General features: G+C 43.4%; 44 protein-coding genes (2 of these 44 cut by a window edge). 22 read left to right on the top strand and 22 right to left on the bottom strand.

Annotated elements, in window-relative coordinates:
- The 8 genes from BN3769_RS08180 to BN3769_RS08145 all read right to left on the bottom strand — a co-directional run.
- Positions 1-359: the 5' portion of a hypothetical protein gene (locus tag BN3769_RS08180; RefSeq protein WP_068469420.1), read on the bottom strand. 373 nt of this gene lie to the left of the window's left edge; 359 of the gene's 732 nt are visible here — the first part of the coding sequence; the start codon lies at positions 357-359; the stop codon falls past the left edge of the window.
- 52 nt (positions 360-411) lie between these two features.
- Entirely contained in the window at positions 412-1167 is a 756-nt protein-coding gene (locus BN3769_RS08175; protein WP_068469418.1) for a caspase family protein, read from the bottom strand.
- Between the two features lie 442 nt (positions 1168-1609).
- A complete protein-coding gene (locus BN3769_RS08170) occupies positions 1610-3031 on the bottom strand; it encodes an F-box-like domain-containing protein (RefSeq protein ID WP_068469415.1) in 1422 nt (473 codons plus the stop codon).
- 203 nt (positions 3032-3234) lie between these two features.
- Positions 3235-3768, bottom strand: a complete 534-nt coding sequence (locus BN3769_RS08165) for a shikimate kinase (RefSeq protein WP_068469413.1) — start codon at positions 3766-3768, stop codon at positions 3235-3237.
- 5 nt (positions 3769-3773) lie between these two features.
- Positions 3774-4394, bottom strand: coding sequence for a hypothetical protein (locus tag BN3769_RS08160; protein WP_068469411.1), 621 nt, complete (start codon positions 4392-4394; stop codon positions 3774-3776).
- Between the two features lie 281 nt (positions 4395-4675).
- Entirely contained in the window at positions 4676-6352 is a 1677-nt protein-coding gene (locus BN3769_RS08155) for a diphosphate--fructose-6-phosphate 1-phosphotransferase (RefSeq protein WP_068469409.1), read from the bottom strand.
- Between the two features lie 8 nt (positions 6353-6360).
- On the bottom strand, positions 6361-7161 hold the full coding sequence (locus tag BN3769_RS08150) for an alpha/beta hydrolase (RefSeq protein WP_068469407.1): 801 nt from the start codon (positions 7159-7161) through the stop codon (positions 6361-6363).
- Between the two features lie 43 nt (positions 7162-7204).
- Positions 7205-8596, bottom strand: a complete 1392-nt coding sequence (locus BN3769_RS08145) for an L-serine ammonia-lyase (protein WP_068469405.1) — start codon at positions 8594-8596, stop codon at positions 7205-7207.
- An 888-nt stretch (positions 8597-9484) separates the two neighbouring features.
- Between BN3769_RS08145 and BN3769_RS08140 the strand changes: the two genes are divergently transcribed.
- Positions 9485-10627, top strand: coding sequence for a pyridoxal phosphate-dependent aminotransferase (locus BN3769_RS08140; protein WP_068469403.1), 1143 nt, complete (start codon positions 9485-9487; stop codon positions 10625-10627).
- A gap of 228 nt (positions 10628-10855) precedes the next feature.
- A complete protein-coding gene (locus tag BN3769_RS08135; protein ID WP_068469400.1) occupies positions 10856-12058 on the top strand; it encodes a glutathione-independent formaldehyde dehydrogenase in 1203 nt (400 codons plus the stop codon).
- A gap of 117 nt (positions 12059-12175) precedes the next feature.
- On the opposite strand, the gene BN3769_RS08130 is transcribed toward BN3769_RS08135, so the two are convergent.
- The 3 genes from BN3769_RS08130 to BN3769_RS08120 are packed head-to-tail and all read right to left on the bottom strand — an operon-like array spanning position 12176 to position 15214.
- Positions 12176-13285 carry a glucose 1-dehydrogenase gene (locus BN3769_RS08130; protein WP_068469398.1) on the bottom strand — a complete coding sequence of 370 codons (1110 nt, stop codon included), beginning with the start codon at positions 13283-13285 and terminating at the stop codon, positions 12176-12178.
- Entirely contained in the window at positions 13282-14292 is a 1011-nt protein-coding gene (gnd, locus tag BN3769_RS08125) for a phosphogluconate dehydrogenase (NAD(+)-dependent, decarboxylating) (RefSeq protein ID WP_068469396.1), read from the bottom strand. The genes BN3769_RS08130 and gnd overlap by 4 nt, the downstream gene beginning before the upstream one ends.
- Before the next feature lie 31 nt (positions 14293-14323).
- On the bottom strand, positions 14324-15214 hold the full coding sequence (locus BN3769_RS08120; protein WP_068469394.1) for an SMP-30/gluconolactonase/LRE family protein: 891 nt from the start codon (positions 15212-15214) through the stop codon (positions 14324-14326).
- Positions 15215-15443: 229 nt separating this feature from the next.
- On the opposite strand from BN3769_RS08120, the gene BN3769_RS08115 reads away from it, so the two are divergent.
- The 3 genes from BN3769_RS08115 to BN3769_RS08105 all read left to right on the top strand — a co-directional run bounded on the left by BN3769_RS08115 (position 15444) and on the right by BN3769_RS08105 (position 21406).
- On the top strand, positions 15444-18122 hold the full coding sequence (locus BN3769_RS08115) for an MGH1-like glycoside hydrolase domain-containing protein (RefSeq protein WP_068469392.1): 2679 nt from the start codon (positions 15444-15446) through the stop codon (positions 18120-18122).
- Between the two features lie 189 nt (positions 18123-18311).
- Positions 18312-19895 (top strand): coiled-coil domain-containing protein, encoded by a 1584-nt coding sequence (locus BN3769_RS08110; protein WP_068469391.1) that lies wholly within the window; start codon positions 18312-18314, stop codon positions 19893-19895.
- A gap of 77 nt (positions 19896-19972) precedes the next feature.
- Positions 19973-21406, top strand: a complete 1434-nt coding sequence (locus BN3769_RS08105; protein ID WP_068469389.1) for a coiled-coil domain-containing protein — start codon at positions 19973-19975, stop codon at positions 21404-21406.
- On the opposite strand, the gene treZ is transcribed toward BN3769_RS08105, so the two are convergent.
- Together treZ and tkt are read right to left on the bottom strand one after the other, a co-directional pair.
- On the bottom strand, positions 21362-23374 hold the full coding sequence (gene treZ, locus BN3769_RS08100) for a malto-oligosyltrehalose trehalohydrolase (protein WP_228840655.1): 2013 nt from the start codon (positions 23372-23374) through the stop codon (positions 21362-21364). The genes BN3769_RS08105 and treZ overlap by 45 nt on opposite strands.
- Positions 23371-25452 (bottom strand): transketolase, encoded by a 2082-nt coding sequence (gene tkt / locus BN3769_RS08095; RefSeq protein WP_079989482.1) that lies wholly within the window; start codon positions 25450-25452, stop codon positions 23371-23373. The genes treZ and tkt overlap by 4 nt, the downstream gene beginning before the upstream one ends.
- 578 nt (positions 25453-26030) lie before the next feature.
- Between tkt and BN3769_RS08090 the strand changes: the two genes are divergently transcribed.
- Positions 26031-27035: an aldo/keto reductase gene (locus BN3769_RS08090; protein ID WP_068469387.1), complete on the top strand. Its 1005-nt coding sequence runs from the start codon at positions 26031-26033 to the stop codon at positions 27033-27035.
- 80 nt (positions 27036-27115) lie between these two features.
- Here BN3769_RS08090 and BN3769_RS08085 read toward each other — a convergent pair whose 3' ends face one another.
- Positions 27116-28105, bottom strand: a complete 990-nt coding sequence (locus tag BN3769_RS08085; protein ID WP_068469385.1) for a zinc-dependent alcohol dehydrogenase family protein — start codon at positions 28103-28105, stop codon at positions 27116-27118.
- Between the two features lie 172 nt (positions 28106-28277).
- On the opposite strand from BN3769_RS08085, the gene BN3769_RS08080 reads away from it, so the two are divergent.
- From BN3769_RS08080 to BN3769_RS08065, 4 genes are all read left to right on the top strand, one after another.
- Positions 28278-29045, top strand: coding sequence for a hypothetical protein (locus BN3769_RS08080; RefSeq protein ID WP_154017862.1), 768 nt, complete (start codon positions 28278-28280; stop codon positions 29043-29045).
- Positions 29046-29577: 532 nt separating this feature from the next.
- Entirely contained in the window at positions 29578-30966 is a 1389-nt protein-coding gene (locus BN3769_RS08075) for an O-fucosyltransferase family protein (RefSeq protein WP_068469379.1), read from the top strand.
- A 575-nt stretch (positions 30967-31541) separates the two neighbouring features.
- Positions 31542-32348, top strand: coding sequence for an F-box protein (locus BN3769_RS08070; RefSeq protein WP_068469377.1), 807 nt, complete (start codon positions 31542-31544; stop codon positions 32346-32348).
- A gap of 309 nt (positions 32349-32657) precedes the next feature.
- Positions 32658-33365, top strand: coding sequence for an SEL1-like repeat protein (locus BN3769_RS08065; protein WP_068469375.1), 708 nt, complete (start codon positions 32658-32660; stop codon positions 33363-33365).
- A 137-nt stretch (positions 33366-33502) separates the two neighbouring features.
- Here the strand turns inward: BN3769_RS08065 and BN3769_RS08060 are convergent, their stop codons facing one another.
- Entirely contained in the window at positions 33503-37993 is a 4491-nt protein-coding gene (locus tag BN3769_RS08060) for an AAA domain-containing protein (RefSeq protein WP_068469373.1), read from the bottom strand.
- A 403-nt stretch (positions 37994-38396) separates the two neighbouring features.
- Between BN3769_RS08060 and BN3769_RS08055 the strand changes: the two genes are divergently transcribed.
- From BN3769_RS08055 to BN3769_RS08000, 12 genes are all read left to right on the top strand, one after another.
- The gene (locus BN3769_RS08055) at positions 38397-41240 is read left to right on the top strand and encodes a DEAD/DEAH box helicase (protein ID WP_068469371.1); all 2844 of its coding nucleotides are present in this window, start codon (positions 38397-38399) and stop codon (positions 41238-41240) included.
- Between the two features lie 503 nt (positions 41241-41743).
- Positions 41744-42253, top strand: coding sequence for a hypothetical protein (locus BN3769_RS08050; protein ID WP_154017861.1), 510 nt, complete (start codon positions 41744-41746; stop codon positions 42251-42253).
- A gap of 480 nt (positions 42254-42733) precedes the next feature.
- The gene (locus BN3769_RS08045; protein WP_079989481.1) at positions 42734-43534 is read left to right on the top strand and encodes a transporter substrate-binding domain-containing protein; all 801 of its coding nucleotides are present in this window, start codon (positions 42734-42736) and stop codon (positions 43532-43534) included.
- Positions 43534-44193, top strand: coding sequence for an amino acid ABC transporter permease (locus BN3769_RS08040; protein ID WP_068469368.1), 660 nt, complete (start codon positions 43534-43536; stop codon positions 44191-44193). The genes BN3769_RS08045 and BN3769_RS08040 overlap by 1 nt, the downstream gene beginning before the upstream one ends.
- Positions 44190-44906: an amino acid ABC transporter ATP-binding protein gene (locus BN3769_RS08035; RefSeq protein ID WP_068469366.1), complete on the top strand. Its 717-nt coding sequence runs from the start codon at positions 44190-44192 to the stop codon at positions 44904-44906. The genes BN3769_RS08040 and BN3769_RS08035 overlap by 4 nt, the downstream gene beginning before the upstream one ends.
- A 7-nt stretch (positions 44907-44913) precedes the next feature.
- Positions 44914-46137 carry an argininosuccinate synthase gene (locus tag BN3769_RS08030; protein WP_068469364.1) on the top strand — a complete coding sequence of 408 codons (1224 nt, stop codon included), beginning with the start codon at positions 44914-44916 and terminating at the stop codon, positions 46135-46137.
- Between the two features lie 3 nt (positions 46138-46140).
- Positions 46141-47403 carry an argininosuccinate synthase gene (locus tag BN3769_RS08025; protein WP_068469362.1) on the top strand — a complete coding sequence of 421 codons (1263 nt, stop codon included), beginning with the start codon at positions 46141-46143 and terminating at the stop codon, positions 47401-47403.
- The gene (gene argH, locus BN3769_RS08020; RefSeq protein WP_068469360.1) at positions 47387-48733 is read left to right on the top strand and encodes an argininosuccinate lyase; all 1347 of its coding nucleotides are present in this window, start codon (positions 47387-47389) and stop codon (positions 48731-48733) included. Before BN3769_RS08025 ends, argH begins: the two co-directional genes overlap by 17 nt.
- 162 nt (positions 48734-48895) lie before the next feature.
- The gene (locus tag BN3769_RS08015; RefSeq protein ID WP_068469358.1) at positions 48896-49144 is read left to right on the top strand and encodes a bacteriophage holin; all 249 of its coding nucleotides are present in this window, start codon (positions 48896-48898) and stop codon (positions 49142-49144) included.
- A gap of 275 nt (positions 49145-49419) precedes the next feature.
- Positions 49420-50403, top strand: coding sequence for an ABC transporter ATP-binding protein (locus tag BN3769_RS08010; protein ID WP_068469356.1), 984 nt, complete (start codon positions 49420-49422; stop codon positions 50401-50403).
- Positions 50400-51191, top strand: coding sequence for an ABC transporter permease (locus tag BN3769_RS08005; RefSeq protein WP_068469355.1), 792 nt, complete (start codon positions 50400-50402; stop codon positions 51189-51191). The genes BN3769_RS08010 and BN3769_RS08005 overlap by 4 nt, the downstream gene beginning before the upstream one ends.
- Positions 51192-51986, top strand: a complete 795-nt coding sequence (locus BN3769_RS08000; protein WP_068469353.1) for an ABC transporter permease — start codon at positions 51192-51194, stop codon at positions 51984-51986. It begins immediately after the preceding gene.
- 54 nt (positions 51987-52040) lie between these two features.
- On the opposite strand, the gene BN3769_RS07995 is transcribed toward BN3769_RS08000, so the two are convergent.
- From BN3769_RS07995 to BN3769_RS07970, 7 genes are all read right to left on the bottom strand, one after another.
- Positions 52041-52901 carry a prohibitin family protein gene (locus BN3769_RS07995; protein ID WP_068469351.1) on the bottom strand — a complete coding sequence of 287 codons (861 nt, stop codon included), beginning with the start codon at positions 52899-52901 and terminating at the stop codon, positions 52041-52043.
- A gap of 86 nt (positions 52902-52987) precedes the next feature.
- Positions 52988-53191 carry a hypothetical protein gene (locus BN3769_RS14735; RefSeq protein WP_154017860.1) on the bottom strand — a complete coding sequence of 68 codons (204 nt, stop codon included), beginning with the start codon at positions 53189-53191 and terminating at the stop codon, positions 52988-52990.
- Positions 53166-53765, bottom strand: coding sequence for a hypothetical protein (locus BN3769_RS07990; RefSeq protein ID WP_154017859.1), 600 nt, complete (start codon positions 53763-53765; stop codon positions 53166-53168). The genes BN3769_RS14735 and BN3769_RS07990 overlap by 26 nt, the downstream gene beginning before the upstream one ends.
- 133 nt (positions 53766-53898) lie before the next feature.
- Complete coding sequence (locus BN3769_RS07985) at positions 53899-54810, bottom strand: LURP-one-related family protein (RefSeq protein ID WP_068469347.1); 912 nt, start codon at positions 54808-54810, stop codon at positions 53899-53901.
- 142 nt (positions 54811-54952) lie between these two features.
- Positions 54953-55972, bottom strand: a complete 1020-nt coding sequence (locus BN3769_RS07980; RefSeq protein ID WP_068469345.1) for an alcohol dehydrogenase — start codon at positions 55970-55972, stop codon at positions 54953-54955.
- 87 nt (positions 55973-56059) lie between these two features.
- The gene (gmd, locus tag BN3769_RS07975; RefSeq protein ID WP_068469647.1) at positions 56060-57160 is read right to left on the bottom strand and encodes a GDP-mannose 4,6-dehydratase; all 1101 of its coding nucleotides are present in this window, start codon (positions 57158-57160) and stop codon (positions 56060-56062) included.
- A gap of 70 nt (positions 57161-57230) precedes the next feature.
- Positions 57231-57671 carry the 3' portion of a DUF6790 family protein gene (locus tag BN3769_RS07970; protein ID WP_068469343.1) on the bottom strand. It continues 72 nt past the right edge of the window, so only the last 441 of its 513 coding nucleotides appear in the window; the start codon falls outside the window, past its right edge; it ends in the stop codon at positions 57231-57233.

Raw genomic sequence — 57671 nt, 5'->3', positions numbered from 1 at the left:
AGCTTATCCCCTTCCGGCTTTATGATGGTAACATACACACCAATATTGTTGGTAATATTCAACAGGTGATCCCCCCCTTGCCATGCCCCTCCGCGGTAAACTAAAATACCTGGATGAAAATACGTTGCCTGTTGAGGAACAGGCGCCGGAGGAGCAACACGAGAGGGCGTATAGGAACTTGAAGGTGGCCTTGCTCCACTTCCTTTATCTAAGGGAGGAAGCTGGCCCATGCGAGAAGGCGTAATCGTTCCTCCAGAAGAGGTACCGCTCATTGCTCCCGATTGCGCTTGCAAACTGCTTAAGCAAAAAAATGAAGAAAATAATAAAGCAGATAAAAAATGTCCTTTTCGCGTCATCATCCATACCTCCAAATACAGTAAATGCTTTTTTAACTGATTTAAAGATTTGTAATCAACGATAGACTTCGCAAATTGGTTTTTGTATGTGCCCAATATACCCATTTGTACGCTGCAGCAAATTTTTCCAGCTTGGCGAAGCTTCTAACAATTCTTTGTGCAAGCTGGAAAAAAAACATTGCGTATAGAGCCCTCCAAAGCGCGATCCATAAGATAATTGCCCTGCACTGCAACTTCCGACCACGATACACCCTTTGGCATGGGAAAATAGCTGAAGATAACCTGGATAATGAGGAGCCACGGACTTTAAATTGAATTGAATGGTTTTACTGGGCCCTCCAAAGCCGTGTTCTATATAGTTATTGCAGCAATCCGCCATGATCAAAGCAAACTGCGGCTTCTTAGCCCGAACCGTATCGGCAATCCAATTTAAATCCAAACCAGGCTTATAAAATTCAAAAGTAATAAATGGCCAAGGAGTGATTTTCTCCCTTGTCCGATAGCCATGGCCGGAAAAGAAAAAAACAACGGCATCTTCGGGTTGAACGGCAAGACTTTTTAAATAAGCGGAGACCAGCGTCTTTTGAAAATCGGATCCAGAAAAGATTTTCTCCTTTAAAACCAGCTGGGCATGCTTGGCAATCACGCGCAACTCTTTTTGCCAGCGATTAATATCAGGTTGAGTGACAGAGCTGATATCGGCATGAATCGTATCCGCTACAAGAATGGCATGCAAGGTCTTAGCCTTAAGCGGCTGGCTTGCCCCTACACAGGCGAAAAAAAGAAAAAAACAAAAAAGAATCCTATTCATAAGCAGCTCTCAAAATACTAGAAGGGGCATTTTAATCTTCGCTCCAATTATCCGCAATCTTTTGCTCGCTCCCCACTCAACCCTACACTCCCCTAATGAAATTAACAAAAGCCATGCGCCCAACCACGTCTGATAACATTATCTCTCTCCCACTTCCTTCTTTTTGTTAAAAAACCTGTCACATCCCATTACGTCTGATAATACTAAACACTTGTTAGATGTCTTCCCTGTATTGGCTAAAGGCTCGAGCCTTTTACAAGAAAGAGAAAAGAAGAATGAATTTGGAATGAGCCATTCTTTTCGATAGAGGGATGGCGCCAGGTGTTCGGCGCCCAAACGAGGCTCATCCGAAAAATCGCGGAAAAAAGAAGCCAGCAGCAACACGAGCGGCTGGCTTGCTTAGAAGCGAATGATTTGAATAAATTCAATTCTTGCTTGTTTGTTAGCCTTGCCAGGATCTAAACTTTCGAGAGAACAGATCCGGATTGCGTTTATTTTGTTGATCAGTTCCTTGATCAGGAACTTTTCTAGAGCTATTTTGCTTAAGAGCCTTATACTTTTTTAGAAGCCCGCTTGCTGTTTTCTTATTAGACGGTGTAATTGTTGCTGGCTGATTTTGGGCCTCTCCTTTTTCAACAGAGGAAGCCGCCCGTTTTTTTGGAAATCTGCGAGAAGCGTTTGTTTGTACAGCCTTTTTCTGGGGCTCTGCCGATTCCAATTCAAGGACTTTTCGTCTCAGGCTGTCATTTTCTGCATGCAGTTCTTGAGTATAGCTTTCGACCATCTCTGCGTATAAATACGCCAGCTCTCCTTTGTCATGCTCTTTGTAGATTTTTTTGGTTAACTTCTCTATTTCCTTTGTCGTCACCGGCAAATAGTTAATGAAGTAATTCGACGCAATCGTATTATCATATTCGGTCGCTAGATCGAGCGGGGTTTTTTGATCATTTGTTTTTTCATACGGATTCGCCCCATATGCCATTAATATTTGGACAGCGTATTTGTTTGTGGACAAGATCGCTGCAATATGTAGAGGAGAAAAACCGTCTGGGCCCAATTGATGAATAGGAAAGCCCAGTAAAATCATTCCCTCTAACAGATCTTGATAATTTTCTTTTCCAAAAAGCTTGCTGAGACCGCTGATAAGATGTAACGGAGTAAAGCCTTTCCCTTCCTTCTCCGGATCCGCATCTCCATATTTTTTTTGATAAGCGCAAGCGAGCAAGATTAAATACGCTTGCTCTAGAGTCTCTTTTCTGTCCAACTGGAATTCTTTCCGCATCGCTTCCATAAAGGGATGCGCGGGATTAATCGTTAAAGGATGCGTGACATCCGGCCTTTTCGTAGCTAGAATGAATTGTCGCAGGCTATCAATAAAAGTTGCTGAATTTGGAGCTTGCAAAAGTTGATGCAATTCCTCTACTTTATCGTCTAAAAAAGGAAAAAGCTCTTCCATTCTTTGCTGAACAGCTTCCCATGTCTCCTGATAACTGGCTTTGCACGAGATGGCATATCTCCCCAATAAATCTGCCGTCAGATCGCCATCGAATATCGCCCAAAGAATTTTTCTAAAATAGCCTTGCGGCTTAAAGGCTGAAGCAGGAATCGCTTGCGCTAATTGTTCTATCTTCGGGAAAACATTCTCTCGAGCTAAAAAAGTATCCTTTACTATTTCATACCAATTTTTACAAACTAGATTATACGGTTCCAAGCCGGATGTATAACTATGAGATTTTCCTAAAATGCTTAAAATATAAGCAATCATTTCCGGTGGTAAAGAATTAATCGGCCCCTCTTCCGGCTGACTCAACAAATAAGGATAGACTAAAAATCTACGGCATATTTCATGGTTATAGGGATGCATTAATAAATTCCTTTTTACAATTAATTTAAGCTAACAAATACAATTGACTTAATAAGCCTTAAAAATTTAAACCTTGTTTTCTATTTCATCAACAAAAAAATAAAAACTTATTCTTAAAAATTTATAAATTATAAAAATAAAACATTAAATTAATTAAATAGAAGAAATTTGCTCATTTTAAGCAATATTTACCGCAGAACACTTTAGACTTCTAACAATAAGCGATTTAGCTCTTGCAAACATTGCTCAACAGAAAAAGAATGGAGATCGATTATATGATCTGCCCATTTTTCATAAAGGACGGATCTTTCCCCATAAAGGCGATTAAAGGCATGCTCAGGATCTTCTGTTTGTAAAAAGGCAGGAAGAGCGGATTGGCACAAAAGACGTTCTTTTAAAACAACGGAAGGGACTTTTAGATAAATAAACCGGCTATGCTTTTTAAGCGAGAGGCAGTTTTTTTCTTGGATTAAGCTTCCTCCTCCTGTGGCAATGATCACAGGCTCAGGATGGGCTTCCAAGCTTTGGATGGCCTTGCTCTCTAAATAGCGGAAATACGCTTCTCCAAAGACCTGGAAGATTTCTCTACAAGACAAGGAAGCATGGTAGCTTTGAATGAGGGCATCTACATCGATAAACCGTTTATTTAAATGCTGTGCCAAACGGCCACCCAATATGGTCTTCCCGCTAGTCGGAAAACCAATTAAAGAAATATTAGGAGAGGATTTGTTTAGCATAGCTCTTAAGGCGTTTTCTCCTCTTCCTTCATCGCTTTGGGAAGCAAATCAAATGACTGAATAAAATGTTTATAGTCCATTTCGTCGACATCATCTTTTTTAGCCACATAGCCAAGCTGATAAACGGTCTTATTCAGTAGAAAGGCAATTCCTTGAATTTCATAATCTTGGTTGAGAAGCTTGAAATTGATAGCCGGCAAGGTTTGAAAAGTGGTGTCCGTGATATCAACTAAACGACTGTTTGGATTGCTGGTTACAAGCTCTTCAATCACACTATGCAACAACTCGTTTGCACTCACAATGGCAAAATCCGGAGGGTAAGTGATCAAGTTGATCATAAAAATGCTGCCATTCAACTTTTCGGAAACAAACATCTCATAGCGGCGTTTCTTATCTGTATTGGGGATATTGACAAATTCTTTTGCATACTGAGGGACAGCCGGTAAATCTACTTTAAATTTACCCGATTGAGGCGTAAATTGGCGCCAATCAGCAAAGGGAGGAACCGCCATTTTAGTAGAAGAAGAGCCGGGAAGGACTTTATAGGCATCTTTCATATGCGTCGCAAGATAAAGCACAGCTAACATCATTGCTAAAAATACAGTCACAATAACCGTTTTGTACATGATCGCCTCTCTTAAAGCGTGCCTTTGAATTCACTCCCTTGCTTCAGCATGAAAGCGTCGACTCCCTTAGCTCATGCTTAGCCGGACAGGCACCCTCTCTTAAAATGGATGGATTCTCTTTTATTTTTCTTTAGATTATAGCAAACCAGATGAGAAGTTTTAATACGCCTCTCAGACCGCCGCTATCTCGCGCATTGAATGAGTGTATACCTAAAAAAATAAATTGCAACAATTGAAAAGAAAGAGCGCTTCTTTTTCCCTTTTTCAGCTTACCGAGGAGGCTATTTATACGCTATCGCGCTCTTTTCATAGCTCAGGGTCAAAGGCGGTTTATCCGTTAACTCGGATGGCCCATCGAACTGGATTGGCCCAGGGCAGCAATAATCATCATTTAACAACCAATGCGCTCTTTGCTGGCAAAATTGAGCAAAAGGCGCTCCTTCAAGATCTACCAAGGCTTTTTGAATGACCGCTTTCTTTTTCCCTTCTCTTGTCTCTTGATGCAGCAAGCTGTAAATAGGAATCCCGGCCACTTCCCAATCCGAAACAGGCTGGGTCAAATTGCCGATACCGCTCATGTAGCCTGTCGCCCCATTCAAAATGAGCAAAGCGGCGGTATGGCCCAGCGCATAGCAATATTGGCAATCAAAGTTAGAAGGCAAGCCAGAGCGCCCTTCATAGCCGAAAAAAAGAGGCTGGCTGCTGAACTTCCCTTTATATTTTCCTTCTTGTTTAAGACGGTTCAATTCCTTTTCGACAAGATCGATCAACAGACGCTCGGTCTCGATTTTGGAAACTTGGACATTGCCATGCGGATCGCGGTCAAGCAAGAGCTGTTTTTGAATGGACTCCGGTAACCCCAGCAAGCAATGAGAAGAGGCTTCACTTAAATGGGATGCAATTGAATGCACGCGTTCTTTATGGTGCCGCTCCTGTTCACGTAGATGTGCAAGAGTGGGATCAGCGGCCAGCAAATGATTAAGTTCGCGAAGCATTTGCTTGAATTCGGGAATAAACTCGATCAATCCTTCAGGAATTAAAACCGCCCCATAATTCTTTCCTTGATCAGCCCTCGCAACGATCATCCGGACAATTTGCTGCACAATATCCGCCAGCGTTTGCTTCTCGCCTTCGACTTCCTCGCTAATAATAGCCAAATTGGGATGCGTCTGCAGCGCGCATTCAAGGACAATATGGGAAGCGGAGCGTCCCATTAGCTTAATAAAAAAGTAATATTTTTTCGCTGATAAGGCATCTTTCAATAAGTTGCCAATGGCTTCTGAGTAAACTTTACAAGCTGTGTCAAATCCAAAAGAGATGTCGATAAATTCATTTTTCAAATCCCCATCAATCGTTTTAGGTACCCCTACAACGCGTGTGTTCATTCCCTTTCGTTTAAAATACTCAGCCAAAAAAGCGGCATTCGTATTGGAATCGTCTCCCCCTACAATGACAAGGCCATCTAAATTCAAGGCTTTAATCGTCTTCTCGGCCGCGTCAAACTGTTCAGGCGATTCGATTTTCGTCCGGCTTGATCCCAGAAGGTCAAATCCCCCTTGATTGCGGTAAACAGCTAAAATCTCATCCGTAATGGCCAGTGTCTTATTTTTAATAATGCCATTCGGCCCATCGTAAAAGCCGATCAGTTCGCTTTGGGGATGAATTTTTTTTAAGGCATCATATAGACCGGAGATCACGTTATGCCCCCCTGGAGCTTGCCCTCCCGACAGCACAACCCCCACTCGCAAGGGATTTGAAGGCTTCTCTTGCCCTTGTTGAAATGCCAAAAAAGGCTGCGCTGCAGTCTGCGGGAATAGGTCTTTCAATGCGGATTCCCTAGGCAGGGAGGAAGAAGGGGTTTGCGGAACAGGATGCAAGGAAGTTAAATGCTTTAGAATAGATGGCAAACTCGGTTGATAGCTTAATCGATAGCGCTGCAAAGGGCTTAAAGGAGCCATAGCTAACCTCAATTAAAAAGCGTTTTCTGATACCACTCACTTGTTTCTGCGAGCAAGATTTCTTGTTCAGCAGGATCCGAAAAATCATGATCGCTTTTTGATAATAGAATAAAACGAGTATTTTCTGTTGCTTCGCGCGCTTTTTTGTAGGCATCTGTATGCTCGCTTTGCACGACGACATCCTGCGTGCCATGAACATGCAGCATGGGGATATCCTTAAGCTTTTCTAATTCGCGCTTAATGTCAATTTCGAAAAACTGATGGATAAATTCCATATTCGGCGCTTTGCTGCTGGGCAGCATTTGCATGATGTCTTTTTTGGGGATCTCTTGCTTATTGGTTTTATAGGCTTCCCATAGTTTTTTCCAAGGATCGCTTGTAAAAACAGGGGCCCATAAGGCTAGGCTTTTAATGCTTTGAAAGCGTGTGGCTGCCATGACAGCTAAGGCGCCCCCTAACGAGCGGCCTAACAAGCCGATGCGCGTCGCATCGATCTGAGGATCATTGGCCAAGTAATTTAAGCAAAGCAGCGTATCGCTTAGCTGGCTTTCAATCGTGATATCGTTGAACTCTCCTTCGCTATCCCCGGCGCCCCGATAATCGAAACGAAGCACGGCAATGCCGCGTTTGGCTAGTTCCTTGCCTAATCGGACAAATAAACGGGACTTTCCGCATTTTGTTCCTGCAAAACCCGAACAAATTAAGACAGCGGGAACTTTAGACGCATGAAGGGGCCGGTGCAGCATGGCAAAAATTTTCTCATCGCCATTCACCAAGGTAATTGATTCGCGTTCTTCAACTTTTTGCATAGAGGCCTGTTAAATTAGTCTATTGCTATTTCATGGGCTAACATTAACATTCCGGCACATTAACAGCCAGCCCGCCTTGCGAAGTTTCCTTATAAATCGCCATCATATCATGACCTGTCTGCCTCATTGTCGCAATGACTTGATCCAACGTCACTCGATGCGTGCCATCTCCATGCAGTCTAGCTAAACGCTCGGCATTAATCGCCTTTGCAGCCCCCATGGTATTGCGTTCAATGCAAGGGATCTGGACAAGCCCTTTAATGGGATCGCAAGTGAGGCCAAGATTATGCTCCATGCCAATTTCTGCGGCATTTTCCACTTGCTCATTGCTTCCACCCAATGCGGCCGCTAAGCCCGAAGCAGCCATGGAACAAGCCACTCCCACTTCTCCCATACATCCCATCTCGGCTGCAGAAATAGAAGCGCCTTCTTTATATAGAATTCCAATTGCGCCAGCAACTAATAAAAAGGTGACAATGCCGTCTTCATTCGCTCCTTTGACAAACTTCTGATAATAATGCAGCACAGCTGGAATAACGCCTGAAGCTCCATTCGTCGGCGCTGTGACGACTCTTCCGCCAGCTGCGTTTTCCTCATTAACAGCCAATGCCCACAGGCTCACCCAGTCCATGACTTCTGCCGGATCTCGCTGCTCTAAAGGCTTTTTCTCTTGCTCTTGTAAATAACGGTAGATTCCCGCCGCACGCCGCTTAACATTTAACCCGCCAGGCAGAATGCCTTCTTGCTGGCAGCCGCGCTTGACGCATTCTTGCATGATATGCCAAATATGCAAGAGTCCTTTTCGGATCTCTTCTTCCGTTCTCCAGCTCTTTTCGTTTTCCATCATCAGCTGAGCAATTGTCATTCCCTGGCGCCGGCATTGGATGAGCAGCTCTTCGGCCGTTTTAAACGGATAAGGCAAGCGGTGCGAATTTTGAAAAATTTCCTTATCTTTCATGGCTGCTTCATGATCAACAATAAATCCTCCGCCGACCGAGTAAAAAACCTGTTGGTAAAGCTCTTTGCCTCCTTGATCATAAACGGTAAAACGCATGCCATTGGGATGGTAGGGAAGCTGCTTATCATAATGGAAAATCAAATCGGCCGGCTCATCAAAAGAAATCGCATGGGTATTCAACAAGATCAATTTTTTTTGCTTACGAATAGAAGCAATGCGCGGCTCGACATCAGCCGGATCGGTCCCTTCAGGAGCATTTCCCTCAAGGCCAAGAAGAACTGCGATATCAGTAGAATGCCCTTTGCCTGTTAAAGCAAGCGAACCATAAAGTTCGGCTTTGATCCTTTTGACTGTTGGCAACAAATCTTTTTGAGAAAGATTTAAAACAAATTGCCGTGCTGCGCGCATAGGTCCTACCGTATGAGAACTAGACGGCCCTATTCCAATCGAGAAAAGATTAAATACGCTGACAGCCATGATGCTTGTCCTTGTTATTAAGTGATATATTGTTAATAAAGAAAAAGATATTAGCAAATTGACTGCATTAGTCAAAGAAAAAGAATAAATCTGAAATAAATAAAAACTGAGAATACAAAAAATTTATTTTAACTAGGGGGTTGATGACATAGCAAAAAAAAGACCTGTCCTCAAACTTTTTATATTGTTAAAGAGAAAATTCAGATTAATTACATTACGCGATCCTTTTCACTCTTTCATTTTACTATTAAATAACTACAAAATCAAATCAATCTCTATTTTAAGATTAGACTAGTTTAAGATTAGACTAGCCTCAAGTGTACCTTTTAATTTTAAGGGGCGATCCCGCATTCCCATGCACTGCCGCTTACTTTTATGCTAAACGGCAAACTGAATATTTTATCTTAAGTCTTGTTTTCATACGCCTCTTCATTTAAAATGAGAATGCTTTAAAAGACTGTCGTCGAATTGCTAATCGTCTATATTCAAGTTAGTTTTCTCGATCTAGATCATTAGCGGTTTAACGTCCCTCTAAACTTTGGCAACATTAAACAAGCAATTCTATGCGTAATAGTTATTTAAATAAATCCTTTCAATCGGAATGCTCGTTGCATTCGCGATCCCTTAAGTTGTCCCTCCCTTACTCATTCCCCTCTTTTGCAGCAGCCCCTGCGGCAGCCCGTTGGGCTACATATTCTATTTAATCTTCTTTTTTCCTTTTCACCTTCTTTTTCAATAGATTTGATTGAACTTTCTTTTCAACTCGCTAGTTCCGCGGTTTTAAAAGGGTGTTAAATCAATTGAAAAAAAGCAGCTTACTTGGCGCAATCTCGAGGCCATTTAACTCATTTAATAAATTAAAAAACAATTTGATTAGTTTAGGTTTTTATGCTGCATTTAGAACTTCCCAAATATAAAATGATTGAACAAATTTCAAAAACAAGCCCGGAATACATCTCTTTTTCACAAGGAGCTGTCAAAGTAGGCGGCACGCCGGCTGAGATTAAAGCGCATGTTGCTTCCCTTTTAGAAACTGATTGCTGTGATTATTATCAATCTGTGGCGGGGCTTTATCCGTTGCGAGAAAAAATTGCGCAGAGGTTGACAGAGAAGTTCGGCCCTCTTTTTACACCGGAGCATATCCTGGTCACCCATGGATCAATTGGAGGCATTACCGCGCTTTGCTTATCTCTGTTAAAAGAAGGCGATGAAGTCCTTCTTCCGGAACCCACTTACCCTAGCTATCGCAACATTATTTTATTTTCTAAAGGCCAACCGATCTTCACGCCCGCTTTTTTTGAGGACAAGGAGGGATGGATGCTTAATCTTGACGCTCTAGAGCATGCACGAACTTCGCGCACTAAGATGCTAATTCTTCCCAATCCTTCCAATCCTTGCGGTTTCTGCCTGTCCACTCAAGACTTGTTACAACTCAAAGCTTGGGGAGAAGCCCATGGTATTTATGTGGTCATTGACGAAGTCTATGACAATTACATTTTTGAGGCCCAATTCGCCTCAAGCACGCCTTTTGTATTAGAATCGAATTACCTTATACGGACAGGCTCTTTTTCCAAAGACTTTGCGATGAGCGGATGGCGCATTGGATTTGTGGTGGGCTCGCCTCTCCTCATTACTCATTTAATTAACATACAAGATGGAACCTTGGGTTGTCCAAGCGTCGTTGGCCAGCAAGCCGCCCTCTATGCCTTAGCCCATCCCCATTTGATAGCGAGGCAGACAGCAGCTGTTAAAACCAGCCGCGATCTGGCTTGCAGTCTTCTCACCCCCTTAGTGGAGCAGGGAATTTTTTCCTATACAAAGCCTAAAGCCGGCATTTTTCTCTTTTTAAAAACGAAAGAATTAAATACTGAAGAATTGGTCATGAGGCTTTTAAATCAGTGCAAAGTCGCTTTAGTCCCCGGAACAGATTTCGGAAATAGCGCCTCTTCCTATATTCGTTTATGCTACGCAAGGGAAGAACCTCTCATTGAGGAAGGCATGCGCCGCCTCTGCCGCTTCTTTGGCGGCTGAAATGAAGGGGAAGAGTCCGAGACGCTTCCCCTTTTCTTCTCAAAAATTACCGATTCGCTTATAAGGAAATTATTCTATCCATTACCCTATAGACTGTCGTCGAATCGCCACCTTGCTTCCAATAGAACTTAAATCAGCCATTCAAGCCTTTGCCAATCCCAAAGAATCAAATTAGAAAGAGTATGCCTATTCATTTTTCTAAAAATTTTTCATTTTAAGGAGGCCTCTATGAAAGCAATGGTCTTTAAAGATAAAAATCAAGTAGCTGTGGAAGAAGTAGAAAATCCTCACTTGACAAACCCTAGGGATGCCATTTTGCGGGTCACATCAAGCGCGATTTGCGGAAGCGATTTGCATATGTATGATGGCCGCACCGATATGGAAAAGAATTCAACGTTTGGCCATGAGATCATGGGAGTGATTGAAGAGATCGGCGAAGCAGTGACTTCCATTAAAGCCGGCGACCGCGTTGTTCTTCCCTTTAACATTTCTTGCGGTTTTTGCTTTAACTGTGTCAGAGGATTTACCAGCGCTTGTCTGACAACTAATCCAGATGGGGTGGGGGCTGCTTATGGCTATGCCGACATGGGTCCATACAAGGGGGGACAAGCAGAATTTGTCCGCGTCCCTTTTGCGGATTTCAATTGCCTAAAGCTTCCCGGCGAACCGGGAGATGAATTAGAAAATGATTTTCTCATGCTGGCGGATATTTTTCCAACAGGCTATCACGCTTGCGAATTAGCCAATGTACAGCCAGGCAGTACCGTTGCCATTTTCGGAGGTGGCCCTGTTGGCCTATTGGCAGCTCATAGCGCTTTTATTCGGGGCGCAAGCGAAGTCTTTGTTGTGGATCAATCGGAAGAACGCTTAGGCATAGCCAGCCAGATTGGTGCCCATCCCATTAATTTTAGAGAGGGGGATCCCGCTGAGCAAATTTTCGAGATGCGCCGCAATAACCGCTTGATCATGGATTCTTTTCGTCCAGGCGAGGAAAAAATGATCGGAGTGATGTGTGGAATCGATGCAGTCGGCTACCAAGCGCGCAGCCAGAAAAATCCTGACGCGCAAGAAGATCCTACATCGATTATCCGCCAACTCGTCAAGGTGGTCAATCCTACCGGCAGCATTGGGATTGTCGGCGTTTACATGCCTCAAGATCCAGGAGGAGTGGACAGCCAAGCCAAGCAAGGCATTTTGGGCATCCCATGGGGGGAAATTTTTCATAAAGGCTTGACGATTGGAATGGGGCAGACGCCTGTCAAGAAATACAATACGTATCTACGAGATTTAATTATTGCAGGCAAAGCAAAGCCCAGCATCATTGTCTCCCATCAAATTAATATTGAAGATGTGCCCGAAGCCTATAAGAAATTTGATCAGCGTGGGATGGGAAGCGGCCAAGACTATACAAAATTTGTCGTGAAATTTTAATAAACGGCGTTTTTTCTTGTTGGACAGGCTTATCTGCTGCTTTATTCACACGGCAGATAAGTCTTATTTGGTTTAAGCCCCCTTTAAAGAAGGGATTAACTCAGGTTATTAAAACCGCTAAGAAGACGTCCAAGAAATCACCGTTTTAATTTCATCCTGGGGATGAGACAAGAGGGCATTCTCAAATTGCGCAAAGGAAAAGCGATGGGTAATGATTTGCTCAATTACTCCTGGCCATGCCTTATTTGCTTCTTCTAAATCTTTGACTCCTTGCTGCCAATGAGCCTTGGCTGCATTAACACTCCCAACTACCACTTGATTATGAAAGACCAACTCCTGCATCAAGTCGCCGCCATCAATTTGCACTTGCTGGCTTGGAGGGGTCACGCCTGTCAACACATAGGCGCCATTAACCCCTAAGATTTGCCATAGCTTAAAGTCCAATGAAGTGACTCCGGCGGCTTCCACAATGATATCCGGCGCGTCATAAAGCTTAGGAATATCAGAAACATGAACTTGCCTCACATCTAAATAGGTGCCTCCCATATTTCTTAGTAAACGGGGACGCGGGCTATCTGAGCCGACAATGTCTATTCCAATGACTTCCGCCCCCCTTAGGCGGAGCGCCATCGACGCCAAGAGGCCGACAGGGCCCATCCCCGCCACAAGCGCTATTCTTCCCTGCAAAGGGTTGGAAGCCGGCCAATCTACCAAACGATTTATCTGAATGCGAATAACATCATCAATGGCTTTTTCAATGACGGATGTGGGCTCGCACAAGACGCCAAAGGAGCGCATATGGGAAGGAATGGGAACGATAAACGCTTCTTTATCCACCACAAACTGCGCCTGATAACCATTTTTTCCTTTGATTCCCCGTTCCGTATACTCTCCCGTATAGCACAGGTCCGAGCGTCCTTTTTTACAAGACGAACAATGATTGCATCCGCGGCGAACGGTGAAAGTAGCAAAGTCGCCGGGCTTAACGGATTTAACGGAAGAACCGATCTCTACGACTTCGCCTATCATTTCATGCCCAATAATTAGCTCTTGGCTATCAGGAGGCGGCAGCGCCCGTCCGGCGCCTTTTACCTCATCCCGATCAGTCCCGCAAATGCCCACTTCATGGACACGCAGTTTGATCTCATCCGGGTTTTGAATGGCAGGCTCCGGACGATCTTCCAGTTGAAGCTTGCCCGTCGCCGTATTTAAAACAAGCGCTTTCATTTAACCTTTGCCTCTTTAGGTTCTGCCTGCTGCCTATTCTTGAGTGCAAAACGGTAAATGGCTCCTACCCTTCCTTCTCTTCTTTCGCGGACAATACCTGGATCAGCCCCAAAAGGATGGCCGCCAAAGCCATGCCGCATCATGGCAATTGCCCTTGCCCAGTTCTTTGTTTTATCACGAGAAGCAAAGAGCTCCATTACCGATTGACTGATCACCGGAATAGGCACTTCCATTTGAATGGCATCGCTCACCAGCCAGTTGACTTCGCCTGTATCTTCTATATAAGGAGGAATATTTGCCAACCCGCCTTCTTGCCGGTACGCTTCTTCCATTAGATCGACCAGCCATGAGCGGATGACAGATCCATACCGCCAGCAACGGAGCACGTCGTCAATTTTCAACTTTACGGGAAAATGCTCAAGAAGATCGATTCCTTCTCCGATTGCTTGGAGCATGCCGAATTCGATGCCATTATGCACTAACTTGGTAAAATGGCCCGCGCCAGGAGGGCCGGCATGGACATAACCGCCCTGCACAGCCAGCTGGAGCAAAATAGGTTCAATTTGGGCAACAACCTCATCGTCTCCGCCCGCCATGAAGCAAGCGCCTTCACGTGCACCTGACACGCCTCCGCTTGTTCCCAAATCAATAAAGCGAAATCCCTTTTGAGCAAGCTTATCATGCCGGCGAATGGAATCCCCCCAATAGGAATTCCCCCCGTCAATTAAAATATCTCCGGGATCGAGGCATCCCATCAATTGATCCAGCATTTCATCAACAGCCGGCCCCGCTGGAATATATAAGAACACTTTGCGCGGTGGCTTTAGATGCTGCTTAATCTCTTGGATAGAACGGCAATTCACAAGTCCTGCCCGAATCAAATCCTCAGAAGCCCCTCCCAAGGTATATCCAACCACTCGTATGCCTTTATCCATGGCATTTCTGGCCAAATTGGCTCCCATTTTTCCCAATCCGATAATGGCTAACTCAAGCTGATGATTTTGCATAGGCTTCTTCCACCCTCGCTTAATAATTATTTTATGCGTCTTTATAATGTGCTTCCGGCAATCCCTTTACCTCTGTCCGGACAGCAAATAGGCTGCCGGATAACGGATATTGCTCAATCTCTTCTCTAGACATATTTTCTCTGGCTGTTGTCATGAATAGAATATCTAGGTTTTCCCCTCCAAACGCACAGCTAGTGGGACGCGGAACCGGCAAGGTGATGACGCGTTCTTTTACGCCTTCCGGACTATAGCGGACAATTTTTCCCCTGCCGTAATGAGCGCTCCAAACATATCCCTCTTGATCGACTGTCAATCCATCAGGCCCTCCCACAGGAAAGTCATTTGCATCCAATTGAACAAAGACACGGCGGTTGGTAATGGATCCCGTTTCAGGATTAAAGTCGTATGCAAAAATGGCGTAGCGTTTCGTCTCTGTAAAGTACATGGTGCGATTATCCGGGCTCCAGCCCATCCCATTTGTCAGCTTCACATGATCTTGCATCCCTGTTAACGAGCGATCCCGATTCAGGCGATAAAGATTGCCCGTGTCCTTCTGCGGCTCAACCAGATTCATTGTTCCGCACCAAAAGCGCCCTTGCCGATCGCACTTGCCATCATTGAAGCGATTATCAGGTCTATCTTTTTCCGGTTCGCTGATCATGTCCAGCTTACCGCTTTGCCGGTCTAATAGACCAATCCCATGGGCAAGCGCTAAAACAAATTTTCCGCTCTCGCAAAAGGCAAAGGCTGTCACCAATTGAGGCAAAGTAGCAACCACTTGATTTTGATCCGTTTGAGGATCAAAACAAAAAATCCGACATCTTAAAATATCTACCCAATACAATTTCTGATCGCTAGACGACCAGACCGGCGATTCGCCTAATATCGCCTCTGTTTTTAAGACACACTTAAGTTCTTCCATACGTAATCAAGAGTAGATGTTCGCCTAATCTTTGAGGCTTTTTATCAAGAAAAAGCCCCTTCAATGCGTCAAACCAAACAAAAGAGGGGCTAGCAATACTAATAATTGAATTTGAATGTTTTGGGAGAAAAAGATAAAGGAGGGCATCTTAAGCTTTCCCTTAACTTCTAATTTTCTTTATTAAATAAGGAAGATGGGGATTTTATAAAATATTTATTTTAAGGAAATCATGGATACAGCCGAGCATCAACGCCTAAACAGCTCCCATAAAGAGGTTTATCCTCTTTGGAAAAAATGGGGACCTTATGTCGCTGAAAGAGCCTGGGGAACGGTCCGCGAAGATTACAGTTCCAATGGCGATGCATGGAACTATTTCCCTCATGATTTAGCCCGCTCTAAAGCCTATCGTTGGGGAGAAGACGGGCTAGCCGGCTTTAGCGACACCTATCAGACAACCATTTTCTCAGTTGCTCTATGGAATGAGAAAGATCCCATTTTGAAGGAGCGTCTCTTTGGACTCAGCCACCTCGAAGGCAATCATGGCGAAGATGTAAAGGAGGCTTATTTTTATCTAGATTCCACGCCAACGCATTCTTATATGAAATATTTATATAAGTATCCGCAAGAGGAATTCCCCTATGAAAAACTTGTGCAAGAAAACCATCAACGAACCTTGCAAGATCCCGAATATGAGATTTACGATACAGGGGTTTTTGATCAGGGACGGTATTTTGATGTGTTTATCGAATATGTAAAAGCTTCGCCTGAAGATATTTGCATACGCATTCAGGCCTATAACCGCGGCCCAGAATCCGCCCGCCTGCACCTCATCCCTCAATTATGGTTCCGCAATACCTGGTCTTGGACTCCTCCCTATGCCCCTACTCCTCGTATGAAGAAGAATGATAAACAGCCTGAACAATGCAGCTTATGGATAGATCCCACGGCACTTCCTTTACCTGAATGGATTCCTCCTGCTTATCGTCCCGCTCCTTTTTATGCCTATGCCGATCCTGAAGCCTCTCTTTTATTTACCAATAATGAGACCAATACGGAAAAAGTAGAGAATAAACCCAATCGCACACCTTATGTGAAAGACGCCTTTCATCGCTGGATTATTCAAGGGGACCCTTGCATTCATCAAGAAGAAGGAACAAAAGCGGGATTTCATTATGCAAGCAAAGAAATCGCCCCTCAAAGCTCTTTCACCGTGCGCATCAGGCTGACTCCTCAGTTGCTTGAAGATCCCTTTGAAGAGTTCAATGCCATTTTTGAGCAGCGCCGGCAAGAAGCCGATGCCTTTTACGAAGCCGTGCATGCTCCAGGCCTATCAGCGGAAGACAAGCTCATTCAAAGGCAAGCCCTGGCCGGCATGCTCTGGAACAAGCAGCTCTATTTTTATAATGTGGCCAAATGGCTTGAGGGGGATGACCCAAGCCAACCGCCTCCTTCAGGTCATGAGGACAGCCGCAATGTCCATTGGACGCATTTATTTTCTTATAACGTCATCTCCATGCCGGATAAATGGGAATACCCCTGGTTTGCGGCTTGGGATCTATCCTTTCACACCATTGCTTTAGCTCTAGTAGATTTAGACTTTGCTAAAGAGCAACTGCACTTGCTGCTGACCCATCAGTTTCAGCATCCGAATGGGCAAATTCCTGCCTATGAGTGGGAATTTTCCGATTGCAATCCTCCCGTCCAGGCATGGGCCTTATGGCAGCTTTACAAATTTGAAGAGGAGAAAAAAGGACAAGGCGACAGAGACTTCTTGGAGATTTGTTTCTTAAAATTAACGAACAACTTTGCATGGTGGGTGAATAAAGTTGATCGCTATGGCAATAACTTCTTTGAAGGAGGGTTTCTAGGCTTAGATAACATTTCTGTCATTGATCGCAGCCAGACACTGCCGGATGGAGGCTATATTGAGCAATCAGACGGAACGGGATGGATGGGATTTTTTTCTTTGCTTTTGACCAAAATCGCCTTAGAGCTTGCAAAGGGAAACCCTATCTTTCAAGGAATTGCAACAACCTACTTTGAACATTTCGTCTATATTGTCGGAGCCATGCAGCCGATCGATCCGAACTTATTCAATATGTGGGATGAAAAAGACGGGTTCTTCTATGATGTCATTTCTTATCCCAATGGTAAATGGCAGCCCTTAAAAGTCCGCTCCTTCGTCGGCATTATCCCTTTTTTCTGCTTAGATTTTCTGGATGAGGATGAAATCGATCAATATCCGCATTTCAAGGAGAACTTTCAACTTTTCATGGCTAATAATGCCCCGCTTATAAAACGCTGTTTGACCATTCTCGAGTATCAAGGCAAGAAGCGCTATTTATTCTCGCTCATGAATATCGAACAGATGCAGCGCTTGCTTAGTTATTTGTGGAATGAAAATGAATTTAAATCTCCGCATGGCATCCGCAGCCTCTCTAAATACCACAAAGATCACCCTTTTCATTTTAATGGAACAGATGTCGACTATGAACCGGGAGAGGCGACGACTGTTATTAAAGGAGGAAATTCCAACTGGCGGGGACCTGTCTGGTTTCCACCCAATATTCTTATTTTAAGCTCGCTCTATCGCTTGCATCAAGCAATTGGCGAAACCATTCTCATTCAAACAGATCATTCTGCGTCCCTGACTCCTTTACAAATGGCCGAATTCATTCGCCATGCCCTCATCAACATTTTTCGCAGAAACGGACACGGCCAAAGGCCTGTTTATGGTAACCGCCGCTTCTTTGAAGAAGACCCTTATTGGAAAGATCTCCTGCTATTTTATGAATACTACCATGGCGAGACGGGAGCGGGCTTAGGCGCGTCCCATCAAACTGGATGGAGCGGACTTGTTGCCAATCTGATTAGCCGATGGTTTTTATCAGAGATAAAAAACAAATAATGGCCGCAACTTGCCAACAATAAAAATTCCATTATTACAATGGAAAAATTATTATTTTAACTGTACAGTAAAAGGAAAAGAAACACTGTTATAGTTTTTTAACTTCATCTGCATAAGCCATCTCATTTTAACATCGAGTAATTGCATAAAAGTACTTTTTGATTCCTTTATTACCTATTAGGAGAATATATGTATGGTGTCGGCCTCTCCCCTGTGGGTGGAGAAAAGCAAGATTTCCCCCCATTACCCCAGCCTATCAGCCAAGCGTTTGGCCGCACGATCACACCCAACCCACTCGCTCAATCTGCTGAAGATGGATCTAAGATGGCCATGTCTTTAATAGATTCTACTCTAACCCCTTCTCCTAGTTTGGAAAAGTATACCGTTGTCCTACAACAAGAAAATCGACTCCTCACAACAATAGTCGATAGCTTAGTCAAAGAGCAAGAAGGCATAAAACTTCAGTTCCAAACGCTGGATGAAAATACGGCACAACTTAAATCTTCCACTCAAAAAAATCATCAACGCTCTAAAGAGCTGGAAAAAGAAGTCGAACAGCTTGCTTCTCAAACCCATCATTTAGGCGATAATTATGAGCAGTTAAACCAGCATTGCCAGAATTTAGAAAAACAATTTAGCGGATTACATGATACCACAAAGGAATTGGATACTCAATCGAGCGAATTAGCAGAACAATATCAAAGGCTAGGCAAGACGTTTGATGCACTTGAAAAAAACACGGGCGAATTAAAAGTCCAAACAACAGTTTTAAGCAAAGAGCAGCGGGAATTAGAAGAGGGCCTTCGAAAACTAGGAGAACAGACGGACGGCCTTCACCATCAATCTAGCGAACTCAAAGAAAAATATGAGACAATGGAAGAAGCATTTAGCGATTTGAACGAGAAAAACCATCAATTAAAGGCTCAGTCGGATGGAATCAAAGACGGCTATCAAGAACTAGACGATAAATTTCATCATCTCCAGGAACAAACCAGCGAATTAAAAGAGCATACAGCCCGCCTGGATGGCGATTGCCAAGCCTTAGAAGATAAATTCCATCAACTCAACACGCAAACTAGTACCCTCAAAGAAGATTCTGAGCATTTAGGACAGGATTATCAAGCATTAAAAGGTACCTTTCATGGTTTGGAAGAGCAAACTGGCTCTTTAAAAACACGATCGGAGCACTTAACAGAAGAATATAAAGGGTTGGAAAATCAATTCGGAGAATTGGGACAGCAAACAAACGCCCTTGGCACCCGCTCGCATGAATTGGAAGATGAATATACGGAACTGGATGGGCGTTTTAATCAATTAGACAGTCGAACCACACGTCTAAAAGAGCGTTGCGAACATCTTGTCGAAGCTTATGACACGCTTGAAGGAAGATTTGAAACGCTTGCAGCCAAGAATGAAGAGCTTCAAGCGACATTTAGAGGATTCGAAATCAGTGTGGAAAGAGAAAAATTCATCCAATCCGATACAGCTATTAGCTATACGGCCACCGGGCTAATCTCAGGAGCGACTCTCTTTATTGGCCTAGCCGCCTCCGCCTCCATTGCGACAATTGCTTTTGCCACCTTATTCATTGGAGGCATCTATTTGGTTTTTTGCCGCTTAAATCAGTATTTGCGCCGAAAAGAATTGCAGCATTATGAACAAGACTATCGCTCTTTGCATCCAAATGAAGAAGATAGGAACGTGTTTAACTATGCGAAAGCTAGCTATCAAAACAAGCGAAAAAACATTTTCTTGCGCGTATTTATGCCATAAAGAGCTGGCAAGCCTTTCTTTTGGCACATGCAAGAATAAAAAAATTAATGTTGTCTTTCAACACTTAAGGAGCTAAAATGGCAACACTTGTGATCTCTCCTTTGATTAATCCAGAGCCTATTTGTCAAGGCCCTATGCCTTTGAAAGAAGAAGAGCTGTATCAAAGAGAAGAAAGCAAAGGTCTAGAACGCATAAAAAAATTATGCCAAACACACCTGAAAATCCAGGAAAATCGCCAAGCTATTTCAGAGCTAACAGAACGCATTGAATTCAACCAAAGAGATATCAAATATTTTTTATCTCAAGAGAGCGAAACCCAGCGCAAATTAATTGACGGTAACGCAGCGCTGAGTGTAGAACAGGGCGAACTTGAGCGGAAATCGAAAGCCGTTGAGCTTCAACAAGAAAAACTCTCTCAAGTTGCCAAAAGTATTTCTTCTTATCAGGACGGCATCGCCGGTTCAGTCCAAGCCTCAACGATGAAGCAGCAAAGTCTTCGCTTTATGGCTGAAGGCATTGGCAGCGCTTTGGAAGACATGAGAGAAATATGCAAGGATGTCCAAGAGAATCAATCAACTTTTGCTCAGCAAACGAACTTTATTGCTCATAGCCAAGAAACCGCAGCGCTGTCCTTAAAAGAAGCCTTCTCCAAACAGCATAAGATAAGCGATTTAGCTTCGCATATTTCTACCGGCCAAGCAGATATCCGACAAAATATTGGCTTAACAGAGCAGCTTAAAGAAGGCATAAGTTATCGCGTGCAAGATATTCAAGGCGCCCATCATACGATCGACCAAACGCTTGATCAAGTCTCGCAAAAGAAAACAGATCTTGACCATTTAGCCTCCGCTATTCCCATCGATCAAGAAGCCATTAGGGAACATCTGCGCTTAGCAGAACAAACAAAAGAAGATATTGGCCATCAGGTGGCCGTTATCCATCTTGACCACTCTCTCATTCAAGACGCGCTAAACATGGCCGAACACACAAAAGAAGCCATTCATTTGCAAGCGGATGCCATTCGATCAGAGCAGAAAGATATTCGAGACACCTTAGATCGAACCGATGGGATAAAGGAACATATTCATCAGCAAGCGGAGCATATTCAACGCAATCAAGATGCCATCCAACAGAACCTGGAATCTGCTGAACAAACAAAGCAAGGGCTTTACCAGCAATTAGGCATTGCAGAAGAATCAAAGGAACCTGAGAAATCTCTCCTTCCTCCAAATGCCCAGCAAAATATGGAAGAAAGCAGAAGGCCGATTTCCATTTTGCAGCGTGCCTGGTCGGTCGCAAAAGGTTTTTTATCTCCTATCATTTGGGCCATTGCCAAGGTCTGGGCGCTTATCATGCACACGGCCAATTGGATGGTGTCGCGCATTAAGGCAGCTGCATTTATGCCTATTAAAGCCGCTGCGTTCGATTCTTTAGTCCTGTCTGCTTTATATGAAGGAGCAGCTTTGTTAACCGGTCACCTTATTCAAATGAGGCGCAGCATCCGCCTTTAGATGCTTTTCAATAAGCGGCTTCTCTTCTTCCGATACAGATTTAAGTAGGATGGCGCTTTGGGCCGGCAGTTTCATTCCTTTTTCCTGAAAGGGATTGAGCACGCCGGGCCCGCCATAGCAAGGGTCATCGCTAGACCAAATCAATTCCCAAAAGCCTTTTTTGCTTGGAGCGATAAGCGGCTCTGCAAGCGGACTGTAATCTAAATCTCTTCCCAAGTTAATGAGCAGAAGGCGGTCGTTGCCGTCTTTACCGAAAAAGCGGATCAAGAAACTGTAAGTATCAAGCACAGCGCCATCCAAATTAAATCGGTCTTGGGCAGCAATAATGGGATCTTCTCGTCTAATTTTTAAAAGATCGTAGTGCAAGCGATAGATCTCTCGATGCTTTTCTCTTTCCGATAGGTCAAGCTTGGAATTTTCGAAACTGATGCTGGCGCATACATCTGGAATAAATTTTTGCGCTTCCGGGCTCTGATAAGCGGACGCATGGCTGGGGAACTGCTCTAGGAACTTCCTTCTCCCTTCCGATACGTTTTTTACCAGCTCTTCGCTTGTATGGTCTGCAAAAAACATGAAAGGCTTGGAAGAGGCAAATTCTTGCCCCATAAATAAAAGAGGTGTTTCAGGAGCGAGTAATAAAAGGGCTGTCATTGCCCGCAAACGCGCCATATCTGTCAGGAGATGAATGCGTTCCCCTCTTAATTCGTTTGAGATTTGATCGTGATTTTGCAGATAAAAAACAAACGACCAAGCGGGTTCATCCGTGACAATTGTTCCTCGCGATTTCTTTTGCCAAGAGTAGGCTTGCCCTTGATAGAGGTATCCTCTTTTAAGCAGAGAGATAAATTCCTGTCCGGTCCCGCGATAATCGGTATAATACGCTTCGCTCCGTCCTTTTAGCGAGACGATGGCTGCATGGTGAAAGTCATCATTCCATACCCCATCTAATTCATAGCCATTTTCAGCGCGCGGCCGAATAAGCTTAATGTCCTGCGGTTCATTTTCAGCAATGATTACGATAGATTTTGGCAATGCCATCTCGCTAGTCCGTTGAGAAAGCTCAGCTAGAATATGCGGAAATGAGTCATCATAAAAATCTTGCGTAGAATCTAGCCGAAATCCGTCTAAGTGGAATTCCCCAATCCAATAGCAGGCATTATTGATGAAGAATTCGCGGACTTCTCGAGAGCCGACTCCATCAAAGTTAATGACGTCGCCCCAATGAGTCGTATATTTATTGGATAAGTAATAGTCGCTGTACATACCTGTATAATTCCCATCAGGCCCGAAATGGTTATACACGACATCTAAGATCACGCCTATGCCAAGCTGATGGGCTTTATCCACAAAACGCTTAAAGGCTTCGGAATCTCCATACAAATGAGAAGGAGCATAAAGGCTCACGCCATCATATCCTTGGTTCCATTTTCCCGGAAATTCAGCTACAGGCATCACTTCAATAAGAGTGATGCCAAAGTAGCTCAGCTCTTCCAGCTCTTTAGCTGCCGCATCAAATGTTCCTTCCGGAGTAAAGGCGCCTATATGCATTTCATAAATGACCTGGCCCTTTAAATTGACGCCAGGCCAGTTTTGATCATGCCATTGATAATGCCCCGGATCAACGATCATCGTCGGCCCATGCGGACCTTCGGGAAGATAGCGTGAAACGGGATCCGGAAAACTATCTTTGCCATCTATTTGATATTTATAAAGGGTTCCCGGCTCGATGTTGTCCATTGCCCCCGAGAAGTATCCCAATTCGTCTTTGGTAAGCGCTTGCTTTCGATTATCATTGCCTTGAAGGACAACTTCAACTGCCTTGCATTTGGGAGCCCAAACCTTAAAAGATACGGTTTTCTCGGCTGTAAAGTTAGCGCCTAACGACAATTTCCATGGCCTCTTACGCTTGTTATTCCAGCTGTTAGGGTGATTCAATGGATCTGCCGTTAAGCTTAACGATTCCATCATGCCTCCTTTTGATTATGCATGACTTCCATGGCCCTTTTCACAACGTTATCGACTGAAAAACCATATTCTTTCATCACAACATCCCCAGGAGCAGAGGCTCCAAATCGATCAATGCCGATCATATCTCCCTTGTCGCCCACATAACGATCCCATCCTTGGCGAACGCCTGCTTCAACCGCCAAGCGTGCCTTAAGCGCGGGAGGTAAAACAGAGTCCTTATATTCCTGAGGTTGGGCTTCAAATAGCTCCCATGAAGGCATGGAAACCAGCCGGGCATAAATTTTTTGCTCGGCTAGCTTTTGCTGGGCGTTTACAATCAAACCGACTTCGGAGCCGGTAGCAATTAAGATAAAGTTTGCTTCTTGTTCCGGCTCGGAAAGAACATACGCTCCTTTTCTTAAACCATCAGCAGAAGCATAGCGCGTGCGGTCCAATGTTGGCACATTTTGACGCGTTAAAATCAACGCAATCGGCTTTTTATGCAGCTCAATAGAGACTTGCCAAGCCACCGCCGTTTCATTTGCATCGGCTGGGCGAATGACAATTAAATGCGGAATAGCTCGCAAGCTAGCTAAATGCTCGATAGGTTGGTGTGTAGGACCATCTTCCCCTAATGCAATGCTATCATGGGTAAAAATAAATAAGACTTGCAAGTCCATTAAAGAAGCTAAACGAATAGGCGGGCGCATGTAATCGGAAAAAGTCAAAAAAGTCGATCCATAAGGAATTAACCCTCCATAAGCCGCCATGCCATTTAAAATCGACCCCATGGCATGTTCGCGCACGCCAAATTGAATATTGCGCCCGGCATAGTTCCATCCTCCTTCAATCGCTCCTTGGCGGTCTCCAAAATCTGTCAGAGGGCTCTCAAATGTTCCTCCTTTATTAATGACAGTATGCGTAGAAGGATTGAGATCGGCCGATCCCCCAATGAGTGCGGGAAGATTGGGAGCAATCATGTTAAGCACTTTACCGGAAGAGACACGCGTTGCCATTCCCTTAGCATCTGCAGGAAATGGTTGGATGCCTTTATTCCAATTAGGCGGAAGTTTTTGATCTATGATAAATTTGAGCTCTTTTGCCAGATCAGGGAATGCCTTTTCATAAGCCTTCCACCGTTCATTCCAGTCTTGTTCGGCTTTTTTTCCTTTTTCAATCGCTTTGTGAAAATGCTGCTTGGCTTCTTCGGGAATGTAAAAAGGCGGATCAACCGGCCATTTCAAATTTTCTTTCGCAAGCTTGGTCTCTTCCTTTCCCAATGGCGATCCATGCGCCTCAAAGCTTCCTTGTTTATTAGGCGCCCCAAATCCAATTTGTGTACGCACAAGGATAAGTGAAGGACGCTCTTTGTCTTGCTGGGCTGCTCGAATAGCATCTTCAATGGCTTCTAAGTCATTGCCGTCTTCTACCTTAATTGTTTGCCAGCCATAGGCTTCAAAGCGCTGCGCCCGATCTTCGGTAAACGTTACTTGAGTACTGGCTGATAAAGTCACTTCATTGTCATCATATAAATAAATCAAACGGCCGAGTTTTAAATGTCCCGCTAAAGACGCCGCTTCCGAAGCAATTCCTTCCATGAGATCGCCATCACTGACAATCGAATAGACGTAGTTATTGATAATTTCATGCCCGGGACGGTTATAGCGTGCTGCTAAATAAGCCTCCGCAATCGCCAATCCGACGCCATTTCCAAACCCTTGTCCTAGAGGACCTGTCGAAACCTCTACGCCCGGAGCAAGGCCTCTTTCCGGATGCCCGGGAGTTAAGCTTTCCCACTGACGGAAACTTTTAATTTGATCAAGGGGAAGATTATATCCTGTTAAATGCAGCATGCTATAGAGTAGGGCCGATCCATGCCCGGCAGAAAGGATGAAGCGATCGCGATTATACCATTCCGGATTTTGGGGATTATAATGCATGATGCGCGTCCATAAAACATAAGCCATAGGAGCGGCATCTAAAGGCAGGCCCGGATGCCCGCTATTGGCTTTTTCGACTGCATCTACAGATAAAAATCGGATGGTATTTACACATAGTTGATCTAAGTCAGTTTTTTCAAGCATAGAAGATTGCTGCATATGTTCTCGCTGTTATTTAAATTCCAAAATTTCAAAGATTAATTAAAATCATGTCGCCAAGAAGTGAATGAAATAAAATGAGTCAGTGTTGTCTGCTCTTTGAACGACTCGATCAAATAGGCGACGGGATCTTAGCTCGATTTGTATCCCATTTATCTTATTATTAAAAATAGAATTTTACACAACCCTGTTTACTGGATTCCCCTATATCTGCCAGTTAAAAAACAAGCCTAAAATTTAAAAGATAAGGAAGCGAATCAACAGTCGACGTTCTTTACAAAAGGGTGGAAAATGCAAGGAGTATTGAATCTCCCTCCTCATTGAATTTAAGAGGATTGCATTTATCTATTTATGCGCGTTTTTTCATTGCCATGAGGGAAAGGGAAGGTGTCTGCGGTAAGAAAAGCTTGCGAGAAAAAGGAAAGCTCTAAAAAAACAGTCATCTGCAATTTCATTGTATTCCCCTTAATGCTCAAAAAATGTTATATAAATATTTTTGCAGAGAAGACCTCCAATCAAACGTCATTTGTATTTCTTCATTTAATGCGCTCATTGAGCGATCAAATAAGGAGAAAAGCATGGAATGGACCGCTATTCCCCATTTAGAAAAAAAAGCAACGCGCATTGGATTGGGAACATGGGCAATCGGCGGATGGATGTGGGGAGGATCAGACGAGACGCTCGCAATCTCAACCATTCATCAAGCGCTTGACCAAGGCCTGAACTTTATTGATACCGCTCCTGTCTATGGATTTGGAACATCGGAAGAAATCGTAGGAAAAGCCCTTAAGCAATATGGTCAACGAGAGAAAATAGTCATTGCCACCAAAGTCGGCCTGCGCTGGAAAGATAAAACCGTTTACCGCGACTCGAGCAGAGCCTCTCTATTAAAAGAAGTAGAGGATTCACTAAGGCGCCTTCAAGTAGATTATATCGACCTTTATCAGGTGCACTGGCCCGATCCCTCTGTCTCCATAGAAGAACTGGCCACTACGCTCAAGGAATTGCAAAAGCAAGGCAAAATCCGGGCAATCGGCGTCAGCAACTTTTCGACCGAACAGATGGATGCATTCCGGCACTATACCCCTTTAGACGCTCTTCAACCTCCCTTCAACTTATTTGAAAGGGAGATTGAGCAGACCGAGCTTCCCTATTGCAGAAAGAACGGCATTGCCACGGTAGGTTATGGATCGCTTTGCAGAGGACTACTGAGCGGCAAATTGCGCAAGGATTCTAAATTTGAAGGAGATGACCTGAGAAAAATTGACCCCAAATTTAAAGCGCCTCGCTATTCTCACTATCTTGAAGCCGCCGATCGTTTACAGACATGGGTAAAAGATAAATATCAAAAGCCTTTGCTCGCCTTGGCAGTCAGATGGGCATTGGACTCTGGCATTAGCATTGCGTTATGGGGCGCACGTAAACCGGAGCAGCTCAAAGACATGCAGACAGTTTGGAATTGGAAGTTGTTTCCAGAAGACTTTGAAGAGATCGACCGCATTTTACAGGCGTGCATCAAAGACCCAATCGGTCCCGAATTTATGGCGCCCCCTCTGGAAAAGCCGGCCTTTATCCAACATTAATTAGTGAGTCCTTTTATCCGACTTGCTCAGCAGGCCAACCTGCTGAGCGATTGCAATCATTTTGTCTTAATGCATGCCGGCTAGACCGTCACCACTATTTTTCCAAATTGCTGATTGGATTCCAAATAGCGATGGGCATCCACAATTTCCTCCAACTTAAATGTCTTGGCAATGATGGGCTTTAGCTTTTTAGACTCTAATCCTTCCGAGATAAACTTGATCGCACGTTCCATACGCTCTTGATTGCTTAGCAATTCGAAAAGCGTATAGCCCCGCATGGTCAATCCTTTCATTAAAGCATCCAGAAGCGGGAAAGGTGTCGGTTCCGGGCTAAGCGCTCCATATTCAATGAGCAGGCCGCCTGCAGCCATTCCCTTGGCTAAATCCAAGACGGTTTTTCCGCCTACAGGATCAAAAACGATGCGTGCACCTTGCCCTTTGGTCGCTTCATGAAGTTTGTCCGCCAGGTTTTCTTCTTGAGTAGCAATCACATGCTTAGCCCCCGCCTCTTCAATCATTTTTTTCTTTTGAGAAGTCCGTGTTGTTGCAATGGGGATGGCCCCGACAAGATTGGCGAGCTGGATGGCTGCGATTCCCACACTGCTAGAAGCTGCCGGAATGACAATATAGTCCCCTTTTGTCAGCTTAGCAATATCAAAGAGCGCTCCATAGGCTGTCAGGTATTGCATCCAAATAGCCGCCGCTTCAACAAAGTTCAGCGCTTGCGGATGCTTGATCACATAACGGGCAGGCACGATTGCCATTTCTCCATAAACCCCGTATTTATTCATATCTGGCGGAGGAGCCACACTGACAACATCTCCGGGGGAAAGATTTTTGACATCAGGCCCAATAGATTCAACGATTCCGGATGCTTCATACCCAATGCGTGCAGGAAATTTTGGCGACTGTAAGTACTTTCCGGATCGGAACATCGCTTCCGCCCGATTTAATCCCAGTGCTTTCACTTGAATGCGCACTTCTCCCTTGCCGGGAGCCGGTACCTCTGCTTCTTCAATTTTTAATACCTCGGGCCCGCCGGTTTGATGAAAACGCACAATACGTGACATAAGATTCTCCACTTAATTTTGATTGAGCTCAATTCTTTTTATGGAGAAAGACAGATTTTTATAAAATATTTTTTACAACCTTACCTATGCAAGAAATCTCTAAATAAATAGAAAATTATTCAGCCTTCTTGGTACGCTTCTTCTTCAAAGAGACATACCCAGGGGAATGCGCATGCTTATCCGCTTTGTGCTAATGACGCTTATCTATTACAATCTACTAAGCGGCACGGAGAAACAGGACCGACCAGACATACAAAGAGTGTATTTAACACACGAGGAGGTCAAGCAGCATGCTGACCCCATTATTCAGTCTTGCACAAGCTTGGACCCTTTCCACCCTAAGACTTTGCTTTATTTTGAAAATTTTCCTCTTCGTAAAAAGATCAAATTTTCTTTAAAGCGCTTAGTTCCCCCCAATCACAATTTCCTCAAGCAAAGCTTCTTTATCATCAAAGAAGACGGAAGAATCTTTCTTCCTCCAGACGATAAAGGAAGTCCCTTCTTTTGCATATCTTCACGAGGGTTTTTACCGGGTGAGCGCATCTACTGCCGATATGAAATATTGGATGGCTCATTTGAACATGAAATCACCTTTATTCCCAATCCCATTCAAATCAAAGATGAGGCTGGAAACGTCATTCTTGAAGCTGAGCTTTGCAACCTCATCCCGGCTTGTTACAAAATCACCCTTTTAGGATTAAAGAAGAGTGAAAAAATAAAATTCCGTTCCGTTTCAGGAGAAGAAGGGGTGGCTGATTCTTTTAAACTGTCAGCCATTGCGCCTTCGTTTACCTATAGCCCTGATGTAGAAGGGCAAAAGGGAGGAGTTGCGGAATTAACTCTAATTAGACAGAATGGCCAACGGATTCGACTCAAATTGCCATGGGGAGTCCAGCTACTCCGTTATGGACGAGGCAATACGGTATATTCGCCTAATTAGAGTCCATAGCCTTTCTTTTCTAATCGCGTGGTAAAAAAATTTGCTTGGGTTTGTCCTCACACGCAAAAATGCGACTTGTACAAGTTGTGTTCTCGCCTCTTTGCTATATGGAAGCCAGATGATACGTTCATCCCTGTAGATAATTTATTAATAGAAAACGCCCATTCTTCCGCTTCCATCCAAATAAAAAACTGAACGCATTTATTGATATCCATCATAAAAGTCAATTGCTCTACCCTGGCTTCCTCGGAGTCAAGCGTAGCATTTTGTTTGCTCACCCCAATTAAATAGTTATATTCGGACAACTTTTCAATCGTAGATATTTCGCTTTTCTTGCCCGTCCAGCTATTGATAAGGCTGTATGGACGACCTCTCCTTGCAAAAAATCTCGTCCTTAAAAATAAAGTATGAAAACAATTATAAATTAATGAACAAGCAATCATTCATTAATTAGAACAATAAATTTTTAATTGTATTATATTATTAACAGGCATACTCTACATTCCGTATAAATAAAATAGGCCATAAAATCATGATTTCTCTTCGTTTATTTATTCCTACAACAGTTTCTTGTTTTGATTATTTAAAAAGCAGCTATGATAATTCACTATTTATTGTTGAGGACAGTGACCATCTTTTATTAAAAACCGCCAAACATATCGGTAATATTTCTAAAAAAACAGTCATCCTTTTAAGCTTGGCTATAACAAGTGTAGTTGCCCCGTTGTTTGCTGTGATCGAATGCGCAGCCCGTGAAATAGGCCATCTAGCCCATAGAGTCAGAGGCGCAATGGAAAGCAAGAGAACCAGACAAACTAGCCAGCAAATAGCGTCTTTTTCTCCAACACGCTCTTCTCCAATAAAAGAAGAAACCCCTTCTTCAGTAGAAAAAGCCGCTCCAACAGAAAGCATGGTCTCTTATACTTTTAGCGGAGGGTTTATTGGAGATAATCTCATTACTTATCTGCATGCTAAATGGTTATCTTATAAATACAACATTCCCCTTGCTTTCCAGCCTTTTGAGTTTTCTAATGAGCTTGTGCTTAGCGATGTAGAAAAAGAATACGAGGTGGCAAAATTTAAAAAGAGTGAAAAACATGTCAATGAAGAGCCCTTTACGCAGCTTTCCCAGAAATCGCTAGAAGAAAGGCGGGAAGAAAAAGAACTTCATTCTATTTGCTACTTCCCAGAGTCCCCTTCTGAACGCGGGCCAAACTATAGAGGGGCTTATGTGGAAGTTGATTGGTCGGATGCTGGATTTAAGAACCTCATCAAAGATCTCATTAAGCCTAAGCAAGCGTTAAGCTTAGTGACCCCTCCCAAAGATCGCACCTCTATCGCGGTTCATTGGCGTCGTGGAGCAACAAGACTTGATGGCCCCACCACTCAAAACTACTATCCTTGCAAGGTACCTCCGGATGAGTACTATATTTCCCAGCTTTTAAACGTTTGTCAGATTTATGCAGATCAGCCGCTTTATATTCATCTTTTTACAGATGATAAAGAACCCGCTCTTCTCCAGCAAAAATTGAAGGATAAAATTAGAGAAGCCGGCTATACGCAAGATATCATTTTTGGAGTGACAGAACCCAAAGAAGGGGAAAATCCTGTGCTTAGAGATTTATTTTCGATGGCACATGGAGGATTCAATTGTTTAATCCGATCCGAATCCCATTTCTCCATCATGGCTCAACTAATTGGTGAACACGATCTGGTCATTGGACCTAAGCATTTTCATTCAGAAATCAATTATGGGCTCGGTAAAACTGATATAGTCATTGACCAATTGGCGATTTTTGAAAAGGGAATAGAGCGAGAAGAGAAAGCAGAGATTCGCTTTCCTTATATTCTCCGCTCTCCCATAGAAAAATACTTATGGCATCATGTCGATGTTTTTGGCCTTCTAAAACTTTTTCCGTAATGCAATAGCAGACGGCAAAACTTAGAAATGAAGAGAGGTTGCTTACCAGAACCTCTCTTCGAAAACGCCCCTTCTTCCTGTTGATTTCCCAAGTTGTTCCCTTTAGTTTTAATCCGCGCTTTGAGTTCAATAAAGTGAAAAAATAACGACAAAAAAGAGAATGATTTTCTCTGCGTTAATCATTGCGTTCTTTATAGAGGATGCTCCGCTTTTTCTCGTTTCAATTTTCAGCATGAATGAGCCGATCTCATGCATAAACAACTTGTCCAAATTTTAATTTGTCAAATAAACGCCTATGCCATATGCCAAATGAGAGAAACTGCTAAATTGGTTCAAATCTGCTTATAAAGCGAAGGGCATAGAATTCTTAATAATCAAATTATCGGCTATTTTTCAGTTTTTTTATTTTAATCGCTCTGTAATTAACTCTTAGCCATAATTTTATTAACTTTAATGCCCGATAGGATTATGATTTTTTCCACTTTATCCACAATAGGGTTGAAAAATTGATTTTTGGTGTCGAATCAAAATTCAATTCTCTAATTCTATTATGTATAAAAATAAAGAGGTTATTTATGAGGCTCCCTAGTTTCCTGTCTTCTTGTTTTGGCAGTAAAAATGAGATAGAAATAAAGGAAGTAAAGGAAAAAAAAGATCTTACGATCACTGAAATAAACTATGGTGAACTGGAGGATTTTAAGGGCACTACCGTCCAAGATAAAGTCTGTCACGTCTATACAGCCCATGTCATGAAACAGGACGAATGTTCCGTTCATTATTTGCCCATCGACGTCCTTGCCGATATATTCCAAACATTTCCCTTAAAATCGCTTTGCCAACTAAGACTTGTTTGCCGTCAATGGCGTCAAATTATTGATAAACGTCTCTTTTGCTCCCATCGTGCGTTATTTAAAGCTTTGACAATGGCTATCAAACCGAATCAAATTTATTCCATTAAACATCTTTCCTTTAATAATCTTTCTATTCAAGCCAGGTTTAAAGGGCGGACGCACGTCATCAAGCTGGATATGAGCAAGACAAAATTAATTGTCGTTTCTTTGAAACAAAGAAAGAGTGCTACTAAATATACTTCTAAGCATCCAAGCGATGTGCAATTCCAAGAAAGCCTTGCGCTTACAGAAGACACAAAAAAGGCTATTCCGGTTATATATTCGCTCCGCAATACAGGCATGCTTTCAGGCAATCCAGACCTTCTTGTTAGCATACAGGAAGTGACAATGACCATTCTGAATGATCAGCTTTCGTCCAAGCAAAGAGAAACTTACGAAATTTTCTTGAGCAAACTTAATAAAGAAATCACTGAAAAGAGAGCGAAAGGAAAAGAAGGCGAAGGCCGCAAAAAAATACAAAGCTATTTGTAAGCTTTTTACTATCTTTTTATACCAATGCTATTATTCTTTATAGCATTGGTATCATAAGGACAGGTTTTCATTGAAATAGCGATAAGAAGCTTCTTTTGTCTTAACTCTGCAAGACTGATTAATCTTTCTAAATCCAACTCATCCTCTTATATTAATCCGCTATTCTATCAAGTAATCATTAAATTTTTAAATTTGTTAAACATTTATTTTAGTTACAACTAAATTTATTATTTAATAATGTAGATGGATTCCGTCTTTTTATAAGATTAAAATTTAAATTCAAGATCCATTCTTTTAAGGAATTCATTTATGATTAAGAGCATCTACTTTGCTTTTGGATTATCATCTACTTTAATCTGCAATCTGGCCATGTCGGAAGAAATGGCTAATAGCAAGTCTCTCATGAACCATTCTGAAAAAAGTACCCAAGAATTAACTCCTTCACTTGATGAAAAAAAGGAAGCGGATTGGATCGCTTTATTTGAAGAAAAAATGGGTGATAGAAAAGCACAAAGGAAATTAATCATGCAACTGGCAGACTCGAACTCGAGTCCCTCTTTCGTGTATAGGATAGCCGACCACTTTGGCGATTTAGATATGGAAAAAGCAATAAATGACCCGCAATGGTTAGACAAAAAGACCCTTGCAGCAGGGCTTTGCCTAATAGCTGCAAAACAGGACTATAAACCTGCCATTAGTAAACTATGCGATTTATGCCACAATCTTGGACTATCGGATAAAGAAGCCATTTACTGGGAGAAAAAAGGATGCGAGCTTGGCTTATCAAACTGCATGGTTTTTTATGGGGTGAGGCTGGCAGCCGGAGAAAGTTTTGATGGGATGACAAAGCAAGATCTGGTGGAGGGGATTAAATGGATTTTAATAGCGTCTGATATGAATGATCCGGCTGCAAATGCCATGAAACAAGCACTTGATAGCATGCCTCAAGCTATTTTGGATCAGGCTAAACAAAAAGCTAAAGATTGGAAAGAGAAACATTCTGATTTGTTTTCTTAATCTCCATACGTGGAGTCTGGAAGAGCCAAATGCGCTCTTCCCGATCGATTTTAGCCTCTGCATTTTGCCCAAAATGGACTTCCCACGCCTTTTTTAACCTGAGTTTGGAGTTTTGCAAAGTTATCCTAGCTCTGGTTTTACTGAAACTCGGTTGAGCTAACATTCTCTTGAAAGCGCTCGGGCCAAGCCAACTGCTCTAATTCGGAAATTAAGCGGCGGTCTGTCACAATGGATGAATGGGCATCCGGGCCAAGACGCTCAATTTTCATCGCTTCTAACTTATCGAAGACTGGCTTCATCGCAGCAATTGGATCGAGAAAAAAGAAAGAGCCGCGGATGCGAACAAATGTCCATCCCAACCTTTCTAAAATTGCTTGACGCTCCAAGTCCATTTCACGTTTTTCCGGCGGATGCCAGCGATCGCCATCGCATTCGATTGCCAGTCGTTTGGATTCTCCGACGACAACGATATCAATGCGATGATACCCGACTTCCCATTGCGCTTTAACGCGATAGCCTTTTTGCGCCAATTGTTCCATTACTTCAATCTCAAAAATGGAATCTGCTTTTTCTATTTCTGTTTTTACTCCTTGCAGGACTGCTTGAGGATTTTGGGCATAAAGAATAAGATTTCTTCTAATATCATCAGGCTTAAGATGGCAGATGGGATCCATCGAATGAACCACCCACAGCTGATCGCGTGCCCGGCTAGCAGCCACATTAAATCGCTTTTTATTCGCATCGAATGCCCCTTCCCCTTTCTTCCTCAAAAAGCCCGCTTCTTCTCCCATGCTATCGACCATTGAGAGAAAAATGACATCCCTTTCATCCCCTTGAAATTGGGGCGGATTGCCGCAAACGATGCGACGCTTAAGGTATTCGCTCGCTGATAGCCCCGCTCTTAATTTTGCATCAATTAAACGGGCTTGTTCTTCACCCAAGAGTGAAATGACGCCGATCGTTGCTTCTTCATAAGCGGGGTGCTGTGTCATGGCATTAATTAGGCGCGCAATTGCCTCTGCCTCTGCCTCATTCTGCTTTTTGTAAGCCGTACCATCGACTCGATAAGTAACTGTAGCGGGGTTTAGCAAAGAAGAGGTTTCTTCGCGCAAAGGCAGAATTTTCCCTTCATAAGAAAGGTGATTGGAAAATCCGATAATTTCAGGAACGCAACGGAAGTGTTCCGTCAATAGAATCGTTTCACCAAAACAACGCCGAGCCAAGTCATAAATGGAGGTCAATAAATCAAAGAGCTCACTATTGGGAATGCCCTGTAAATGCGTCTCAATTAGATGATGGACCGGAGCTTGCTGAATGCCTGCCGCTTCAGGGGTCGTTTGCTCATGATCTCCCACGACAATCGCTTCATCTGCCATATACATGGGAATCAGGGCAAGCAAATTAGCCTGGCTGGCTTCATCGATGATAATCACATCGAATTTGGTCGTCGTTGGATCAATATTTTCGGCAATCGCATGCAAAGGCATAATCCATACGGGAACAGCTTGAGAGCAAGTAGCCAGTTCCCTTTGTGCAGCTGTTTTGAGTTTTTGCTGGATGGATTTAATCCGCGTTGAATTCAATTTCCTCTGCAATTCAAGCCAGCCGGCAAGAGACTGCTGCAACTCAGGCTGCGATCGAATGAGCTGGATCTGCTTTCCCCAAGTCAAGCTTTCGATTAAATCCAAGGTGATCTGCCGAATACGGTCTTGGCATTTTTCTAAATCTTGCTGAATAGAATAGAGATTCTCTTCCTGCCGGCGGCAAAGCTCAAAAGATAGCCTTAACCACCTCCAGGCAGATAAAAGATTGCCTGGCAATACGCTTTGATCATGAGGCGCAAGGCGGTTTGCAATTGCCAAGGCCCATTGAGGAACAGCAGCGTGCAATTTTTGAAGGCAGGCTTGTCGTTTATCATAAATTCCCTTGAGGTTATTTAACTCAATCAGGCGTGCATAGCTTTGCTGGTAAAGCTCAACATCTTTTGTACGAAGGGCCTGCAAAAATTGTGCATTTAGGCCATTTTCTGCCGAATCAAAATGCTGGGCATAACGGCTCAGTTCTTGCTCAATTTCATGTATTCTTCTTCGAGAAAGCTCCGAACAAATGATAGCCGGGAGGCGCTGAATGACCATTTCTTCAATTTGAAGATAATCCGCAAGAGGCGATTCTTGCCTTTGCACATGCGTTGACAAGAGCGGCAAATTTAGTCCCTCTTGCGAAAGCAGGGACAAAAGCGGAACCCACACCGCATTATACCAGTTTAAGCAGCGGCGAATTTCCGGGATAATTGCCCGGCAAGCGAATTCCGGTTGAGCGCCTAAAGAGTCAAAGCTTTTTCCTCCTTGACTTGCAATTAATTGATCCCACAAATGAGAAATCTCTCTGCGAGCTATTTTAATTTCACAAACAAGGCAAAGCGCTTCAAAATGCTCTTGACGGTTAGGCTCTCCTGATACGACTCTAGCGGATTGAATAAACCTTTTCCAATCTCTCCTTAGCAATAAAGTCATCATCCCAAACTTGGCATTAGCGGTCAGATATGTTTTTATCTGTTGGCAGATTTCTATGCTTTGTTCTAAGCCAATGTCTTCATTAATAGCCGGTTTCAAATGCTCAAGCAAGGCAAGCCGATTAGCAAGATCAGCCGTTCGTTCAATCCGCTGGCAAAGCGTCTCCCATAGCAAACGCTCTTTTTCTCCCAACATACCTGCGATGATGGCGCTAGGCCGCCATGCTTGCTTGATAAGGCTTTGATCAAACTCTGCAAAGACATGATCGGCTGCAGTTTTTAAGGAATGGTAAGGTCTGTCCGGAATGGACCAGTAGTCCTCATGCGCCCTCAAATCATTGTTCATCAAGGCACGATAATCAGAAATAAGTAAAGAAAAGACATCTGGCGCCGGGATGTCCTGACTATTGACGAGTCCCCTTTTTAACTCAATTTCATCTTGCAGAGTCAAGCGATCATTGCTAGCGTAAAGAAAAGCAAACTCTTCCGGATAGAGCGGGAGAGGATCATTCAATCCTGCTTTCCCTGGAATCCAATCGTTACCGGCTTGGGTCGATACAATCTCACGGGCGGCAGCGCTAGGGTCCAATGAAAGACCATCTATTTCTATAGCATTGTACTCCGAGTCAATGACAGCCTTTAAGCGGCCGCGCAATGTTTTTTCCTGCAACAGCAAGGCCTCTCGCTCCTGGATTTTTCTCTGGCATTGGTTCAAAAGCGCTTGCGGGTCTTGCCGGCTTAAGCGGTTGTTGATTTCATTGATCGTCTCTTCCAATTGCTTGCGGCCCTCCCTATCATTTCCCAAAACGGACACGCAAAGGGATTGGAGAGGCTCCGGTACTTTTTCTTTTAGCACGCGAAGCGCTTTTTCCGTCTGGCTTGTCACAAGAATGCGCTTGCCTTGAGCTAAAAGATGGCCAATAATATTGCCAATGGTATGCGTCTTCCCAGCGCCTGGAGGACCTTGGACGTGCACTAGACCTGTTTTATGAAGACGCCGAACAATATTTATTTGATCTACATTCGCAGGTTTCGCTAAAAGCACTTGCTCTTCTTTCTGGCCAATCTGCTGCTCCATCCACCCTGTTGGCTTATAGATCCCCACAATGGCAGCAAGCGACCGAGGAAAATGATGCGCCTTTTCGATATCTTGCAAGATGGCATCAATGGCTGTTCCATAAGAAAGATTGCGCTTGCTAGAAAAAAGAATAGGCTCTCTCCATATGCGCGGATGGCTTTTCTCTCCTACAGCCGGAGAATCAAGAAACTCCCCATAAGTCGGGGACAAACTTTGAACTAACGCTTTGAGAAAGGCAGACGTATCTGTCTCCCCTAACGGATGGTATTGAGCGATTTTAAGCTCCGCACAGCGCTCCTGCAGGCGTTTAATATCAATTTCATCAATAGATAAGAGAAGGGAATTGTATACTTCAACAGGTCTGTCCGAATCCACCAAGGAAAAGGCAGGAATAACGGGGTCAAAGCGAAGCTCAACCCGCTTAATTAAGATGGGATGATGGATGCCTCCCGCAGGCAATCGCCAGTTAAGCATTCCATCGCCAACAAGCAGCTCAATCTGGCCACCTTCTTTTTCTAAGACAGCAAATTGCTGATAGAGGCAATCAAATAATTGAAGAGCCTGTTCAGCGCGGGCACGTTCTTCCGCCCATACATGTCTTTTCTCTATCCAATTATTTAAAGCTTCTTCTCGCTTTAAATCGTCCTTAAAATAATCCAAAATGACAGCGCCCGCGTCATCTTTTCCCACTATTTTCTTCTCAATGACCTTAGGAGATTGGTGGCAAGTATTCCATCCTTGTTCCAACCAATTATTAATCACTTCTGGAGGCTCTGGACAGGAAATAAGCTGGGGACGCTCAACATATAAAAGAGGCTTATCCGCCTCTTCACCAGGAGAAGAAAATCGAACGGATTCATGATTAGGCAAACGCGATAAAGGCAATACTAAGGCACGCTCGCTAATCTGGCGCGGAGCAGGAAATCGCTGTTGAATAAGCGCTCGTAAAAAAGTAAAGAGCTGTCTAACCCGATTGCGAAGATTGTGATCGTGAAGGGACGCGTTTAACGTATTTGATTGAAATAATGTCTGTGTCATTCTATTTAATGAATTTCATCCAACGTACTCTATTACAAAGGCTCAGATGGCTTGCTGACGACTCTTAGAAAACTTGTCAGTTTTCTTGCCTTTATCTCTTTGACTATCAATTGAAAAGAAAAGAAGCATAAGCAGCATTCCATATCTTGACAAGTTGAATTAATTTATTAACAGATCAAATTAATTAAATATTTACATTTTTATTTTATGAAAAATGACTAACGCTTTTTGACAATGAATAAACGTGCTTTTAGAAAAAGGTGCCAGTTTTCACATAGAATAGCATTTATAAATAATTAATTAAATCCATTTACTTAATCACATAATCTGTAATAAAATAACTAGTTGCTTAATCAATTATTAATAAATAAAAAATATTTAATAAATATTTAAAGCGAGTATTATGAACTTAACAAACAATAATCCTTTTAACAGATATGGAATCAATCATTTTGGAATGGGGGCTGAACCTCCTTTATCTGCTTCTCAAGAAGTTCCCCATCAAGACTCTCAACCGCAAGAAGAATCCGGGGCAGCTAATCATCAACCTTCCCCTGTCGTTCCTTGGTGGAAAGCGGTTATTGATTGCAGCGAGCAAGAAAGTCTATCGCTAGAGGATGAATTTCCTTTCTTAAAGAAATTCGATCCCAGCCAATGGTTAGATCTTTTATTTCCTGATTTAGGGGAGTGCGATTTCCCTTTAACAGATCAAACGCATTCGGGAAGAGAAACCAATTCAGGCTGTTCGATAATGAACAGTAAGCCACTTCCTGGATCAACAAGCCTATCTAAAAGAAAATTCACGCAGACAGATGGTAGGCTGCCTTTAACCAAGCGGGTGTCCATTGAAACAGAGCAACCCTCTGCACCTTTTAATCCACACCCTCATCAAAATGGCTCTTCCGCCCACTATTATCCTTTTGCTCCTCTGCCTTCGGCGGAAAATTCCCCCTTTGGGTCAGCCCCTGTTCCTTTTAATCCACACCTGCCTCAAAATGACTCTTTCGATCAATACTATCCTTTTGCCCCTCTTCCTTCGGTGGAAAATTCCCCCTTTGGATCGACTCCTGTTCCTTTTACTCCACAACTGCCTCAAAATGGCGCTTTCGGCCAAAGCCATTCTTTCGCTCCTCTTCCTTCAACAGGAAGGCCTCCCTTTAGGGTAACTCCTCCACCTACTTTTCCTACATTTATACCTTCATCAGCATCTTTTAAAGAAATGCCATGCGCGCGTCCTAGGAAAATAACTACCTCTTCTCAAAAGATCTCCAGCTCAGCAGCTCCTGCGTTTATTCATCTATCTACTCAGATGACCCAAGCTTTTTCTCATCGATCGGCTAATCAAATTCCAGTCTATGAAGAGGCAAGAGAAAATATTCAGAAGGTATTGCGCCTTGTATTGCCCTTAATTGAAGAGTTAGACAAGGTATACGAGAAAATGTGTGAATCATTCGCAGGAGGAACATTTCCACCCAAGCCAGAAGGAATGCAGAGCGATCTTATGCCTTATCAATGGCGCGGATATAAGTGGATGGAAATTTTTTATAAATTTGGCATAGGAGGCTGTTTAGCGGATGGCATGGGTTTAGGAAAAACCATTCAATCCATTGCCCTTGTTCAAGCGGTGATCAACGAAAAAAATGAGCAAGGGAAAGCCGCCCGCATTTTGATTTCCTGTCCAGCCAATCTGATAGCCAATTGGCAAAGAGAATTAAACTTCCATTGCCCTGGATTGAAAAGTCACATTGATATCATAGAAGGGAACCAAGATCATTCTTTGAATCAAATTAACTTAATATCTCATCAGAAGCTGCGCTTAAACTCTCCAGCATCTAAAGAGGGGGCAAAATTTCCCTTTAATCAAGAATGGGATCTGATCTTATTAGATGAATTTCATACTTTCTTAAATACGAAAACTTCTGAAAAGGTAATTACTCGTTTACGCCAGCAAGCGCAAGGTCCAGGGCACGGCTTCATAGCTTTGACCGGTACGCCTATGCCTAATAATTTGCCTGAGCTTTATCGATTGAATGCCATGCTGAACCCCAATACTTATCCTACTATTGGGAAATTTGAAAAAGCTGTCATGAAACCCGCTAAGGATGAATTGAGAAAACTCTTGTTGCAAGCTCAGAACAATGGGGGTAAAATCCCTTCTCACGTATCCCTTAAGCTTATAGAAGAACATGTTATTCAGTTGATTGAAATATTGGCTAAGCCTTTTTTACTCCGCCGCCAGAATCATTTTGAAGAGTTCAAAGCACAAACGGCAATTATGCAGTCCAGAGGCCGCCCTATTCAGCCGCTTCTTCCTATCGAGAAAGAAGAGAGAATTTCTTATTCGTTATCAGAAATTCAGTTGCGTCTTATTCAAACAATTATAGACACCAATCCACAGGCACTTGACCAAGCAACTGAAAGAGGAGCCCTATCGCTATTTAGTTCAAAAATAGAAAAAGAGGCCGATGAAGCAAGCTTAAATTTAATTGATTATCTTTATTTGCAGCAAGTTGCAAATCATCCCGCTCTTTTGCTTGAATCAGAGAGACTCATGCGTTATTTGAGTACAAAAAGCGTCCTTCTTCATCAACACATTCAAAGTATACCGGTCAATTATTCAGAACCGGGTAAATTACAGGCTATTATCCATTTGGTTAAAAATATTTTAGACCGCACTCCAGATGATAAAATTTTGATTTTTACTAACTTTGAGAAAATGGGTCATCTCATTTGCGAAGGATTGAAAGCATCGGCTCTCATCCCTATCATGCAAAAAGTCAAGTTCCTTTATGGAAAAGTCGATAAGAACGCACGTTCGGCCATGATTGAAGAATTCCAACACCCTGAGGGTCCGCCCGTTCTTGTCGCAGGACGTAAATTAGGCAGCGTGGGCTGGAACTGTACGGCTGCCAATCATCTCATTATCGTTGACCCTTGGTGGAATCCAAATGATGATGATCAATGCATAGCCCGTCTTCACCGCATTGGACAAACAAAACGTGTAAAAGTTTACCGCATGCACCGCGAGACGTTTGTCGTAGATGATAAAATGAATAAATTGCGCGTAGAAAAAAAGGCATGGTGTGAACTGATTCTTTCAGCTGATACGACTCATGTGCAAGAAAGAATTCGCGCAATTATTGAAAGCCCTTCTTCTCTTGAAGGACCGGTCAATCCCACGACCACCTCAACCGCAACCTCTCCTTCCTCTTATTCTTCAGAAGCTGGATTGGAATTAACTGGTTGATAGCATAGGATAACCTGAATTTTGAGTTTTTTGCCTTTTCGAGTGAAAGCTCTCGCAGGTGAAAAATGACAAGACAACCTCTCTTGTCATTTTCCCATCTTCGAGGCTTTAACATAACCCAAAGGGCAAAAACTCAAAAATCAGATTAATGAGCACGCATTTCAAAGTGTGGACTTATTATGGCGATTCATAGCGATGGCTTTCTTTTAGAAGCTGTTGCAAATTCCTAATCACCTAGATTAACGGTTTAATATCCCCCCTTAGAGGGGGATTAAAACACCCTTTATTTGAGAGTATTTTTGCCCTAGGAGACACTCTCGCCTCCTAGAATGCACACTCAAGCCATTAAACGTTTTTTTTAACAGTCTCTTTAATGGGATTAAACTTTTAAAATCAACTTAAAAATAATTACTCAAAATTATTAACACGGTTGTTGAAATTAATTTATTTTTAATTTATTTTTAATTTATTTTATCATATTACTTAAAATTAACGAGAATTTTATGAACAACATAGTTATACAACCATGTCCTGAATTTTTCCGCTTGATGAGTTGGACCTCTCCTTTCAAGATTGATTTAAATGAATCGATTAGAGAAAAAATGACTTCTAGAGAAAAACGGGCAAACCAACTCACAAATGAGAGAGCCATTCACGTTTTAACGCAAATTAAATGGCGATCGAAAGCATTCTCATTGCTTGCAAAGCCTGTGACACCTATTTTAGCAGGCATTGCTTTTATCGGCCTTGGATCTGTGCTAGTGCATACAAACGTAATTGCAGGCTTTGTTTTTGGCATCCTTCTGACAGGGCTTGGAGGGACAGCTATTGGATATACGATCAAGCATTTTTCCTTCCTTAATCGGTTATCTTATTCCTATCAAAGACAAAGCGAGCGAGCAAGCAAATATATTGGCCGCTTAGGATTAAATCCTAGTCGAACGCTTTCAGCGCCTCAACACCATGCGCTCAACGAGCTCTTAACAATGATTCTGGGTTATGCTCATAGCTAGTCGATTATTGATTGATAGCGCATTCCGAATCGGTTACTTGATTAGTTATTTGATCGAAGGCTTCTTCACAAATGACACTAGCAAAAAAATAAATATTGATCCAAATGATTGATTTTATTTATACTTAAAGCGAATTATCATCCTTATTATGATAGGCAATCTTATGAGCGATCACCCGTGTTTATGTATTAAGCCAGAAATGCCTTACCAGGCCGTTTCTTCTTCTTCATTTATTTCTGTTGCCATCCTTTCTTCCCGTCGTTCTTTTCGCCGTCGGCGTTAATCGCTGTCCGTCCCTTATTTACCATTTTTAGTTTTAAATAATCGTTAGCTTACTAAGTGCCTACTCAAGGAACTTAAAGCACATCTAGTGATGTGTGCATAGTTATTTTTTCGCTTAGTAGACATACGCTTTCAAGAATCAATCAATTAATTAATTGACGTTCTGCGTTGACGCACACGTCTTATGAAGGAGTTTTTATGTCCACTCAATTTAAAAAATATTTTATATTATTTAGCGCCACTTTTATCCTAATTGGACTCATGGCTCTGATATCCTCTTGCTCTAAAGAGCAGCCTAATACACACACCTTGACCGTGGGATTGCAAAGCGGATACCCTCCGTTTGAATTTATGGATGCACAAGGCAATATCATCGGATTTGACCTTGATATCGCTGAGAAAATTGCTGCCCAATTAGGAAAAACACTTGTCGTAAAAGATATGGAGTTTGAAGGAGAGATCCTTTCCCTCAAACAAGGAAAAATTGATCTCATTATCAGCGGCATGAATATCACCCCAAGCCGACTGAAAGAAATCCACATGGTACCCTATCATGGCGAAGCTGCCGATTCTCTAAGCTTGATTTTTTGGAATGAGATCCCAGCAGGCATTCATTCGCTCAAAGATTTAGCCGCTATCCCCAACGCAATCGTAAGCGTCGAATCAGGAGCTATTCCGGAAGCGTTTATGAACCATTATCCTCAGATTCAAACCAAATCCTTTCAAGGCGCGCTCGCTCCTTTAATGGATGTCAAATTCGGCAAATCGCTGGCCAACCTCGTCGAACCGGATGTAGCCGAATACCTCAAGCAAAAACATCCGGAAGTCAGAGTACTATCCATTCCTCTACCTAAAGAAGAGAGCATTTTAGGCTTCGGAATTGGCATTAAAAAGGGCAACGAGGCCCTAACTCAGCAAGTTGAGCACGTCATTCAGCAGTTAAAAGCCTCGGGCGAGCTCAAGCAACTCGAAGACAAATGGTTCAAAGGAGCGGAATAATGTTAGACGATTCGTCTCTCTTAATTAAATCGCTTCCCCTTTTATTGAAGGGCTTGCTAACGACCATTCAATTATCCCTGGTTTCCATTAGCATTGGCTTATGCGGCGGGATTTTGCTAGGTATTCTGAATTGCCGCAAATTAAATCTGCCGCTGCTGTCCTATGGAATAAGCAGCTTTGTCTGGGTCATTAGAGGCACGCCTCTCTTTGTCCAAGTGCTGATCGCGTACTATGCCTTGCCGGAATTAGTGGGGGTATCGCTCTCTCCTTTCTTGGCAGGCGTCATTGCCCTTGGGCTAAATTCAACGGCCTACGTATCCGAAATAGTCAGAGGCGGCATTAATGCCTTGCCGGACGGTCAATGGGAAGCCGCCTATGTCCTAGGGCTCACACGTTGGCAAACATTAAAAGGAATCATCCTTCCTCAGATGATTCGTGTAACGCTTCCCAGCTTAACTAACGAGCTTACTGCCTTAGTGAAGGAAACAAGTATCCTCATGGTCATCGGAGTGGCGGAGCTGACGAAAATCAGTAAAGACATCGTCGCCCGAGAGCTTGATCCTATGACCATTTATTTAGCGGCAGCCGCTTTTTACCTCATCCTGACAAGCCTGCTGTCGGTTTTAGCAAAAATGACTCAAAAGAGGTGGTCAGCATGATCTCGGCAAAAGATATTAAATGGCAGTACAAAAAGGAATTGCCTCCCATCCTAAAGAACGTGTCTTTTCAGTTGCGTGCAGGGCGCATCACCACTTTCATGGGACAAAGCGGGGCCGGAAAAACGACGCTCTTGAAATGTATGGCCAATTTGCACTCCCACTACGAGGGAACCCTGATATGCGATGGACAGGAACTCAGGCTCTTAAATCCGGCCGAGAGAGCCTCTACCGTCGGATTTGTCTTGCAACAGTTCCACCTATTCCCTCATCTCAACGTGTTGGGAAATTGCACTTACGCCTTGCAAAAGGCGATGGGAATGGAAAAGAACGACGCAGAGGAAAGAGCTAGGGAAGCGCTAAAAATGCTGGATATTCATTCCTATGCGCATGTTTTTCCGTCTCAGCTATCGGGCGGACAGCAGCAAAGGGTTGCCATTGCAAGGGCCTTAGTCTTACGCCCGAAGATTCTGCTATTAGATGAGCCCACTTCAGCCTTAGACCCGGAAAGTAAAAAGAGCTTGGAAACCCTGCTTTTAGATTTAAACGCAAAAGGCTTTACCATCGCCCTCTCCAGCCACGATATGCCTTTCATTAGAAAAATCATGGACTATGTCTATTTCATGGAGAATGGGGAAATCGTCGAAGAATGGGACTCAAAGAAAGAAGAGCTGCAAAACAAACAGCGCATTAAGCAATTTTTACTACACGTTTAGAGGAACAATGAAAAAAGTTATTTTAGCTTACAGCGGAGGATTGGATACCTCCATCATTTTAAAATGGTTATTAGAGCAAGGATTGGAAGTCATTTGCTTTTTAGCCAACGTCGGACAAAAAGAAGATTTTGCCCTTGCCAAAGAAAAAGCCCTTAAGTTGGGAGCCAGCCGCGTTTATATTGAAGATTTACGCCAGGAATTTGTCGAAGGCTATATTTTCCAGGCGCTTAAGGCTAATGCCATGTACGAGGGAAGATACTTACTCGGCACTTCTCTTTCCCGCCCGCTCATCGCAAAAAAGCAAGTGGAAATCGCCAAAAAGGAGCAGACGACGCTTCTGGCACACGGAGCGACAGGCAAAGGCAATGATCAAGTCCGGTTTGAAATGACTTATCTTACCTTAATGCCAAATGCCGAGATCATCAGCCCTTGGAAAGATCTTGCTTTTTTAAGCCAGTTCAAGGGACGGACAGATATGATCGCCTATGCCCAAACCCATGGCATTCCCATTACCTCCACGCTGCAAAAACCGTACAGCATGGACGAAAATCTGATGCATACCAGCTATGAAGGAGGCGTTTTAGAGGATCCTTCAATCGAACCTCCAGAAGACATGTTCCAACAAACGGCATCCTTAAAATCGGCACCGGATGAAGAAGAAGTCATTGCCATTGAATTTGCCAAAGGCGTGCCTATTTCTGTTACCAATCTATCTAATGATACGTGTGTAAAAGAATCTGCTGTCGCTATTTTTACCTATTTGAACGCACTATGCGGAAAGCATGGAATTGGACGGATCGACATTGTCGAGAATCGATTTGTCGGCATGAAGTCCAGAGGCGTTTATGAAACGCCCGCCGGCTCTGTCTTATGGAAAGCCCATCTTGACCTTGAGCCATTGGTGCTGGACAGAGAAGTCTTCCTTCTCAAAGAGATGTGGATGCCAAAGATTGCCCAGCTCATTTACAACGGATTTTGGTTCAGCCCTGAAATGGAATTTCTAATGGCGGCCATTGAAAAAAGCCAAGAGCGCGTCGAAGGCAAAGTCTATCTTAAGCTGTATAAAGGCAACGCCGTTGTTCTCAAGCGTGAATCGCCTCAATCGCTTTACGACCAAAAAATTGCCAGCATGGATCAGCTGGGAGGGTACGACCAAACTGACGCCAAAGGATTTATCAAACTTAATGCCTTGCGGCTCAAAGCGTATAATAGCTTAAATAAAGGAATTTGACAGATGTTTTTAGCGCCTATTTTAGAAAAAATTAAGCAAACGCCCGTGACGAAAGGGCAAAAAGTTGCAGTTGCGTTTTCCGGAGGATTGGATTCTTCCTTAGCCATCGCCCTCTTGCGCCATATTTATGAAGCCAAAGAGATCATTCCCATTACCATTGATGTCGGACAGGGCGAAGAGGAAATGCAGGACATGCATGCCAAGGCGGCCATTCTAGGCATCACCCCTTTTATTATCGATGCTAAGGAAGAATTTTCTCAGCAATGGCTGTCAAAAGCGATTCAGGCAAATTCCGATTATAATGGCTATCCTGTCTCCACTTCTATGACTAGGCAGCTTGTCGCCAAACTGGTTGCCCTTAAAGCCAAAGAGTTGGAATGCGACGCCATTTTAGAAGGATCGACAGGAAAAGGCAACGATCAATACCGCATGCACAATGTCTTCAAATTATTCGCGCCTGAATTGGATATTTTGGTCCCTGTACGCGATTTCAATCTCACGCGTTTAGAAGAGCAAATCCTTTGCAAACACTGGAATATTCCCATCAGCGAGCAAATTGTCGGAGGAGATGATAAAACGCTATGGTGCCGTTCAATTGCCTCCGGAGCCGTTGATCTCAATCAACCTATCCCTGATCATGTTTGGATGTGGAAAAGGCCTATTTCTCACGCATCCGATGAAGGAATTGCTGTGGAAATTGAATTTGCTCAAGGCATCCCCATTGCGCTTAATGGGGAAAGCCTTCCTTTGGATGGCATCATTGCCTCGCTTAATCAGCTAGCCGGCCAACAGGGCATTGGCCTGATCGACATGTTTGAAGATGGCATCATGGACTTGAAAAGCCGGGAGGTTTACGAAGCGCCTGCCGCCCATGTAATCTTAAAGCTTCATCGCGATTTAGAGCAGCAATGCTTGACCAAGGATGAAATTCAATTTAAAAAAATCGTCGATGCGCAATGGGCTTATTTAGTTTATCATGGCCTATGGTTTTCTCCCTTAAAACAAGCATTGGATGCTTTTATCGCGCAAACCCAACAAGTCTTAGGCGGAAAAATCCGCGCTAAGCTATATAAAGGAAATATTGAAATTCTGCATCGCGAGTCGAAATATTCGCTTTTTGCTCCTGACGTTCGCTCCATCAAAAGCGCTTCGTTTGATCAAAGATGGTGCGCCCATGCAGCAAAAATTAAAGGCCTGCCCTGCGAAATCCTAGCCAAGCGACAAGAAAAACTCTCAAAGGAGGGCTGCTATGAAATTGTGGGATAAGGGATATCAACTTGATGAAGCCGTCGAAGCCTTTATGACAGGGGATGATCCCCTTTTAGATATCGCCCTTTTGCCTTATGATTGCCTTGGAAGCATGGCCCATGCCAGCATGTTGGCTAAAATTGGCATTTTGACAACCGAGGAATGCCATCAGCTGCTTCAAGGCCTCAGCCATATTCTTTCTCTTGCTAAAAAGGGCTTATTTACAATTAAACAGACAGACGAGGATGTGCATACGGCTGTCGAAAACTATTTGGTGGAATCGCTTGGGAATTTAGGTAAAAAGCTCCATACTGCCCGATCGCGAAATGATCAAGTCCTGCTTGATATGCGGTTGTATATGAGAGATCAGATTTTGCAAACAATGGAAGCCCTTGCGTCCCTTAGCCAAGTCTTGATTCGCTTTGCCGATGAAAACCATGCTGTGCCTATTCCTGGCCGGACGCACTTTCAACATGCCATGCCCTCTTCTTTAGGGCTTTGGGCCGGAGCTTTTACTGAATCTTTGCTAGACGATGGGGAACTCCTTAAAAGCGCGTTCGACTTGATCAATCAAAGTCCACTGGGATCAGCGGCCAGTTATGGCGTCTCGCTGCCCATCGACCGCCAGTATTGCGCTGAACTGCTTGGATTTCGATGCGTGCAAAACAATGTGCTTTACGCCAATAACAGCCGCGGCAAATTTGAGGCGATTGTCCTACATGCCTTGGCGCAAATCATGAATGATTTAAGTAAACTGGCTACAGATATCATTATCTTTAGCGCGCCTGAATTCGGCTACCTGAAATTGCCCGAAAAATTCTGTCCGGGAAGCAGCTTAATGCCCCAAAAGCGCAATCCCTGTCCCTTAGAGCTAATCCGGGCTAAATCGGCAACGGTTCAAGGGCTTTTATTTCAAACGCTTGAAATCATTCGATCGCTTCCTTCCGGTTACAATCGGGATTTTCAAGAAACCAAGCGGCCGCTCATGCAAGGATTTGATATGACTCTCGCCTCATTGCATGTATTCCTTAAAGTCTTTGAAGGCATTCAAATCGATCAGGATGCTTGCCTAAAGGCTTTTACTCCTGAGCTATTTGCCACAGACCAAGTCTTGCAGCTCGCTAAGAATGGCGTTCCTTTCCGCGACGCTTATCGCCAAGTGGCTCAAAGCTTAGAGTCCGTTTCTCAAGCAGATCCGGTTACGAATATTCTTTCAAAGATTCATCAAGGAGCTACAGGCAATTTAGGCCTCGAACAAAGCCGTTTTAAAGCCGATGGCTATATCAATTGGATACAACATCATCAATCTAATTGGGATGCGCTTTTTAAAAAATTAATTCCTTCTTAAATTTTATTCCTCTTCTATGCCGGAATTTGAATGCGTTTAAATTCCGGCCTCTTCCCTTTATTTCCTCCTTTCAATTTTCTCCTTTCCCCTAATTTTTATTGTCAAAGCTCGGCAAACTTGCTATAGGCAAATATAAAATTTTTATTTTAAAAGGAGAGAATCATGTTATACCCTGTTCGCTTAGGAATTGCCGGGGGAATCGTTTGGGGAGTATCCCTCTTTTTATTCACAATCCTCTCTCTTTATTCGGGATATGCAGAGCAGTTCTTAAATTTGATGGCCAATATCTATCCAGGCTATGAGATTTCTTGGCCAGGGGCTTTTATTGGACTTCTATATGGATTTGCCGATGTCTTCATTGGTCTTGCCCTTATTGCGTGGCTTTACAATAAGATGAAGATTCACGTTTAAAAAATTTAGGCTTTCTTTTTATTTAAGAAGCTATATTTGAAATTATTTTCTCCCTGGTAGAAAATAATTCGAATCTAGTTATTATTGGTTTAATCATTCTTTAAAAGCCTTATAATATTTTTTCCTTTACTTTTTACAAGCAACGCGACATAATTATTCCCCGCCTCTACGCTCTTTCTAAAACACCATTCTTTCCTTAAAATCGATCAGCTTATTACTGCTTGAGCTTGTTTGATTCTGGGAAATAACGACAACAAATAAATTTATAAGTCTGCATGAGTATTATAGCTGTTGAAGCTCTTTGGAAAGAGTTTTATATTCCCAAACGTAAAAAAGGCTTTTTAGGCAATTTCGCTTCTTTATTTTCTCGCGAGTACATTGTCAAAACAGCTTTAGACCGCATTTCTTTTACTATTGAAGAAGGCGAACTCGTCGGCTATATCGGTCCTAACGGAGCCGGTAAAAGCACAACCGTGAAGATTCTGTCCGGCATTTTAGTTCCAAATGGCGGCAGCGTCAAAGTCATGGGAAAAACGCCGTGGGATTATCGGATTGAGACTGTCAGTCAATTGGGAGTTGTTTTTGGCCAGCGCACCCAGCTATGGTGGGACCTACCCGTCATTGAGTCGTTTGAACTGCTGCGGGATATTTATCGCGTCCCGGCAGATGTCTATCGCAAAACGCTGGAGTCTCTGACCGACACCTTAGAACTTTCTAAACTTTGCCACATTCCCGTCCGCCAACTTAGCTTAGGCCAGCGCATGCGCTGCGATATTGCCGCTTCACTGCTGCATTCACCGAAGATTCTATTTTTGGATGAGCCTACCATTGGACTAGATGCAGTCAGCAAGCTGGCCGTGCGCGACTTTATCCGCCACCTGAACAAGGAACGACAAGTCACCATCATGCTGACCACGCATGACATGGATGACATCGAGTCCTTGTGCAATCGCGTGCTGATTTTAAATGAAGGCCGCCTGTTTCTGGACGGTTCACTGGAAGCCTTGCGCCAAAAGCTTCTTCCGGAACGCCGCCTGATTGTCGATCTGCTCCATGAGCATGAGACCATCCGAGACCCGCAAGCCGCTTTCTTTAAACAAGAAGGCCACCGTGTCTGGCTCAGCTTTAATCCCGTTGAAACGTCTACGCCAGAACTCATTAGGCGCATTACAGCCAGCCATGCCATTCGCGATCTCTATATTGAAAATCCGCCGATTGAAGAGATTATCGCCAAACTTTATCGGGATGTCAATCTATGAAGGCTTATTTGGCCATTTTTAAATGCCGGCTATCCGCTTTATTTCAATATCGCTTGGCAGCTTTTGCCGGCCTTAGCACCCAAATTTTCTGGGGGTTCGTCAAAATGATGATCCTGCAAGCTTTTTATGCGCATGCGCTCTCCCCTCCCCCTATTTCTCTTCCTCAAGCCATTACTTTTGTCTGGCTTGGACAAGCCCTTCTTCAATTGCTGCCTTGGAACATCGATAGGGAAATTGAAGCTCAAGTCAGGACGGGCAATGTAGCCTATGAATTAGTCCGACCGATTGATGTATATGGACTGTGGTTTGTTAGATCCTTGGCCTTGCGGTTTATTCCCACTCTCATGCGCAGTTTGCCATTGTTTCTCGTTGCTGGACTATTTTTCGGCCTTTCCATGCCAGCTTCAGCGTCAGCCGGTATTTTTTTTAGCTTGTCATTGTTTTGCTCGATGCTATTGTCCGCTGCCATGACCACCCTTGTGGTGATCAGCTTATTTTGGACTATATCCGGCGAGGGCATCCTGCGTTTGCTGCCTCATTTGACGATGATCCTTTCCGGTATGGTCGTGCCATTGCCCTTATTTCCCGATTGGATGCAGCCATTCTTAAGCATTCAGCCTTTTAGAGGCATTATCGATATTCCCGTCAGGCTCTATACAGGGATCATTCCTCCTGCTGAAGGACTTTTCTATCTAGGCTTCCAGCTCGCTTGGTTTGCTTTCTTTGTTGTATTGGGCAGAGCCCTCATGCATCAGGCCATGAAACGCATTATCATTCAAGGGGGATAAATGCTTCACTCGCTTCGCCTCTATTTTAAATTGTTTGGATCGTCTTTTAAGTCGCAAATGCAGCATCGCGCCTCTTTTTTCATGTTGGCCATTGCCCATTTTATTTCCACTTTCGTTGATATTTTTGGCATATGGGTCCTTTTTGCCCGCTTTAAAGTTATTCAAGGATGGACGCTAGAGGAGCTGGCTCTAATCTACGGCATTATGCATATGGGATTTGCAGCAGCGGAAGCCATTGCCAGGGGATTTGATACTTTCAGTACGCTTATCAAGCAAGGAGATTTTGACCGCCTATTGCTAAGACCTACGGGAACGCTTTTTCAAGTCGCCACGCGCGAATTCCAGCTGATGCGCATCGGGCGCTTCTTCCAAGGACTGGCCGTCCTCTTGTGGGGATGCCATCAGCTTCATCTGCCTTTCCTCTCTCTTTCTTCTCTTATCCTGTCTCTCGCCCTTATTGGAACAACCTGCCTTTTTTATGGACTGTTCATCATTCAGGCAACGCTTTGCTTTTGGACGACAGAGACATTGGAAATCATGAATATCACCACTTATGGCGGGCTTGAATCCGGACAATATCCCATGAGCATTTATCATCCCTCTTTCCGGCTGTTTTTTACTTTCGTTATTCCGCTTGCTTGTGTAGCTTACTATCCCCTTGCCGTGATGCTGAAGCATGAAGCGCTTCCCTTATGGACCGGCATGCTACTTCCGCTGGCCGGTGTGGCTTTTCTTGGCTTGTCTTGCCAGCTCTGGAAAATCGGCGTCAGCCGCTATCAATCGACAGGAAATTAAGAGGAATTAAAATGAAAGCCTCCCCAGGGCAATTCCCTGGGGGATAAGAAGCCTTTACTTTTTAGGCTGGGCATCAGGCATAAATGGCAACATCATGCCATGATTTCCCAATGCGGCTGGAAGTTGTCCATTCCATTTTTGAACAGCCTGCCATTGGATCAATTCCGGCGTTAAGGACAGGGAAATGATTTGATTGGACTCCGCTTGCGCCCTTGCGCGGATCAGGGCACTTTCCGCTTCCCCATGCGCCTTGGCCATTTGCTTTTTTGCTTCGGCTTCAGATTCGCGCAGCTCATTCTCCCTTTGCTGTGCGCGTTGGACCGCTTCGATCTTGGCATTTAAAGCTTTGACAACGCTATCTGGAAAGTGGAGATTTCCCACTAAATAAATGCGTTCAATGATAATGCCCAAGTCTTGCAAGTCATGCCGCACTAAAGATTGAATGTCATCGAAAAATTTCTCTTTAGCTGGGCCATACAGGTCTTCGATCCTTAATTTCGAAGCGCATTTATTAATGGCATCCCGGGTAAAATTGCGAATAAAAACATCCGTGATTTCATCCATGCCCCGACGATATTTTGCAAATAAAATATGGATCTTGTCATGGCGCAGATGATAGGTCACTCCTACATCCGCCTCTACTGCCAATCCCTCAGACGTTTGGAAGGTAAACTTCTTCTCTCCATCCCATAAATGGTTCTGCTCAAAGCTGGGAAATTTATAGACAACTTTCCAAGGTGCAATAAAATGGGCGCCCACATGCAGCTCTTGCTCTTCTACGCCCTTATCCGTTCCAAACATATTGACAACTACGCCTACATAGCCAGGCGGAATCATGACAAATGCAAAGGTATAAGTCAAAAACACTAAGATGGCTACAGCAGCCGCTACGACAGTGTAATTAAAATTTTTCATCTTAAAACTCTCAATAAATTAAAAACAAAAGGACATGAGTATAAAGGCCTGATAAGGAAGTAAGCAAGAAGATTTAATAACCTGAGTTAATTGGAAAAAGACTTGGACGTTTGCCGATTCTTGCCTTCATTGCACTCCGCATACTCTGTCGTTATCATTTTGTACCCTGAATAAGCTAAAAAGTAACCACAGAGCATGCGGAGAAAAGAGAATTTTTGTCTACGCTCAGTGCGCGACTGGCAAGCGAGCTGATGAATATAGCCGCTAAGAGGAGGAAGGAGCTTGACCAAGCAATACATTCTTTTGGCTTTTATAGGCTGCTATAATGGCTTCTTCTCGCTGTAAGTCTCCATTATTTTTTTGCCACATTAAAGATCCAAATCTGGTATCCAGCTCTTTGATTGTTGCCGCTTGTTGTAGATCTGCTAGGGCTTCTGTATACAAATCAGAGAATTGAATCCCTGCCGATTGAATCGCCTTATTTATTTTTCGCAATTGATAGCTGAGAACGTAATATCCAATGGTGATTCCTATGTTAATCAAATTCAAATAAAGCCTTATCTGTCCATGTCCCTGCTTAAGATCATCTATTAGGAACGCGGGCATTTTTATCAAACCGATTACGCCAAGCACTAATTGAAAAGTCAGCAAGCCTGTTCCCGGCTTTTTGTAAGCGCAAAAATACATCACCAAGGCCCAAATAAGCCCAACGAATAATTGTATGCTTGTTTCAATCAATGCAAGCTTAAACGCCTCATTGCTCAGAAAAGCGCCTTCCACTCCCAGATTAAACAAAGGGAGAACAAGTGACATGGTCACTAGAAGAAGCAGCCATCGTTTCTTGACTTTGCTACTATCCATCATTTTTTCCTTCTTTGAGACTGTCATAGGATCTAGACAATTAGCCATTCGGCAGTCTCTAACAGTAATTACTCTCTTCTTTTAAAAATCAGATAAACAAACAACGATTCTTTGTTAGCAAGGATTAAAGCTTGCTTTATTTCAATTCTTTAAATTTTTCTTCTAGCATAAGAAATAAGGCGGCTTTTTGTTGCGGATTCAGTTGATCGGACTCCAGCAAGTCCAATAGCTGACTCAAATAGAGTGAAATGGCTTCTTCCTTATCGTCCCTATTTCCTATTAGGCTAGAGAAATCCGTGATCGATTCTATGAAAAGAAAATCGTCAGGAGTAGGCTCGATACCGGCAAGAGCTGCTCGATAGTCCTCTAGTTTTTCTTTAAATTCTCCATAATTTGAATACGCAAACACATTAAATAAGGGCACCTGTTGGCTAGCAGAATTTCTTATCGATTCCCAGTATTCCCTATCGACTTGGAAAGCCATAAGCGTTAAAAACATATGTGGATGAATTCCCTTTTCGCCAAACGCGCTGGGATCGACGATTTTAACAGTCCAATTATTTTTAAAACGAAAGAAAGAACGCCAAATAACGGCGATTGTATGACCATCAAAAGGATCTGTTAAAATATAAGTTGTCCTCCAAAAATTGAGGGTCGCTTCAGCCAATTTTAATCCGGAAGGCGCAAGAATTTTAAAGGAGGGGAAAAACCAAGCAAATTCTTCCTCGACAGAGCCGATGGGAATCGATTGATGATCGACTATATCGAATACAGCACCAAAGCTCCAAAATCGCATTCTCGCTTTCGCCAATAATTGCTCTTCCTGATTTTTTAAGTGATATTCAGGCATCAAGGAAAAGAACCTTCGATGAACTGTGCCCAAAACATGCGTGCGGCTTTCGATATCAAACGTGGTCGTCCAAGAGAGCCACCTTTCTCGAACATACAATTCTTCTGGTAAATCTGTGGCTTTTAAAGTGAACGGCACGAAAAAAAACAGGATGATAGGTAGAATAAACGCCAGGATCTTAGATAAAGAATTTCTCATAAATTTATTCTCAATTTTTTAGAAATTTTTTTAGTCTAAGACAGGGAAGAAAAAAAGAAAAGGAGAAATCAATTCTCCTTTATGGGTAGAGAGCTTTGAAGAATGGCGCTTTCTTCCTTAAAGATAGAAGAAATCGTTAAAGCTATTGCCCCGTTTCCAAGACAACGCGAAAACGGGCTTTTCCACTCATCATGAATTCATAGGCTTCAGCGGCTTTCTCGAGAGGATAGACATGGTTCATGGATCGAATGTCGTTAAGAGCGCTGAAGAGCAAGGTGTCTTGAGAATCCGCCGCTGTTCCGCTTGGCCATCCTGCAATTGAGCGTCGGGCGCCAATTAAGCTAAGCACGGAGACTTGCAAAGGATCGGAGGCCACTCCCACAGTCACAAGTTTTCCATCGATCGCCAGTCCGTCTATCACAGAACTGATGGCCTTGCCGCTTGTCACGGTCGATAAAATGACTTTGGCGCCCCCTCTTTTCTTGAGCTCTTCTGCGACGTTTTGGCTTTCCGAATCAATATACTCGCGAGCCCCCAGCTTTTTGGCCAAAGCAGCTTTACTCTCTCCTCGCGCAATGGCAATGGTTTGAAATCCCATTTTAGCTGCAAACTGCACGGCTAAGTGCCCCAGCCCGCCAATGCCAAGAATAGCGACTCTATCGCCGGCCACAGCCCCGCTATGTCTCAAAGCATTGAAAGTGGTGATGCCGGCACACATTAGCGGGCCTGCATCTACCGCTGATAGCTCTTCGGGAATTAAAGCCAACGCCTCAACAGGAGCGATCATGTAATCTGCGTAGCCTCCATCAAATGTTATCCCCGAGATCTGTCCATTTGCGCAGGTAACAAAATCTCCTCGCCGGCACGACTCGCAGTGTCCGCAATGTCCGCCATACCAGCCCACCCCTACTCTTTGCCCCTTCTGCCAGCCGATCACATCTGGACCTACCGCATCGATAATGCCGGCCACTTCATGTCCCGGTATCCGCGGATAGTTAATTCCCGGGAACGTTCCTTCTTTAGTAAAAGAATCGCTGTGGCAGATTCCGCATGCTTGGACTTTGATGCGCACAGTGCCGGTTTTCGGTTCTGGAATCTCTCTTTGGACGAGTTCGAAAGGCTGATTGGGACCAGGAACTTGAACCGCGCGCATTTTAGCCATACATGCTCCTTTAAGATAAAGATCTTCACTCGTTTAAAATAATTAATACATACACATCTTTGTCAGAATCGGAATAAATCGGCAAGGTTATTGTAAAGCTAGCTCTCTGGACGCAATTTTTAAATCTGCTTCAACCATGATCTTTAGCAGCTCTTGAAAGCTCGTTTTCGGCTTCCATTTGAGCACTGTTTCAGCTTTTGTGGGCTTACCCAATAAGAAATCAACCTCCGCCGGGCGATAATAGCGCGGGTCGATTTTGACAAGTATTTTTCCTGTTTTGGCATCTATTCCACATTCATCCACGCCTGTTCCATGCCATTCGATCTCGATTCCCAGTTCCTTATAAGCCAATTCGACAAATTCCCTTACAGAATGCGCTTCTCCTGTTGCCACGACATAATCATCAGGCTTATCCTGCTGCAGCATCAACCACATGGCCTCTACATAATCTTTCGCATAGCCCCAGTCGCGCTTGGCATCCAAGTTCCCCAAGTACAAGACATCTTGCAAACCGAGATATTGCCGGCAGGCCGCCAGGGTAATCTTGCGCGTGACAAAAGTCTCTCCTCTTAGGGGAGATTCATGATTAAACAGGATACCATTGCAGGCAAAAATGCCATAGGATTCGCGATAATTGACTGTAATCCAATAGCCATAGAGCTTGGCGACTCCATAGGGCGAGCGAGGATAAAACGGCGTTTTTTCTGTTTGAGGCGTTTCTTGAACTAAACCATAGAGCTCGCTTGTAGAAGCCTGATAATATTTCGTTTTTTCTTCCAACCCAAGCAGGCGAATGGCTTCTAAAATGCGCAACGACCCGATCCCATCCACTTCCGCTGTATACTCCGGAAGCTCAAAGGAGACTTTAACATGGCTTTGTGCGGCCAAATTATAAATTTCATCCGGCTGAATAGTCTGAATCAAACTAATGACGTTAGCTGTATCCGTCAGGTCGCCATAATGCAAAATAAAGTGGGATTGCGCATTATGAATATCTTGATAAAAAGCATCGATACGAGTGGTATTAAGGGAAGAGGATCGTCTTTTTATTCCATGCACTTCATAATTTCTGCCTAAAAGAAATTCGGTTAAGTAAGCCCCATCTTGTCCTGTGACGCCAAAAATTAAAGCTTTCTTTACTGGGGGCTGCGGCCTCTCTTCATTTGCTTGAATAGTAGAGCCCACCATCAGCAAGCAAAAAGAATAAAGGAGATAGCGAAACACCTTTTTGTCCATCGAAATGACCTTAATTGAAGATTTAAATTTTGCCAGCCTGTTCCAAGTCCAGCTCTTTTCTTTTACTCTTAACATAAAAATAGAGGGTAATGCAAAGAAGAATGGGAACAAGAAGATCGGTATAAACAAGAATGCCTAGATTACCTTCACTATAATTGTGACGAGCATATGCATCGTAGAAATGATGGATGGCATCTCCAAAAATCCAAATGGAAAAGCCCACAACTGTCGCTATCCAAAAAGACCGCCTAAACCAAATGCACATGATGCCAAGCACGCCGAACGCCAAATTGACATTGCCCAATTCTTGTTGGAAAGGACACATGGGCCACTGCAGCAGCTGAGCCGCCACGTCATCCATGAAGGTCAATCCAATAAAAGCCACAAGGCTTGTCACTCCTACATAAAAGACAAGCTCATATAAAAGAAGCAATTCGATTATTCGGTCCTTTGTCCATTGATG

It is taken from the genome of Candidatus Protochlamydia phocaeensis (genome assembly GCF_001545115.1).
Classification (GTDB): Bacteria; Chlamydiota; Chlamydiia; order Chlamydiales; family Parachlamydiaceae; genus Protochlamydia_A; species Protochlamydia_A phocaeensis.
The sequence above is the reverse complement of the archived record's forward strand: the minus strand, read 5'-3'. Positions and strand labels throughout refer to the sequence as shown.

Coding starts and splice junctions, on each gene's coding strand:
- BN3769_RS08160 (WP_068469411.1), bottom strand. CDS start 4,394: ATGTACAAAACGGTTATTGTGACTGTATTTTTAGCAATGATGTTAGCT.
- BN3769_RS08010 (WP_068469356.1), top strand. CDS start 49,420: ATGAGTATTATAGCTGTTGAAGCTCTTTGGAAAGAGTTTTATATTCCC.
- BN3769_RS08065 (WP_068469375.1), top strand. CDS start 32,658: ATGATTAAGAGCATCTACTTTGCTTTTGGATTATCATCTACTTTAATC.
- BN3769_RS08005 (WP_068469355.1), top strand. CDS start 50,400: ATGAAGGCTTATTTGGCCATTTTTAAATGCCGGCTATCCGCTTTATTT.
- BN3769_RS08115 (WP_068469392.1), top strand. CDS start 15,444: ATGGATACAGCCGAGCATCAACGCCTAAACAGCTCCCATAAAGAGGTT.
- BN3769_RS08135 (WP_068469400.1), top strand. CDS start 10,856: ATGAAAGCAATGGTCTTTAAAGATAAAAATCAAGTAGCTGTGGAAGAA.
- gmd (WP_068469647.1), bottom strand. CDS start 57,160: ATGGTGGGCTCTACTATTCAAGCAAATGAAGAGAGGCCGCAGCCCCCA.
- BN3769_RS08110 (WP_068469391.1), top strand. CDS start 18,312: ATGTATGGTGTCGGCCTCTCCCCTGTGGGTGGAGAAAAGCAAGATTTC.
- treZ (WP_228840655.1), bottom strand. CDS start 23,374: ATGATGGAATCGTTAAGCTTAACGGCAGATCCATTGAATCACCCTAAC.
- BN3769_RS08035 (WP_068469366.1), top strand. CDS start 44,190: ATGATCTCGGCAAAAGATATTAAATGGCAGTACAAAAAGGAATTGCCT.
- BN3769_RS08030 (WP_068469364.1), top strand. CDS start 44,914: ATGAAAAAAGTTATTTTAGCTTACAGCGGAGGATTGGATACCTCCATC.
- BN3769_RS08000 (WP_068469353.1), top strand. CDS start 51,192: ATGCTTCACTCGCTTCGCCTCTATTTTAAATTGTTTGGATCGTCTTTT.
- BN3769_RS08015 (WP_068469358.1), top strand. CDS start 48,896: ATGTTATACCCTGTTCGCTTAGGAATTGCCGGGGGAATCGTTTGGGGA.
- BN3769_RS07990 (WP_154017859.1), bottom strand. CDS start 53,765: ATGATGGATAGTAGCAAAGTCAAGAAACGATGGCTGCTTCTTCTAGTG.
- BN3769_RS08170 (WP_068469415.1), bottom strand. CDS start 3,031: ATGCATCCCTATAACCATGAAATATGCCGTAGATTTTTAGTCTATCCT.
- BN3769_RS08070 (WP_068469377.1), top strand. CDS start 31,542: ATGAGGCTCCCTAGTTTCCTGTCTTCTTGTTTTGGCAGTAAAAATGAG.
- BN3769_RS07995 (WP_068469351.1), bottom strand. CDS start 52,901: ATGAAAAATTTTAATTACACTGTCGTAGCGGCTGCTGTAGCCATCTTA.
- gnd (WP_068469396.1), bottom strand. CDS start 14,292: ATGCAAAATCATCAGCTTGAGTTAGCCATTATCGGATTGGGAAAAATG.
- BN3769_RS08165 (WP_068469413.1), bottom strand. CDS start 3,768: ATGCTAAACAAATCCTCTCCTAATATTTCTTTAATTGGTTTTCCGACT.
- BN3769_RS08120 (WP_068469394.1), bottom strand. CDS start 15,214: ATGGAAGAACTTAAGTGTGTCTTAAAAACAGAGGCGATATTAGGCGAA.
- BN3769_RS08175 (WP_068469418.1), bottom strand. CDS start 1,167: ATGAATAGGATTCTTTTTTGTTTTTTTCTTTTTTTCGCCTGTGTAGGG.
- BN3769_RS08085 (WP_068469385.1), bottom strand. CDS start 28,105: ATGTCACGTATTGTGCGTTTTCATCAAACCGGCGGGCCCGAGGTATTA.
- BN3769_RS08155 (WP_068469409.1), bottom strand. CDS start 6,352: ATGGCTCCTTTAAGCCCTTTGCAGCGCTATCGATTAAGCTATCAACCG.
- BN3769_RS08075 (WP_068469379.1), top strand. CDS start 29,578: ATGATTTCTCTTCGTTTATTTATTCCTACAACAGTTTCTTGTTTTGAT.
- BN3769_RS08050 (WP_154017861.1), top strand. CDS start 41,744: ATGAACAACATAGTTATACAACCATGTCCTGAATTTTTCCGCTTGATG.
- BN3769_RS07980 (WP_068469345.1), bottom strand. CDS start 55,972: ATGGCTAAAATGCGCGCGGTTCAAGTTCCTGGTCCCAATCAGCCTTTC.
- BN3769_RS08140 (WP_068469403.1), top strand. CDS start 9,485: ATGCTGCATTTAGAACTTCCCAAATATAAAATGATTGAACAAATTTCA.
- tkt (WP_079989482.1), bottom strand. CDS start 25,452: ATGCAGCAATCTTCTATGCTTGAAAAAACTGACTTAGATCAACTATGT.
- BN3769_RS08105 (WP_068469389.1), top strand. CDS start 19,973: ATGGCAACACTTGTGATCTCTCCTTTGATTAATCCAGAGCCTATTTGT.
- BN3769_RS08130 (WP_068469398.1), bottom strand. CDS start 13,285: ATGAAAGCGCTTGTTTTAAATACGGCGACGGGCAAGCTTCAACTGGAA.
- BN3769_RS08090 (WP_068469387.1), top strand. CDS start 26,031: ATGGAATGGACCGCTATTCCCCATTTAGAAAAAAAAGCAACGCGCATT.
- BN3769_RS08080 (WP_154017862.1), top strand. CDS start 28,278: ATGCTTATCCGCTTTGTGCTAATGACGCTTATCTATTACAATCTACTA.
- BN3769_RS08025 (WP_068469362.1), top strand. CDS start 46,141: ATGTTTTTAGCGCCTATTTTAGAAAAAATTAAGCAAACGCCCGTGACG.
- BN3769_RS08055 (WP_068469371.1), top strand. CDS start 38,397: ATGAACTTAACAAACAATAATCCTTTTAACAGATATGGAATCAATCAT.
- BN3769_RS08145 (WP_068469405.1), bottom strand. CDS start 8,596: ATGGCTGTCAGCGTATTTAATCTTTTCTCGATTGGAATAGGGCCGTCT.
- BN3769_RS07985 (WP_068469347.1), bottom strand. CDS start 54,810: ATGAGAAATTCTTTATCTAAGATCCTGGCGTTTATTCTACCTATCATC.
- BN3769_RS08040 (WP_068469368.1), top strand. CDS start 43,534: ATGTTAGACGATTCGTCTCTCTTAATTAAATCGCTTCCCCTTTTATTG.
- argH (WP_068469360.1), top strand. CDS start 47,387: ATGAAATTGTGGGATAAGGGATATCAACTTGATGAAGCCGTCGAAGCC.
- BN3769_RS08045 (WP_079989481.1), top strand. CDS start 42,734: ATGTCCACTCAATTTAAAAAATATTTTATATTATTTAGCGCCACTTTT.
- BN3769_RS08060 (WP_068469373.1), bottom strand. CDS start 37,993: ATGACACAGACATTATTTCAATCAAATACGTTAAACGCGTCCCTTCAC.
- BN3769_RS08150 (WP_068469407.1), bottom strand. CDS start 7,161: ATGCAAAAAGTTGAAGAACGCGAATCAATTACCTTGGTGAATGGCGAT.